Genomic DNA, 51,294 nt, shown 5'->3' with positions numbered 1-51,294 from the left:
CGATTACATCGAGATGTTTTACAACCCAAAACGACGCCACAGTTTCAACAATCAGCTGTCACCGGTAGAGTTTGAAAAGCGTTACGCAGCGAGCCTGGAGAGTGTCTAGGAAACCCGGGGCGATTCATAATGTACTAAAAAGTCGTGGCTATTGATGTATCAGAATGGACTTTACTGGAATAAAAAAAGAGGCCGAAGCCTCTTTTTTTGGTTTCTACATACTTCAATGGAAGTCTATAGAAAAATAATTGGAGCGGGAAACGAGACTCGTATCTGGTGTCCTACTCATTGAAATGTAAGGGGTTTATTATCTTGCCGGGGCAGGAAAAGACTTGATTCTGGACTTGTTCTTGGGGCGTATCAAGGGCCAAGAACAGGTGGCTTTGGACTATGCGATTTGGTTCGCCCCCACAGGTAATTGGACGTAAGCGGCCCGAAGCCCATCACAGTCAATCAGCCGTACGCCTGCCGTGCCGGCCAGCTCTTTTTCTGCGAGCTGACTACTGAGCTAAGCCTTAACTCCTTGTGCCTTTACAGACAGGAAATTTGGAGCCCCCCCAGAACGAGAGTGTCAGATTTTTTGTGTGCGAGCGGTGATGGCGTACCGTGAGGCAGGCCTTCATTCGATAGTCGACACATCCCCTTTCCCGGGACTGATGAGCAAACCTCATGAAGCCTTGCCGATTTACCCGTCTAGTCCTCAGTCGTTAGCGCGCTTACTGTTCCCCAACGCAAGCTTGGGAGAACGAAATGCACAAGCGCACACTTGGCAACAGCACACTTGAAGTGTCGGCACTCGGCTTTGGCTGCATGGGTTTGAGCCATGGTTACGGCCCGGCGACGGACACTGCGCAAGCGATCGCGCTGATTCGTTCGGCGTTCGATCTTGGCGTGACTTTTTTCGACACCGCCGAGGTCTACGGCCCTTATCTGAACGAGCAAGTGGTAGGCGAAGCCCTGGCACCAGTGCGCGATCAAGTGGTGATCGCCACCAAGTTCGGCTTCACCTTCGGCGGCGACAATAAACAGCAGATTCTCAACAGCCGCCCCGAGCACATCCGGGTTGCTGTCGAGGGTTCATTGCGTCGACTCAAGACTGATTACATCGATCTGCTGTATCAGCACCGCGTCGATCCGGACGTGCCCATCGAAGACGTCGCTGGGGCGGTGAAAGATCTGATCAGCGAAGGCAAGGTCAAGCACTTCGGCCTGTCGGAGGCTGGCGCGCAGACCATTCGCCGTGCGCATGCGGTGCAGCCGGTCACAGCGCTGCAAAGCGAATACTCGCTGTGGTGGCGCGAGCCCGAGCAGGAGATCCTGCCCACGCTTTGGGAGCTGGGCATCGGCTTCGTACCGTTCAGTCCATTGGGCAAAGGGTTTCTCACCGGCACGGTGTCGGCGGAGGCCACTTACGGCAGCGACGACTTCCGCAGCATCGTCCCGCGTTTCAGCCAGTCGGCGCTGCAGGCCAATCAGGGCCTGGTGGTGTTGATCCGGCAGATCGCCGCGCAGAAACAAGCGACACCGGCCCAGATCGCGCTGGCCTGGCTGCTCGCGCAGGCACCATGGATTGTGCCGATTCCGGGCACGACCAAACTGCATCGCCTGGAAGAAAACCTCGGCGGCGCGGACATCACCCTAGACGCCGCCGAACTCAAGGCCATTGATACGGCGCTAGCGCAGATCCGCATCGAAGGCGAGCGCTATTCCGAGGCCCTCAAGGCGCGCGTCGGCCGATGAGCAACGATCACGATCCGCTACGGCGCACGGTGATCGCCGCACTGGCCAGCGCCCCGCTGCTGTCGCTCGCCGACACGCAAGGCGCCCGTGAAACACCGCGTTCCGGCTCGCGGATTCTGGTCGCGTATTTCTCGCGCTCGGGCAATACCCGCGTGGTCGCTGGGCTGATCCAGCGTGGACTGGGTGCCGATCTGTTCGAGATTCGACCCGCCCACGCCTACCCCGAGGACTATCTGCAAACCGTGGAACAAGCGCGCCAAGAACGTGACAGTGGCTTCGAACCCGACCTGCAAAACACGGTTCACGCCCTCAGCGACTACGACACGATCTATCTCGGTTTTCCGATCTGGGGTGAAACCGCGCCGCCGATCGTGCGCGCATTCCTCAGCGCCCACGACCTGACCGGCAAGACCCTCATCCCCTTCAACACCCACGGCGGTTATGGCTTGGGCAACAGCCGCAGTGTGCTGGTCAAGCACGCGCCGAAGGCCAAAGTGCTGGAAGGATTTGTGATGGAGGGTGAGCAGGAGCGCAAGACCATGGAACGCGTGAACGGCTGGCTGAACGATCACCCTCTCACGCATTAATCGAATTCTGTACGGAGTGACATCATGAAAATCCGCACGTTGGGCAATGGCCTGGAAGTGTCCGCCTTGGGTCTTGGCTGCATGAGCATGACTTCGGCTTACGGGCCGGCAGCCGACCAAGCCAGCATGATCAAGCTGATTCGTTCGGCCCACGAGCAAGGCGTCACCTTGTTCGACACCGCTGAAGCGTATGGGCCGTTCGCCAATGAAGAGCTGCTGGGCGAAGCCTTGCAGCCGATCCGCGAGCAGGTCGTCATCGCAACCAAGTTCGGCTTCGATATCGACCTGATCACCGGCGCACGTGGTGGCGGCACCAACAGCCACCCGGAGCATATACGCGCCGTGGCCGAAGCGGCGTTGAAGCGTCTGCGTACCGATTGCATCGACCTGTTTTATCAGCACCGCGTTGATCCCCAGGTGCCCATCGAAGACGTGGCCGGCACCGTCAAGGATCTGATCGCCGAGGGCAAGGTCAAGCATTTCGGCCTTTCTGAAGCGGGTGTGGAAACCATTCGCCGGGCGCACGCGGTGCAGGCGGTCACGGCGGTACAGAGCGAATATTCGCTGTTCTGGCGCGGCCCGGAGCTGGAATTGCTGACGGTGCTGGAAGAACTGGGGATCGGCTTGGTACCGTTCAGCCCGCTGGGCGCCGGTTTCCTCACCGGTCAGATCGACGAGAACACGCAGTTCGACGCGAGCGATTTTCGCAATTTCGTCCCGCGCTTTTCCCCTGAAGCGCGCAGGGCCAATCTGGCGTTGGTCGATGTGGTGAAAGCCGTCGCGCAACGCAAACACGCCACGCCGGCGCAAGTGGCACTGGCCTGGTTGCTCGCACAGAAACCGTGGATTGTGCCGATCCCGGGCACGACCAAACAACATCGCCTTGAAGAAAACCTGGGCGCGGTCGAGCTGCAATTGACCGGCGACGATCTGCGCGTGATCAACGAACAGATGGCGCAGATTCAGGTGCACGGCGAACGTCTGCCGGAGTCGGCACTGAAAATGACCGGACTCTGAGTCTGCCCAACGCGGCGCCATGTGCGGCGTCGCTTTCCCTGTTTGACCGGAGAACTAATCCGATGAACCGATTAATTGCGCCACTCGTTGCTTTGTCACTGATGGCGGCAGAGTCCCAGGCCGCCAGCGAAATCCGCATTACGCCAAACGGCTCGCAGCCCTCGGTCAAGGGCGCGGCGCAAAACTTTACCGGTACGGTGCGCGTTGATGGCCTGTTCAAAGGAGATGCGCCCGCGCGTATTGGCGGCGGCACGGTGACCTTCCAACCCGGCGCACGCACGGCGTGGCATACCCACCCGCTGGGACAGACGCTGATCGTCACCGCTGGCGTCGGCTACGTGCAGCAAGAGGGCGGGCAGCGTCAGGAGATCCGTCCGGGTGATGTTGTCTGGATCCCGCCGCACACCCGTCACTGGCACGGCGCTACGGCAGGCAACGGCATGACCCATATCGCCATCGCTGAGGCTGAGGATGGTAAGACCGTCACCTGGGCGGAACAGGTCTCGGATGGGCAATACGCCGGTAAATGAAGTTACGGAATGTGTCGAAGCTGCTCGACCGGCACGTTCGCGGCAAACCGCCACGCAACCTCAAGGCCCCGTAACAACAGGCCCGCACCGGGATTCCAGCGGTTATTGCAACGTCGACTCATGAGTTCTGCTCAGGAACCCATGCGCAATATCAGGGTTAATCGCCATAACCAACCTCCGTACGATTCAGCGACACCGCAGCGCCCTGCAAAGGATGGAGCCCTTCACGATGATCACTGACACCCGCAACAGCATTGCTCTCCCCACACTCATGGCGCTCTGCCTTGGCGTCGGGGCGATGTTCAGCGTCACCACTCAAGCAGCCGAGGCTTCGCCCACCATGACCAGCACACCCGCCAGCGCAGCCAGCTTGTCGAGCCAGCAACAAGCCATTCCACTGATCGCGGCGTTCATGGCGACCAGCGACATGCCCAGCCTCAACACGGCGCTCAACCAAGGGCTTGATGCCGGCCTGACCATTAGCGAAACCCGCGAAGTTCTTGTGCAGCTCTACGCCTACGTCGGCTTCCCGCGCAGCCTCAACGCCTTGAATGAATTGATGACCGTGGTACAGGCGCGCAAACAACGTGGCATCGATGATGCGCCGGGGCGTGAGCCGAGCCGGGCAATTCCGGTCGGGGATGAGCTACTGGCCGCGGGCACGGCGAATCAAACCAAGATCTCGGGCGCACCGGTCAAAGGCCCGGTGTTCGAGTTCGCCCCGGTGATCAACCGTTTCCTGCAAACCCACCTGTTCGGCGACATCTTCGAGCGCGACAACCTCGACTGGCAAAGCCGCGAACTGGCGACAGTCGGGGCGCTGGCAGCGACCCCGGGCGTGGAATCGCAACTGCGTTCGCACATGGCGGCGAGCCTGCGCGTCGGGCTGAGTGCGGCACAGTTGCGCCAGGTCACCGAGCTGCTTGAAAAGCATGGCGATACACAGACTGCCAAGCGGGCAAGCGCAGCGCTGACCCAAGCGCTCGCAACAGCGGGGAAATGACATGAAATCTGCAAAGCATTTACTGAGCGTCACGCTGCTGAGCCTGTTGGCGGCCTGCGCGAACCACTCCGAAGGCCCGCTGCTGATCCAGAAACAAGGCAGCTTCGCCGCAGGCGGAACGATGACCACGGCACCGGGCACCTTCAACCCGCGCCAACCGATGACGCCCAACGGCCAGACCTACCACGGCGACCACGCCTACGCGTTCTATCAAATCCCGGTGGACGCGCGAAAACTGCCCATCGTCATGTGGCACGGCGCGGGTCAGTTTTCCAAGACCTGGGAAACCACCGCCGATGGTCGCGAGGGTTTTCAGAACATCTTTCTGCGCCGCCACTACGGCGTCTATCTGATCGATCAGCCCCGGCGTGGTGATGCCGGGCGCAGCATGGTCGAGACCACCATCAAGCCTGTGCCGGACGAACAACTGTGGTTCAACCAGTTCCGCATCGGCCTTTGGCCCCGCTACTTCAACGGCGTGCAAGTGGCACAGGACGCCCAGACCCGCGAGCAGTTTTTCAGGGCAATGACGCCGAACACCGGGCCGTTTGACATGGGCGTGGTCTCCGACGGTGTGTCGGCGCTGTTCGACAAAATCGGCCCCGGCATCCTGTTTACGCATTCTCAGGGTGGCGGGCCGGGCTGGTTGACGGCGATCAAGAACGACAAGGTCAAAGCCATCGTGGCGTTCGAACCGGGCAGCAGTTTCGTGTTTGCTGACGGTGAAGTGCCGGCGCCGATCCCCAGCGCGTTCGACACGGTGCAAGGCGCAGCGGTGCCGATGGAGCAGTTCATGGCACTGACGCGCATTCCGATTCTGATCCTGTATGGCGACAACATCCCGGAACAGGCAGTCGATCTGCCCGCTCAGGACAGTTGGCGCGCGCGCCTGAAAATGGCCCGACTGTGGCGTGACGCGGTCAATCGCCACGGCGGTGATGTGCAACTGATCCACTTGCCGGAGATTGGCATTCACGGCAACACCCATTTCCCTATGTCGGATTTGAACAACGTGCAGATCGCTGGCCTGGTCGCGCAATTCCTCAAAGAGAAACAGCTCGACTGACCCAAATACTTTTGCAACTGCCGCCTTTTTTTGCTCAGGAGCTTCACGTGAAGAACACCCTCAAAGCCACGTTCATGTCGGCATTGGTCGGCCTCTCGGCAGGCGAAGCCTTGGCCGCCGACTACAAGAAGAACCCGTTCACCCTCGTTTACGACGGCGCCATCAGCAAAAACGAACCGGGCAAGGTCAACATCCATCCGGTGAGCTACAAGCTCAACGGCCTGGACGTTGCTGCCAACGTCTACACCCCGGCCAACTATGACGCGAAAAAGACCTACCCGACCGTGGTCGTCGCGCATCCCAACGGCGGTGTGAAAGAGCAAGTCGCCGGTCTGTATGCCCAGCGCCTCGCCGAACAGGGCTACATCACCATCACGGCCGATGCGGCCTATCAGGGTGCCAGCGGTGGTCAGCCGCGCAGCATCGATAAACCGGGGTATCGCATCGAAGACATTCACGGCATGGCCGATTTCATCAGCCAGTTCGCTGGCGCGGATGACAAGCATCTGGGCCTGCTCGGCATTTGTGGCGGCGGTGGTTATTCGTTGGCGGCGGCGCAAACCGACAAACGCTTCAAATCCCTGGCGACGGTGAGCATGTTCAACTCGGGTCGAGTACGCCGCAACGGCTACAACGACTCGCAAATGGACAGCATCCAGCAACGTTTGCAACAGGCATCAGCAGCCCGCGCGCAAGAAGCAGCGGGGGGCGCGGTGCTGTATTCGGGGGATGCCAACCTCACCGACGAGCAGATTGCCAAACTGCCTTTCCAACTGTATCGCCAAGGTTATGAGTACTACTGGAAAACCCACGCGCACCCGAACTCGACCTTCAAATACACCACCAGCAGCCTTATCGACCTGATGCGTTTCGACGCCACCGACCATATCGAGTTGATCAATCAACCGTTGCTGATGATCGCCGGCAGCAAGGCCGACAGCCTGTACATGACTCAGGATGCGTTCCCCAAAGCCACCGGTACCACCGACAAGGAAGTGTTCATCATCGATGGCGCCACCCACATTGAAACCTACTGGGTGCCGCGTTATGTCGATGCGGCGATCGGCAAACTGACGGATTTTTACGCACGCACCTTGTGATCAGCGCGCCAAGGGTCGCGCATCCGTGCGCGACCTGCTTTCATGGAATAATCAAGCGCTCCTCATGAGAGGTTCTCATCAATGTCCCGCCCCAATCTCAACGACCTGCAAGCCTTCGTGGTCATCGCCCGCGAAGGGAGTTTTACCCGTGCTGCCGCGCAACTGGGCGTTTCGCAGTCAGCGCTGAGCCACACTCTGCGGGCACTGGAAACCCGGCTGGGCGTGCGCTTGCTGACGCGGACTACGCGCAGTGTTTCACCAACGGAGGCGGGCCAACGCCTGTATCAAGCGATGGCGCCGCGCTTTGAAGAAATTGAACTGGAACTGGCTGCAGTCAGCGAGTTTCGCGACACCCCCGCCGGCAATGTGCGGATTCAGGCGTCCGAGCATGCGGCGAACAATATTCTCTGGCCGAAGCTGCTGAAGGTGCTGCCCGACTACCCGGACATCAAGGTCGAAATCACCGTCGATTACGCCCTCGCCGACATCGTCGCGCAGCGCTATGACGCGGGTGTGCGTCTGGGTGATCAGGTGGCTAAGGACATGATCGCCGTGCCGATCGGGCCATCGTTACGCATCGCCGTTGTCGGCTCGCCGCAGTATTTCCAGCATCGGCCCTACCCGATGGAACCGGGAGATCTGGCGGCGCACAACTGCATCAACCTGCGCCTGCCGACTCACGGCAGCCTGATGCAATGGGATTTCGAAAAGGATGGCCACGAACTCAAGGCCCGCGTCGAAGGCCAATGGACATTCAACAGCAGCGTGCCAATTCTGCGTGCGGCCGTGGCGGGATGTGGCTTGGCTTTCCTGCCAGAGGACATGGTGGTGAAGGAGCTTGCCGACGGTAGCCTTGTACGGGTGTTGGAAGATTGGTGCCAACCCTTTGCCGGTTACCATCTCTACTACCCCAATCGCCGTGAACATTCGTCAGCGTTTGGCGTTGTAGTTGAAGCGTTACTCTACAAGAGCTGAGTCATCGATCCTCAAGGCGTCTGAATTTTTCCCGCCCCCTCAAACCCTGAATCAGCAGATGATTTTGATCGACTGCGTCGGGCGCGACCGTCTGCAATGGGTGGTTTACTGTTGATTATGAATGGCAGCTATAGGCCCAGACACCCCCGACAATGCGCTTTTGCGTTCAAGTTTTATTGGCAACAGGACCAATGGCGCGGAGTAGGTTTTGGGGTCATCCGCGCTTTTCTTCCACTTCAGAAACCCAATAGCCAAAAACAGCGTATTCGCACCACCTTCCTCGAGATCAGTCCGCGCCTTTCGATAGAGCTCGACCAAGATGGCATCCAACTTAGTCTTTTCCAGGTTCGCTAGTACCTCACCGCGATCCAGCGCTTGCCGGGCCACCTCCTCCAAGAGGTTTTCTCTGTTTTGCTGCTCATACAACGCTGGGTCACGACCGCCACTCCTGAGGTCAGGCACCGGGACTACCCGGATACGCTTGCCGCTAGCTAGTAAATCCTCAAGCCCCGCAGGGTCCGGGCACATCAAACGAACACCTTTCGCGCTGTCCGGAAGGTGTAACAAGCGATTGCGCGTAGTGAGATCCAGCAACTTACGTTGCCACAAGATGAGCTTACCTGCGGCACCATTGGTCTCCACAACGATCTCAACGTCGAAGCCTGGCAACGACGGAGCCTCTTCTAACACTTCACGTTGCTGTGGCTGTTGTCCCGATTCTACGGGAACATCGTAAGCCGCTACGCTCGCCGAAAGTGGACGGATCTTTTGCATGCGCGCGCGATGTACATCAATTGCCATGACGAAGTCGTCATCGCTCAGTTGGCGCTCGGCAGCAGAAACGGCATGGCTAAAACTCGGAAACGGAGATTGCGTAGCTAATGTGGTTTCAAAAACCACGAGTTCCTTAAGATCGAGACGTTTACGAACGGCCGACGCTTCATCGGTCAACAATTGTGAGAATTCCTGAGGCTGTAGCCAGACTCCGGTGAATGCGTGCCCCTTGGTCATGATTACTAGAGGGTTAAGCCCGGCTTGCTCTAATGCCGCGGCAAACAACAGTGCGCTGTCCAAGCACGTGGCAACACCGTTTTCCAGAACCTGACTGGGCGTGCGGATTTTCTGCCCCTGCTGCTCAAAACTCGCCGGAGGCAGCGCATAGCTCAGCTTAAAGCTGCACACACCTGACCAGATAGCAGACGCAAGCTCCCAGGTCCGCGTGCGAGATTTTCCTTCATAGCCATCAATGCCATCTTTTTTCCTGCACCGCGTAGTACGTCTGACGCCGCCTTCAACAACCGATCGACGGCTGGATCGTTAGGCATACAGAAGGCCGGCAGTAGCTCTGGCATAGCATTGAGGCCACCCCACTCTGCCCGCGCCAAGAGCTCAGTCGGCAAGCGTTCTTCAGCAAGCAGCTCATCGCCCTGGAATAATCGCAATATTACTTCTGCGGCCAAGCTTTCGCTCAAACCAGCCAGGTAATTCGCATTTAGCCTGATATCGCGATCGCTAACGGTGAGTCGATCACCAGGACTGACCCGGTCGATGTGCCAAGTACGGGTTTCAACAAACTCAGGATCAGTGGTGAGCGTAAGTACTAAGCCCTGCTCAGGCACGTCTCCTTCGTTCCTGATACTAAGCTCACGCAGCAGTGGAACAGCGTTCTGGTGCGAGGCAAAGCCGACTTTTCGGGCGACAACCGCCTCGATCTTCATGCTCATCAACGTCTCCTTGAGCGATACGCCTGCATTCCTGGCAAAGGGAGGGCGGCTGGATATAGCGCCGAGGATACATTGCCTGAAAAGCATTCGCACCGAAAGCGAACGCAAACCGGATTTGAAGCGGGAGCGGCTGGTACTGGAGGCAACGACCTGCATGCACGTTACAATATCGGCAAGACACTACCCCAGGATCACGTCGCCCGGTAATTCCAACGCAACAATGATCCTTGGGGCTGCCGTAGCAGTGACTACTGGCCCTATCATTTTGTTGTTGATATAGATTTCAACGCCGGCATGTCCAAGCACCAAAAAAATAGTTTATGCTTTTCGACAAACCTACATTACCATACAGGAAGCAGCGCATTGTCAGAACCGCTCGCAATTTCTCCATTTCAACTAATCGATGCTGGAATAAAAATATCTCCATACTTCGGAGCGCTCATCTTGGCGATATACGTTCTAGGAAGAACGAATGCGCTTTTCTATATCGTATACCGTGGCCATCAAATTTTAGGGGGAGCAAAAGACTTTCATAGCAAGTCCGCCCAACGTCATTGGAAAGCGCATGAAGATTTCCAACGATTTAACCTGTGGTTCGGCATGAACCTCCGAACCTCACGTAATATGACAAAATTCTTGTCTTGGTTAGATCACCATGAATTAACTATCGAGGAACTCTGCCGTGCGCGACGCTACTTCAACGCAAACAAACTCGAATTTGCGATTCCTACACCGTGGCACCGGTGGACGATGCGCGCCAGCATCTTGGCAGGTATCGCAATACTGACTGAGGTCTGGGCGGTATTTGTCGATGCCAGACTGGCTTTTTACACCGTGAACAAAACCAAGACTAGTTTCTGGGTTGAAGAGAACCAAGCCAGGAGTTCTACCGGAAAAGCTTTGGATTGGCTCTCAGAATCTTGGATAATCGATACAGAATATTGCCTATTTTCCACAGATACCGCCCCGCTCGCCAATGAATGGGACAAAGAGGTTATCTGCGATCTGGTGTTGGGAAACCAAAATCCACAAATAGAAGAAGCCATTAAGTCTCAAAGATTCATCGCTGTAAGTGCCGGCATTCTGGGAGCGGCTTGGTTTATATTCTTGCTATTCATCGTTGACCGTGAGCGCAACGCTAAAGCACTGCTGCAAAAGGTGGACAAAAACAATACAGAGCCTACACTTTAGTCGTATATATTTTACGAAAGACAGCAACCAGACTCATTAACTATGGACAACCCATTTACTAGAAGCTAATAACAGACTTGATTATGGCCTAATGATAAATCCAAATGCAGTCACTCACAAAACGAAGCATGAAAATAATTCCCTCTTGAGGCGCGCAAGGAGGGTAACTTCAGGGCGCTGCTCGGTCATTTGATAAACCTTTTCTCGGCAATAATGGCAACACCAATCCGGTCTGCCAGAAATAGCACCGTGTCGAATATACTCGAATCCTTGGTCAAGCTGCGTAGCGCCCCCCCTGCGGGTGGAGCGCACCGTCAGGAATCCGGTCACCGAAGAGCACCACCGCACGTGCCGAATCGTCTTGTCACGACACCCAAGACAGCCCTCGCGCATCTGGGCATTGGCGGTGGATCGCCTCAGCCCATTTGTGCGTTGCGGGGGTATTGATCCTTCTCAGTGTCGATCAATTACCTGCGCGTGATTCCCCATTTACGGAGGGGGGACAGTGGACAGATCGACCAAGTGCAGCGGCTCCGTTTATGTCTTTCAGGTTAGCTTTGGAATACGCTTGGCTTTGGCCAAATCCTGAACAAGCCTGCCACACATCAGTGCGCGGCGGGTGAACCTGTACGACTCAGTTCGTCAGATACAGCTCTTAAGATATGTGCTCCTCGGTAAAAATGGCATATTATGCCAATGGTCGAAAAACCTGTTTGCCCAAAGCTGGAGCTAATTATGGCAACGCGAAACGTTGTGCTCACCCCTCACCAGGAACAGGTTATCCAGGACCTGGTGCAGTCCGGCCGTTATCAGAATGCCAGCGAAGTGATGCGAGAAGGTTTGCGCCTATTAGAACAGCGCGTCGCCGAAGACGCTGCCAAAATTGAGGCTCTGCGTCAGGCTACCTCGATCGGCATTATGGATCTTGAGCACGGGCGCTTCACTCAGTTGAACGAAGGGGAGCTGGAGCACTACCTCGAGGGCTTAAGTCTGGAGGCCACTCTCCCCGCGAGAGAGAAACACTGAGCATGCCGCAGTATCGGATTTCCAACGCGGCGCGCGCCGACATTGTCGACATCCTCAGGCTCTCCCAGACGCAGTTCGGCGATCAAGCACGCCAGCGCTACCAGGCGCTGATCCTCGCGGCGCTTCAAGCGATTGCCGATACGCCTTATCGCATTGGCAGCCACGACCGCGATGAGCTTGCGCCGGGCCTTCGCAGCTATCACCTCATCTATTCACGCCAGCAGGCTAAACACCCCCATGGAACGGTCAAAAGCCCGCGCCATGTCGTGTTCTATCGCGTGGCAAACGACGACGTGATCGAGGTCGTCCGACTCCTTCATGACGCCATGGAGGTCCAGTTGCACCTGCCCAACGACTGATTACCGACCTGGCCCAACGGTTTAACTGACCATAAACGACGAAGGTAAGGCGTCGCCCTCTACACCTCAACCTGAGCGCCCTCGCTGTCAGCCGATTCGGCGGCCAATTGAAGTGGGAGGTTCTGGGTCCGACCGGCCTGTCGAGACCCACGACCACAAACACGATGTTCAACTTTGTGTACCACTTTCGATGCTGAACAACCGTTTCTTAGGCGTTCTCCGTGGCCAGGCGCCTGGCATTACGCTCCAACTGCCGATGGACACGCGGATCAATGCCCCTGGCGACCTGTGCCCGCGCAACATCACGCAGCGCCCGAGCATTTCGCAAGATAACTTCAGGATAGGTACCGAGCGAAATACGGGGTTGCTTATCCGCCCAGGAAAAGCGGAAGTGCCAGCACTTGGCGCCTTTGGTATTTACGAAAAGGGCAAGGCCGTTGTAGTCAGGGAGGGTGTATTCCTTTGCACGGGGTTTGGCATGCCGGACTGCAGTGTCTGTGAGAGCCATCTTACAATCTCCGTCTCGTTTGAATAGAGGAGATTTGTACGGTTTCCAGTGAGGTGAGTACCACGAAAAAGCGATTTATCAAATGCCGAATTGATGTACTAAATAATGTACTGAAAAATTGTGGCTATTAATGTATCAGAATGGACTTTACTGGAATAAAAAAAGAGGCCGAAGCCTCTTTTTTTGGTTTCTACATGCTTCAATGGAAGGCTATAGAAAAATAATTGGAGCGGGAAACGGTCTTCAAAATCGAGAGGGCTTTCCATTATGGCATGGCGTCCAGTCGATCACATCGTCGGCCAGGCAGGCCGCGAACAGGAAGCCTGTGGATCGCTGCGCTCTCAGAGCGTCGAAGGGCTTACTTGCGCATTAGTCATGTCAAACAGAGGGACCATTAAGCAAGCCGTATCAATCGCGTATGCGGCCCTTCCGCCAACATAGGCAGAGCGCCACTAGAAACCCGCCTGCTGACATCAGTGCAGCACAGAGAAATATCGCAGCATAGCCAAAACCTGAGGCAACCAGGCCCATCACCGGGCCGGCGATCCCCACTGCAATATCAAAAAATATTGAAAGGGCACTGAGCGCCGAGTTACGGTTCGCGGCCGGAGTGCTCGCCAATGTCTCCACGCCTAGCCCCGGATAGACCCATGACACACCTATCCCGGTCAACGCCCCGCCGGCAATGGCCAGCGCAGGAGACGGCGCCAGCCATATCAGCAGCATGCCCAAGGTCTGTACAAGCAGGCACCCACCCACCACCTTGTACCCTCTGAATCGCTGCAGTATTCCCGGCGACGACAATCGGGCAACGATAAAACCTGCCCCGAAGCCACTTAGACAGTAGGCGGCGTGATCCCAGCCCAGACTGTCGAAGTACAGTGCGACGAACGCCGTCAGCCCGCCAAACCCCACCGAACTGCAAACCAGGACCAGGCCATTTGGCAAGACGGCGAACAGGACTCGATAAAATGCCAGACGGGCGCCTGTCACTAATGGAGCTGACCGCTTGCCCAGAGCCAAAAGCAGGAACATCAGGCCAAGCAACACGGTGCTCAACCCCACACTGGCGATACCCAACGAATTGTGCAGCAGCACACCCAGTGGCGCGCCAACAGCCGTGCCGCCGTAAGCCGCTATTCCGTTCCACGACATGACCTGTGCTGCCCGAGGGGCACCGCATAACCCGATGGCCCAGGTGCAGCAGGGCGTGGAAATCATGGCTGTGGACGCCCCCAACACCAACCTCCCCAGCAGTAATAGTGTCAGGGTCAACCAGGGTTGGGTGTGCAGGAAAATGGCGAGCGCAGTCAGGGTGCCGCTCAACATCAAGCCACTGAACCCACACACCACCGCGTATTTGGCACCCAGGCGATCGGCCACGCCACCAGCCAAGGGGCGGGTCAGGAGCGTCGCCAGGTACTGCGAGCTGATCACCACACCCGCGAAAACCGAGGGCAGGCCCAGGTCATTGAGGACGTAGCCCGGCAACACAGCAAGCGGCAAGCCACTGCATACGTACGAGATAAAGTTGAAGCTGATAATGGACAGAATCATCCAATGGCTACGGGTCGCCTTGTCGCTGCCATGGCTCAAAACACCGATATCACCCATCATTGATCACTTGATTGCATAGCAGCCCACGGCGACGATGTACCCGTTCACCCGCTGCAGAAAAGTCCTCTTGTATTCGTTCTGCCCGGTCATAGGGTTGCGCCACAGATAGGCGATCTCCCCTGTTTCATGGGCGCTCATCTGCTTGAGAATATCCTCGCCAATAGGCTTGCCGTCGGTTGAGCGCAATGACTTGAAGTCGGTGCCGATCAACCGGGGCGAAAAACCGTGAGCGACAAACCGCTGGGTTTTCAGGTCCACCACAAAGGCATAAAGATCATCCCGGGTGAGCTGCTTATCGTGCTGATTAATGAGGCTGAAGGTGGTTTTAGCGTCGTTGGCAATTTGCCCCGAGATTTGGCGCAGCAGTTGTTGTGCCTGTTCCGGGCTCGACCGTGGCATGTAGTAACCCACGGAGATCACCCGATCCTGCACACGCTGATAGAACACCCGTTTGCGCTCGACCTTGGCGTGTTGCCAGTTCCACCAGCGGTATTCGGCGCTATGCACAACGCCGTCATCTGGCTGTGAAATGGCTTGCTGGAATACAGCTTTGAGGTCGTCGTCCAGGAAGCTGACCACCGGTTTGCCGACCAGTGAAACTGAAGGCCCGCCGCTCGCAAGCATTACACCGGAGGTATCTACCACGTAGATGTACAGCTCACCATCGACATAGGCCCCCTGCCGGCTGAACTCGGCTAACGCTGTGTCGCCCTTGGCTTTGTACTCGGCGACAGCTTTTGCCAGCAAGGCTTTGGCACGCTGGGTGTCGGCACCATAGGCATCCGCTGGGGCTTGCTGAGCAACGCCGACTAGAGAGACAAAACACAGGCAAAGCGCAGCGAATGCTCGATAAAGGCCCACTGTCGTTTCCTTTGGTGATCTTTCTGTTTTCACGATGGACTGAGGCCCCCCTTGGGACTGTGTGGTGATGCATTCCGTGATGGTTAATTCAGTCACCCAGGCGAAGATCCACCGTCAAATTATCGATGAGTCGCGTTTTACCGATGCGCGCCGCCACCAGGATCACAAAATGAGTATCAGTGCTTGTCACAGGATTTAAATTCTGGGCATTCCTGACCTCAAAGTACTCCAGCTGAAAACCGGCGTCGCTTATACGTCGACGACATTCCATCAACTGGCCCTCAGCCACCCGACCCTCAACCTGGATAGACGCCGCCATTTGTTGCAGGCATGCATAAAGCACTGGAGCAATGGCACGCTCTCTATCGGTCAGATAACCGTTGCGGGAAGATAACGCCAACCCATCCGGGGCTCGAATGGTCGGAGCAGCGACAATGTCGACTGTCATATTGAGATCCCTGGCCATTGAACGAATGACCGCCAACTGCTGATAGTCCTTCTCCCCGAAAACCGCGACGTTCGGCTGAACGATATTCAGCAATTTGACAACGACCGTAGCCATGCCATCGAAGTGTCCTGGGCGCGCTGCACCGCACAAACCTTCGGAGACGTTCGGCACACTAACAATGGCCTGGTTAAGCATTCCTTCGGGATAGATCTGTTCGACAGCCGGGACAAATAGCGCATCACAGCCAGCGTCGACCAGTTTCTCTCGATCCGCCTCCGGCGTCCGAGGATAGCCGGCCAGATCCTCACTCGCCCCGAACTGGAGTGGATTGACGAAGATACTCGCGACCACATAATCAGCCCGCTGCCTGGCCCAATGAACCAGGGCTATATGACCCTCATGTAAATTGCCCATGGTTGCCACCAGAGCGACTTTCTTGTTTTCACTGCGCGCGCGGGTTACCAACGCGCGAAGTGCACTCACTGTGTCGACCGTCTGCACGCCTAAGCCTCTTTGGCCAACTGTGTATTTATCGCGTCAAGCAACCGAGGGTCATCCGCCGTAACGTCCGGAGCGAAACGCGCAACCACCGCGCCGTGGCGGTCGATCAAAAATTTCTCGAAATTCCACAGCACGTCCGTGGTGTTGGCCGACTCGATGCCATATCCCTTCAACCGCTCACGGAACGGACCGTCACCGATGGCTTCAGGTTGCGAGCCAGTCAGTTGAGTGTAGAGAGGGTGCTGATCCGCGCCGACCACCGAGATTTTCGAGAACAACGGAAAGTGGACGTCATAGTTGACCGAACAGAACTCGACGATTTCCGCGTCGCTCCCCGGCTCCTGTTCTCTGAAGTTATTGGCCGGGAAACCCAACACCTCAAACCCCTGGTCTTTTTTACTTTGGTACAGCTTTTCCAACCCCTCGTATTGCGGGGTCAGGCCGCATTTTGAAGCGACGTTGACCACCAGCAGAACTTTGCCCTGATAGTCGCCCAGGCGGCTGGCACTGCCATCGTTTTTTTTCAAAGGAATGTCATAAAGGGAGTTATTCATCTGATTGCCTCCTGCGGCAGTACTTCAAAGGGTACGGCCGATAATTTCTTTCATGATTTCCGAGGTGCCGCCGTAGATCCGAGCAACGCGAGCATCTACCCAGGCACGGCTGATCTTGTATTCGCTCATGAAGCCATAACCACCGTGCAATTGCAGGAACTCGTCGAGCAGCTTGCCCTGCATTTCCGACCCCAGTAGCTTGGCCATCGCGGCGATTTCAGGCGTCAACTCACCGCGCATCACCTTGGTCAGGCAGTCGTCAACGAACACCCGCAACATGGTGGCCTGGGCCTTGGCTTCAGCGAGTTTGAAACGGGTGTTCTGGAAGTCGAGCACCGGTTTGCCGAAGACCTTGCGCTCACGGGTATAACCAATGGTTTCCTCCAGCAGCGTGTCGATCGATTGCGCGGCACGGATCGCGATAATCAGGCGCTCCCAGGCCAGTTGATGGGTCAGGTATTTGAACCCCATGCCCTCCTCGCCCAAACGATTGCCGACAGGCACCCGGACTTCATCAAAAAACAGTTCGGCGGTGTCTTGCCCTTTCAGGCCGATCTTTTCCAGCAGGCGTCCCTTGGCGAAGCCGGCACGGTCTTCTTCGACGCAGATCAAGGTCAACTCTTTGGCCGCGGGGTCAATCTTGGTGGCAGTGACCACCAGGCCAGCATTCCCACCGTTGGTGATAAAGGTCTTCTGGCCACTGACAATGTAGTCGTCACCGTCGCGCCGCGCCGAGGTGCGCATGGCCCTCAGGTCACTGCCGATCCCCGGTTCGCTCATGGCGATCACGCCAATCAATTCACCACTGACCATACGCGGCAGCCATTGCTGCTTCTGCTCTTCGCTGCCGTAGGCCACGATGTAAGGCGTTACGATTTCCGAGTGGGTGGTGAAACCCACGGCAGTGGCGTTGGCTCGCGCCAGCTCTTCGATCATCACCGCCGAATGACCGAAGTCACCTCCGGGGCCGCCATATTCTTCTGGCACCGTGGAGCACAGCAATCCGTTCTCGCCGGCCTTGAGCCAAACCTCCTTGGGAACGATGCCGTTCTTTTCCCACTCATGCAGGTAAGGCACGATTTCGCGGTCGACGAAGCGGCGGGCCTGATCACGGAACATGTTGTGGTCTTCTCGAAATACGCCACGCATTTTGCTTACTCCAGCTCGATTCTTGTTGTGGGCAATGGGTGATCAGCGGTCCTGATAATCGGGATCGCGCTTGTCGACAAAAGCCGCCACCGCCTCTTGATGGTCTTCGGTGTGATGCGCCAGCGCCTGATACGCCGCGGACAATTCCAGCAGCGAATCCAGGCGCATATGTTGGCCTTCACGTAGCAGGCGCTTGCACAGGCGCAACGCATGCCCCGGATTACTGGCGATTCGTCGCGCCAGCGCCTGAGCTTCCGTCTGGAGCGTTTCGTGCGTGCAGACTTGCTCCACCAGGCCCCATTCCAGCGCCTTTGCGGCATCGATGGCATCGCCGGTAAACGCCATGAGACTGGCTTTGGGAATGCCGATGATGCGCGGCAACAGCCAGGCACCGCCGTCCCCGGGAACAATGCCCAGGCGCACGAAACTCTCGGCGAAGATCGCCTTGGGCGCCGCCAGGCGGATGTCGCACATGCACGCCAGATCGAGACCCGCGCCAATCGCCGGGCCGTTTACCGCCGCGATGACTGGAATATCCAGCTCGTAAATCGCCAGGGGAATGCGTTGAATGCCATCGCGGTAGGTATTGCGCAACTCATAGGGCGAACCGGCGAAGATACCGCCACGCTCGTGCATATCCTTGACGTTACCGCCGGCACAGAACGCGCTGCCATTGCCCGTGAGCACCATCACCCGCGCCGACTTGTCGCGCCGCAGTTCCGCACACAGGTCGACAAACTCCTGAATCTGCTCGGGCGTCGTCAGCGCATTGCGGGTATCGGGATGGTTCATGCGCACAGTGACGATGCCGTCCTCGCGCTCGATCTGAAGAAAGTTGCTCATGCCGGGTTACTCGCAGGACAGATTAAGGATTGCTGGCCGTGGCTGGTCAGCAACGGCCAGTATCCATCGCTGCCTCCCTGGCATATTTGAGCGCCGAAACGTTGACTCCAAACGCTGGCCGATCCGAATTCGCTGCGCCACGCCCACAACCGCCGCGTGAGCAAATGCAGGGGGTACTCCTCGGTAAACCCGATAGCCCCATGCACGGAATGCGCAATGCCGGCGCCAACACTGGCCGCTTCTGCCGTGCTGATTTTCGCGGCAGCAATGGTCAGCGCGGCCAGGCCCCAACGGGACTCTGCAAAGGCGGCCTCGGCGGCAATGCCGGCGGCAGCAGCCTGTTCGGCGAATACCGCCAATTGCTGTTGAATGGCCTGGAACGAACCAATGGCCTTCCCGAATTGTTTGCGTTCGCCGGCGTAGTTGGCGGTCATGTCCAATAGCGCGTGCAAAGCCCCGGCGGTCTGCGCCGCACGCAGCATCGCACCGCCCAGTTCCAGGACATCGGCGTCGAGCCCGGCGGGTAGCGGCGCTTGCGCCAGTACCTGGGCACTGGTGAACCCCAGGTCATCCCGTGGCTCGCCCGCCACATTCAAGCTCGGCGTGAGTTCGCTGGCAGCACTGCGCTCAAGCAACACCACATGTGGGACACCGGTTACGCTATTGGCAATCGCTACCAGCGCTTCGACATTGCGCCCCCAAGGGACCGAATAGGCAGCGCCATGAACGCGCTCGCCATCGAGCACCAGATCAGCGCTGGCCGCCATGCTCAGGGCGCCTGCCCTGCCCTCCAGGCCGGCCTTGCTCAGTAGCCAGTTGGCGAGCAGGGCCTCACCCAATGGCGCGGGCACCGAAAAGCGCCCGGCGGCACGGACCAGCACATACATATCGGCCCAACTGGCTTCAGCACCTCCCAGCGCTTCGGTGACACCCGCCTGGGTAAAGCCCGACTCGTCCAGCGCGGCCCATAATTCGGCCGGCCATTCGCCGCCTTCACAACCCATCACATAAGCCGGCGTCGCCACATCGGCAAACAGGCGTTCAATCGTCGTTTCAAATATCTCGCGCATTATCGCAACCCCAACCCGCGGGCAATGATGCCGCGTAGAATTTCGCGCGTGCCCCCGCGCAGTGAGAATGAGGGCGCCATCTGAGTCAGGTAGGCCAGCACCCGTGCATGTTCGCTGCCGCCGTCTTGCCGTGGTTCGGTTTCCAGTAACAGCTGGGCAACCTCGGGAATTTCCTGCTCAAAGGCATTGCCCAAGTCCTTCACGCAGGAAGCCGCCCAGGCCGGATGCTCACCCGCTGCCAGCTGTGCCGTGACCGACAACGACATATTGCGCAGTGTCAGCAACTTGGCCGAAAGCCGCCCGATCTCCCGCGCCTGTAGCGCATTGGGTGTCTTGCCCACCGCGTCAATCAGCGTTTTCAACAAGGCCATGCAACTGAGGAACCGCTCAGGGCCGCTGCGCTCGAAGGCCAGTTCAGCGGTGACCTGGTCCCACCCTTTGCCTTCAGTGCCGATCAAGGCGTCGGCGGGCAGCCGCACATTGTCGAAAAACACTTCGTTGAAGTGCTCGCCACCGGCCAGGTCGCGAATCGGTCGGATGGTGATGCCGGGCAGGCTCAGATCGACGATGAATTGCGACATGCCCTCATGCCTGGCGGCCTGTTTCTCACCGGTACGCACCAGGGCAATCATGTAGTGCGAATGGTGGGCGTTGGTGGTCCAGACCTTCTGACCATTGACCAGCCAATCATCACCCTCACGCACCGCAGTGCTTTTGATCGACGCCAGGTCCGAGCCGGAATTGGGCTCGCTCATGCCAATGCAGAAGTAGCTTTCACCCCGGCAAATGGCCGGCAGGTAATGCTGTTTTTGCTGCTCGGTGCCGAAACGATTGATCAGCGGCCCGCTTTGCCGGTCGGCGATCCAATGAGCTGATACCGGCGCACCGGCAGCCAGCAACTCTTCGATAATCACATAGCGGGCAAACGGGCTCGCCTGTGCACCGCCGTAGGCGTTGGGCAAGGCCATGCCGACCCAGCCCCTGGCGCCGAGTTTCTTGCTGAACTCGGCGTCGAACCCCATCCAGGACCGCGCACTCAGGGTGGGAGGATAATCGGCCAGCGTATCGTGAATGAACGCTCGCACCTCTGGGCGAAGCGCTTCCGCCTCGGGAGGAATACTGCTGTAGGAAAATTGACTGATGGCCATATGCGCTCTCTCACGCTCAACACAGGCGCAATCGCTTCGAACGAAGCGACCACAGAACGGCAACCGCTCCACAGCCGCCATTGGCCGGCGACTGTGGGAGCAGCGACAACTTACAACGCGGTTTGCGCGTCAGCCTGGGCGAACATCGCATTGATGTCGCCGGAGGTGACCGGCTTGTTGTCATGGCGACCATGATCGGCGCCGCCCAGGCCCAGGGCAGGCTCGATGCTGACGTGCGTGGCCTGAGCCCGCAGCGCGCCGACCGTGCAGTTTTCCCGGCCATGGATGGAGAACGGATCGAAGGAAAACTCACGCATGGCATTCAAGTGAGTGACCTTGTCGATCATCTCCTTGGGCAGGTGCTGCAACCCTTCCCAGGCGGTTTCCGGCGAGTTTGGCCAGGTGCAGTCGGAGTGCGGGTAATCGCTTTCCCAGGTGACCATCTCGGCGTTCAAGTAATCGAGGTTCTTCAGGCCGAAATTATCTTCGATGAAGCACGTGATGAAGTGCTTGTTGAAAATGTCGCTGGGCATTTTTCCGTCGAAGTTGGAATTGGTCCAGGCGTTGTGATGACGGTGGGTGAAGTCAGCCCGCTCCAGCAGGTAAGGAATCCAGCCGATGCCGCCTTCGGAAAGCGCCATGCGCAGGTCCGGGAATTTTTTCCACATGGGCGCCCAGATCCAGTCGGCGGCGGAGTTGGCGATGGAAATCGGCATGGAGGTAATCCAGGCATCGATGGGGGACAAATCCGATGCGTGGTTGGCTTTTACGCCGGTACCGATGTGACAGCAGATCACCACCTTGTTATCGCTGCAGGCCTTCCACAACGGGTCCCAGTAATCGCTGTGAATCGACGGGTAACCGTGAATGGCCGGGTTATCCGACAGCGATAGCGCGTGCACCCCCTGTTTGGCCAGGCGCTCGACCTCGGCGGCAGCGGCCTTCATGTCCCACCACGGCACGATCATCAGCGGGATGAAACGACCTGGCGCTGCATTGCACCAGTCATGCAAATGCCAGTCGTTGTAAGCCTGGATGGCCGCCATCGACACGTCACGGTCAGCGTGCACCTGGAAACGTTGCCCGGCAAAACCCGGGAAGGTAGGAAAGCACAATGAACCGAGCACGCCGTTGGCGTTCATATCGTCGACGCGGTCCTTGATACTCCAGGTGCCACGACGCATCTGCTCGTAGCCCAGCGGCTCCATGCCGTATTCCTCTTTGGGTCGGCCGACCACGGAGTTGAGGCCCATGTAGCCAGTGGCCTGCTCCTCGAACACCCAAACATCGCGATCGCCTTTCTTGATCACATGCGGCTCGCGCCCCTTGAAACGGGCAGGCATGTGACGAGCAAAGGCATTTGGCGGCTCGATCGCGTGGTCATCGACACTGACGAGAATCAGATCTTCAACTTTCATTGTTTTCCCCTTCGCATTCGGGCTTGTTGTTGTGCCTGAATCATAGTGCACATCTTGATTTAATTAAACACATTTTTTATTTGTGTTCATATTAAATCAGACCCAAGCGCCCATCAGTCCCACTGCACATGCAGGTAGTGCGGGCCGCGCAGCTGCGCGCCGACGATTTGCGGGCCGGGTTTGCTCGGGTCGAGGCGAATGTTGGGCATGAGGTCGAGGATGGCATTCAGCGCACAGTTGATCTCGGTTTTGGCAACGAACTGACCGATACACATGTGCGGACCGAAGCCGAAGCCGAACGAGGGTTTGGGTTTTCGGTCGATGTCGAATTGATCGGCATTTTCGAACGCCTCTTCATCGCGGTTGGCGGAAGTGACAATGCATTGCACCATCGCCCCCTTAGGGATGGGCACGCCACGAATCTCCAGGTCTTTAGCGGCCTGACGCACCTTGAAAGTAGCCACCGGTTCAAAGCGCACCGCTTCATCGATGGCCTTGTTCACGAGGCTGCGGTCATTGCGCACCCGCTCCAGTACGTCCGGATTTTGCAGAAGCAAGGACATCAAGGTGCCGAAGGTTCGGGTTGTGGTTTCACTGGCAGCCGGAAGCAGCGAACGCACAAAGGTGGCAATCTCATGATCGTCCAGGGAGCGTCCCTGGTATTCGGCGTTAATCAGCCGGCTGATCAGATCATCGCCCGATGCCCCGCTTGCGCGACGCTCGGCCACGACTACTTTCACCACATCATACAAGGACTGCGCCGCTTGCATGGCGGCGCCCCGGGCAGCCGCGGCTTTTTCCGGGTCGACTTGCGGACCCGCCAGAATGGCCAGGGCCCAGGCAGCGTATTGCTCGATCTGCTCGGGACGGTCCTCGGGGAAGCCGATCAACGAGTAAATTACCCGGATGGGGAAATACAGCGCGAAATCCATCAGGTCCGCGCCTTTGGCCTGCACCATCGGCTTGAGGTATTCCTCGCGAATCACCCGGTCGATCTTGGTTTCTTTCCAGCGATTCACCGTCTCCGGCATGAAGACCGGCTGCAACAGGTTACGGATGTTCTTGTGGGCATCCCCGTCCATTGCCGTGAGGATCAAGCCATCGAAAAACGCACCCAGCCCTTCCGCTATGAAACCACTCGTGAAGGTGCCGGCGTCACGCATGACAGCCATGACATCGTCGTACTTGAACAATGTGAAGGTCGGTCGACTGGCATCCAGCCCGGCAATCGAGGGCACGCCCAGCCGGGCCATGAAATTGTCTTGCAGCACCGGCGAGTTGGCGCGCATGTCGCGGTAGACCGCGTGCAAGTCGATATCGCTGGTGCCGCGATAATTACTGGCTACGTCAGTAAAAACCTTGACCAGGTCACTCTGTGCGGGTGTGGACATGATCGTCTCCGTAATTTTTGTCATTATTTTTCAAGAAAGCTCGCTTAAGGCCATACTTTACGGCCAATCATAGGCCTTGCCCGAACACTATTGGACACTTATTAAAAAATAGATCATATATACCTCGACATCGAAGGTATCAATAGGCCTGCTGCACCAGGGTCATACGACCTCCAGCCAACATCAGCGCGCAATACAGCCCAAGCTCTACCACTTGGGCCGTGGAGAAGAAGTCCCCAAGCTGGAGGAAATCGGTGTCGTCAATTGCCAGGTAGTCGCCGGCAAACAACTCGGCATAACGCAGCGCAGCGCGCTCGGCTGGCGTGAAGGACGCGCTGTCCGTTGCCATGCACGCAATATCTTCCTCAGTGACCGCATCGGACTTACGCGCCAGTTGGCAGGCCTTGCAGGTGGTGATGCTGGCAATCTTCAGCCGCACCAGCTCGCGCAAGCGCTCATCGAGCACACTGTCGTTGTGCAAGCTCTCCATCAAGCCCAGCCAAGCCAGCGCTACCGCCGGTCGATGCGCCCAGACCTGAACCGGCGTCGTGGAACTGAGCATGCGGCTGTACCGACCACGCTCGACTGCGTCCTGCAACGCAACCGGCATGGCCTCCAGCGAAACCAGCGGTAGGCGCGCCATCTCAATCGAGCCGTTCGATGATGGTCGCCGTGCCCATGCCGCCAGCGCAGCAAATGGCTTGCAGGCCAAAACGACCACCACGGCGTTCGAGCTCGTTCAACAAAGTCGTCATCAATCGCGCACCGCTGGCACCCAACGGATGACCGAGGGCGATGGCGCCACCGTTGACGTTCAACTTATCGTGAGGCACACCGGTTTCCCGCATCCACGCCAGCGGCACGGAGGCAAACGCCTCATTGACTTCGAACAGGTCGATGTCGTTGATGCTCAGCCCGGCCTTGCTCAATACCTTCCAGGTGGCATCGATGGGGCCTGTGAGCATCAACGTCGGATCGGAACCGACCGTGGTGAAGGCCACAACCCGCGCGCGCGCCCTGAGCCCGAGTTTTTTCGCGGTTTCGGCACTCATCAACAATAAAGCCGCAGCACCATCGGAGATCTGCGACGAGTTGCCAGCCGTAATGCGTCCAGTGTCCGGACGAAAACTGGTCTTAAGCGTCGACAGCTTTTCCCGCGACGTGTCACGACGAATGGTTTCATCCTGACGCAACACAGCGGCCGGCGCCGCCAGCACCCGCTCAGACAACTCCTCGACCGCAACCGGCACGATTTCATGATCGAAATAACCGGCATCGGACGCCGAGGCGGCGCGCTGATGACTGGCGAACGCAAAATCATCCAGGGCATCACGGCTGAGCCCCCATTTGTCGGCGATACGCTCGGCTGCCTCGCCTTGACCAGTCAGTTCATAACGCTGCGCCACCATCCAGCCAAACGCCTCGCCGTGAATTTCGCGATTGCTGCCCATGGGCACGCGGCTCATGTTTTCCGCGCCCCCCGCCACCACGACATCAGCGGCGCCAGCAGCAATAGCGCCAGCAGCCACATGCACCGCCACTTCACCCGAACCACATTTGCGGTCGATGGTCAGCCCCGGAACAGTCACTGGCCATCCGGCACCGAGCAAGGCTGTGCGGGCGATGTTGGCGGACTGCTCACCGATTTGCGTGACGCAACCGAAGATCACATCATCGACCAGATTCGGCGACACATCGACCCGCTCCAGCAAGCGGTTGAGCACCAGCGACCCAAGATGATCGGCGCGCACGCTGGCAAGGCCGCCACGGAACTTGCCGATTGGCGTACGTACGGCATCAACGATGACGATGTCTTTCATAGCGCGCTCGCCTTGAGCCCCGAACCCGGAACTTGTTTACCCTCTTCATAGCGGTAGACCCCCTGCCCCGACTTGCGACCCAGCCGCCCGGCGGCAACCATTTTGATGATCAGCGGGCAAGGCCGGAATTTTTCGCCCAGGGTCTGGTGCAAATAGCGCAGCACCGACAACCGCGTATCCCAACCAGTCAGGTCACCCAGCTCCAATGGTCCCATCGGATGGTTGAAGCCCAGGCGCAACGCCGTGTCGATGTCTTCGGCGGTCGCCGTACCCTCCTGGAGCATCCACATCGCCTCGTTACCCAAGAGCGCAGACATGCGGCTGGTGGTCAGTCCTGGCGATTCATTGACGACGATAGAGGTTTTGCCGATCTGCTCACACAGGGTGCGCGTACGCGCCACGACTTCATCGCGAGTGGCCAACCCTCGCACCAGCTCCACCAGCTTCATCTTGTGCACGGGGTTGAAGAAGTGCATGCCGATCACGCGATCCGAACAGTCCACCGACGCAGCAATTTCGGTCACGCTGAGGGCCGAAGTATTGGTCGCGATAATCGCGTCCGGTGCCAGCAGTGGCGCCGCCTGAGCGATAACGGTTTTCTTCACCGCCAACTGCTCGGACACCGTCTCCACCAACCAATTTGCGCCACTCGCGGCTTCGCTCAGGTCGCTGCAGGTCAGCAGGTTGGCCAGGGACTGCTGGGCTTTTTCGTCACTGACTTTGCCCAGGCGCACACCATCGGCAAGGATCTTTTCGATGCTCGCCCTGGCATTTGTCAATGAGGCGGCATTGGTATCGACCAGCAACGTGTTGAACCCGGAGCTGGCGAACGCATGTGCAATACCGGTACCCATCAAGCCAGCACCGACGACGACTACTTTTTCTTTATTGGCGTTCATGTTTGGCTCTCGATTAGGCGCAGTTCTTTTTACTGACCACATTGCGCAACGTGCCAATGCCCTCGACGCTGGCTTCGACCACGTCGCCTTCCTTGAGGAACACACCGGTGCCCATCCCCACCCCCGCTGGCGAACCGGTGAATAGCACGTCGCCACCGGCGAAACTCGAACGCTGCTGCACGAAGCGGATCAGTTGACCGACATCCCAGGTCATTTCCGCTGTCGATCCGTCCTGACGTACTTCACCGTTCACCTTCAAGGTCAGGCGCAGCCGCGGCGAACCTTCCGGGAACTCGTCCTTGGTGACGATCCAGGGCCCGAGGCCGGTGGTCTGGTCCTGGCTTTTCGCCGCGAACAGGTCCATGCCAATCCCCGCAGGCCCGCTGCGTTGCAGGTCTCGGGCACTGACGTCGTTGCCGACCGTGTAACCGAGCACGCAAGCCAGCGGGTTTTCCAGGTCGATCTCATCGGTGCCAATGACCGCGACCAACTCGACTTCGTGATCGAGCTCCTCAGTCAACGGAGGAAAGCGGATAGGGTCATTGGCGCCAATCAACGCGCCATAGGCCTTGAGGAATGCAACCGGCTGCGCCGGCGCCTGCAAGCCGAACTCCACCAGATGCTTGGCGTAATTGGCTCCCGCCACCACCACTCGGTTGACAGGCTCAATAGGCGGCAGCAAACGTACTTTGGAGAGCGGCAACGAGGGCCCGGCGAAACGTACCGAACTGATACCGCGCCCGGCCGCCACCGCGGGTGCCCAGTCTTTGAACTCTCCGCAAATGGGTGTCACCTGATTCTGAGCGACATCAACCACCGCCCAAAAAACCCCAGTATCAAAATACTCACAACGCGCCAGTTTCATCAGGCACCTACCTTGCCCAACTTGGCGGGATCCAAGTGCAGCAGGCGGCATGCGTTTTCATAGCGAATCTTGCGCAGGTCCGCGTCGGACAACTTCAAACCATGGGTCAGGTCGTGACGCACGGCATCGCTGCCGCCGAAGTTGCTGCCGTACAGCACGTGGTCTGCCCCAATGATATCGACCAGAGCCTGGCGCATCGGCACTTCATGCAGCTCGACGTCGAAGTAGAAGTTCTTCATGTACTCGAGCAGCGGCTTTTTGTTGTATTTGACGTCGAGGTTTTCGTTGGTCTTGGCCAGGCGACCGAGCTGGTACGGGACATAACCACCTCCATGGGTGATGTACACCTTCAAATCGGGAAAACGATCCAGCACACCGCCGCAAATCAGGTTCCAGAAACAGCGGCTTTCGTCGTACTGCATGCCTACGATGGCAGTGGTTTCGTAACGGTCATCATTGGCGTTCTTACCCCACGTGACCGACTGGTTGTAGCCGTGGATGAACATCGGCAGATCCAGGTCGCAGAGGGTTCTCCATACCACGTCGAGCTCCGGCGAATCGAACTCCAGGCCGCCGAAGTTGGCCCCTCCGGCGACCAAGCCCTTGGCGCCCAGCTCGGTGCAGGCGTAGCGCAATTCAGCCGCCGCCGCTTCGGGAGCATTGAGCGGTACATGGGCCCAGAACATCAGGCGATCAGGGGCGGCGGAGCAGTATTGCGCCAGCGTCTCATTGACGGTGCGGGCGAACGGTACGGCAAATTCGGCTTCGGTCCAGTACATGTAGCAATGGGATGGGACAGAAACCACCTGCAAATTCTGTCCCGCGGCATCCATGCCGGCCAGACGCGTTTTCGGGTCAGCCCAGCGAGCAAAATACTCCTCAAGCTTGGGACCGTTGCCCGAGCGCACGGCCGCCTTACGCTCGGGCGACCCAAGCCCGAGAATCCAATCACCTACACGCAGCTTGATATCGCCGTCGGCATGTTGTTCGAAGAACGGCCCCCAGTGAGGGTGCTGGTTGTAATAGCCAGGGTGTGGTGCGTGGGCGTGTAGATCGATAAGCATGTCTGGTACCTCGAGGTTGGCACTTTTTGTTGGTTTATTAGCGCGGCGCCTTCACATGGACAGGATCGACCCGTCACGAAAAGGCTTACTACCAGGACCAGAGCTTAAATTTAAATTGAGCAGAAATCAAAATACTGTTCAATTTATTTTGAAAAATCGCCAGGAAGCCTGACGCAGGGCCTTCGACCTAAGTCTTGAAACGCATCGAGGGATTGGAAAGCACGAGCCAAGCTCGAAAAATGAGGAGTGCAGCGGCGAAAAAACTAGCGCCCGGAAACGCGAAGCCCTCGATATGCGAGGGCTTTAGTCAAGCGATGGGTGATTTGTCGAAGGTCAGCGGCGGGTACGGGATGTGGAACCCATGATCAGCGCACCCAGCAGTTTTTTCATCCGCACCGGGAACAAGCGTCGCCCCGCGGCTTCCGGCACCAGGATTTCGCTCAACACATAACGAATGATCATTTCGCAGATCAACTCACGGTCAAGACGTACCCCCAGGCGCTCGTCCCAATCGTCGAAAACAATGCCCAAGCCATCCTGAAAACGCACGATCGAATCGTGGAAAATCCGCCGGAAAAAACCCAACGCATAATCAGGGGCAACCACCAGAAGGCGCCGCGCCCGACTTTGCTCAAGGTAATTGTCGAGATAAGCGAACAGCGCATTCAGACGCGCTTCCGGATCACTGATATGCCCCAGCTCCTGGGACAGCGAGCTGTGGAAACTTTCGCGTTTGTGCCGCGAAAAAGTGTCCAGCAGATCTTCTTGGGAGGCGAAATAGCGGTAGAAGGTCCCCCGCGAAACACCCGCGACCTGACACACATCCAGGATCGAAATACGATCGGCACCGGACATCAACACCACTTCTTCAGTGGCCTTGAGGATATTGGCGATTGTCTCTTCCGAACGTCGGTTCGGCTTCACCTTGATCCCTGCCCCTCCATTGGCAGCGATACGTCGCTCGACCGGTTTAACCTGGCTCGCCCCTGTATCAGGCAACGCCTTTTTCTTCGTTCTGGAGGCCGGCGTAGGCGCTTCTGTTTTCAGGGATGCGGCTTTTGGCATGGATCGATGCGCTCAAGGAAAGTAAAGATGGCGCAACGTTACCACAGGATCTGGGCATAAATAACAGGATATGTTCAACTTATTGCTAAAGACATTTTCACATTTTCTATTTAGAATCTCATTCTCTCTTCAAAATAAAATCAGGCAACCCTTACCAACGTGGGCGCCTAAAAGGAGAAAACTGATGGGCAGCAGTGGAAATCCAGAGACGTGGGCAGTGGGAGAACGAGACACTGTTATCGATGCGTTAGATCGGGCGGTAGCAAGGCATCCAGACAAGATACTGCTGGATTTCAGCGGAGAGTTATACACATATTCACAGATTGACTCACTCTCAACAAAAATGGCGCATGCCTTGATCTCGCTGGGCGTCAAGACCGGTGACACGGTGCTGACAATGCTCGATAACAACATCGACGCAGTCACCACTTGGCTGGCCATCAACAAGCTCTGCGCCGTGAGCGTGCCAATCAACACCGCCCTCAAAGGGGAGTTCCTGCGCCATCAGATCGCCGATACCGGCACCTCGGTGGTGATCTGCGAAGCAGCCTACCTGCCGCGCATAACGCCACTGGCCGGACAACTGCACGACGTACAGCACATTCTCCATCGCGGCGCACTGGAGACAGTCCCCGATTGCCCGATTCATATTGCGCCATTGGATGCATGGCGCGGACATGACACGACCCCGCTGGTCAAGAAACCACAGCCTTCAGACCTGGCTTGCCTGATCTACACCTCAGGCACCACCGGCCCCTCCAAGGGCTGCATGATCAGCTACAACTTCATGTGCAATCTGGCGCGCCTGCAATTGCGTGCCGGTCCAGCCAGTGCCGATGACGTGACCATCACCCCGCTGCCGCTGTTCCACATGAATGCACTGTGCGTATCGATCATCGCCAGCATTCTGGTGGGCGCGCGCGCCGCCATTCTCCCGCGTTTCTCGGTCTCGAATTTCTGGCCTGAAGTGGAGCGCTCGGGCGCAACCATCGCCTCGATCCTGGGCGGCATGGGCGGCCTTCTCGCTCAAGCGCCTGACAATGAAGCGATGCTGCGCTGCGTCGGGCAGATTCATACCGCACGTGGCAACCCTTACACCGAAGAGACCAAGAAAATCTGGCGCGAGCGTTTCGGCACCCAACGGGTAGGCGGCAACGGCTATGGCCTGACCGAAGCCTGTGTCGTCACCTCGCTGGCGGCCGGGGAATACGCCGCGCCCGGCTCGTCGGGAAAACGCATCGCGGATTTTGACGTACGGATCGTCGATGACCTGGATCAGGAAGTACAACCCAACTGCGTGGGCGAAATCGTCGTACGCCCGCTACGTCCGGACATCATGTTCCAGGGCTACTGGCGTCGTCCGGAGGACACCCTGAAATTGATGCGCAATATGTGGTTCCACACCGGCGACATTGGCCGATTCGATGACGACGGCTTCTTCTACTTCGTCGACCGCAAGAAGGACTACATGCGCCGCCGGGGTGAAAACATTTCCAGCTTTGAAATGGAAGCCGCTTTTGCTGTTCACCCGGCACTGGCAGAAGTGGCGGTACATGCCGTCCCGTCAGAGCGGGGTGAGGACGATGTGAAGGTCACTGCCGTACTGCATGAAGGCGTAACGCTTGAACCGGAGCAATTGTTCCATTGGGCCACCGATTCGGTGCCCTACTACGCCCTGCCGCGCTACATCGAGTTTCGCAGCAGCTTGCCAAAAAACCCGCAGGGTCGGGTGTTGAAGTATCTATTGCGCGATGAAGGAAAAACCGAAACCACTTGGGATCTGGAAACCACATCGATCGTAGTGTCCAAAAAGTAGCGGCCTCTTGCTTGGTACGCGCCAACACAGAAAGCCCGCTTTGAAGCGGGCTTTCGCGTTTTTTGGGTCTGGCGCCGTATCCGGTCACAGGAGCGAGCAAGCTCGCCCCCACATTTACGGGCTCAATCAGTACTCCCGCACGGGAACACCTTTCGGGCGGGAGTTGTAGCCGGGAAGGTGCAAGCCACCATCGACGTGAATAGTCTCGCCCGTGATAAACCGCGACATCTCCGACGCGAGGAACACCACCACCGGACCAATGTCGGCCTCAGGCTCGCCACAACGACCCAACGGCCGCATCGAAGCGGACATTTCGGCAAAGCCGGGGTTTTCCGCGGCGAGTTTGTGGAAGGTGGCCCCCATCGCGGTAGGGGCAATGGCATTGGTGCGGATGTTGAAGCGCCCCCACTCAGAGGCCGCGCTGCGGGTCAGTCCGACGATCGCTGACTTCGCTGTGTTGTAGTCGCCGTGCAGCCAGGCGCCGATCTCGATATCGATGGAATAGAAGTTGATGATTTTGCCGCCGCCCCGCGCCTTCATATGGGGCAGCGCGGCTTTCATTGCCCACCAGGCAGCCCATACCGTAGAGCCGAGGGTCTGCTCGAGCATGGCATCGGTTTTTTCTTCCAGAAGGACATTGGGCGTGGGAGCGAAGGCGTTATTGACCAGGATGTCCAGGCCACCAAACTGATCGACGGCCAATTGCACGGCGGCTTCGATATCGGTCTTGCTGCACACATCGGTCTTGATGAATACCGCCTGGGCGCCCAGCGCTTTCAACTCGGCGACTACAGCCTCGCCACTGGAAACATCCAGCTCGGCGACCACCACGGCAGCACCTTCTTTGGCAAAACTCAGTGCAATGCCGCGACCGATTCCGCCACCTGCACCGGTAATCAGCGCAACCTGTTCGTTTAGCAATGCCATAGCCACTCCAATTCTTGTTATTCAGTGAACATTTTTGTTTATAGTGTTCAACTATAGCTGATTTCTTCTGACCGAACAGTAGCGGAACAAGGATATCGAGAATGGCTGTATTTCGTCGCCGCGTGGACATCGTTGCTCATCATGCCCAGGCCACGGGGGAAGTCCGTGCCGCTCTGGAAGACGACTTCCACCACTTCCGCGTCTGGGTTCGTCACCATGAAGGTGAAGTCACCGCCATAGGCGGTGAAGCGTTGCGCTACCCCTATTCTCTGTGCCCACAGGCTTGCGATCAGTTACAGCAGTTGCTGGGCATGACATTGAATCGGATTGCCCACTCCGTCACCCGGCAGACCGACGCCAGCCATCAATGCACCCATTTGTTCGACCTGGCGGGCCTGGCCATTGCCGCCGCCGCGCGCGGTACTCACCAACGTCGCTACGAAATCAATATCGGCCGGCGCATCGACAACCGTACCCGCGCCATCTTGATACGCGATGGTAATCAAGACCTGACCTGGGACGTGAACGGCACCCTGATCGAAGGACCTGCGCCCTATGCCGGCATCAACCTTCGCGAAGGCATGGCCCGCTGGGCCCTCAACACCCTCAGTGAGGAAGCCGCCGAGGCAGCCCTGCTACTTCGCCGCTGCACGCTGATTTCGATGGGACGGGCCTACAACCTCGACGAACAGATTCACGCCTCGAGCACCGCCCGGTGCTACAGCCAACAACCCGAGCGCGCCGAACGGGCACTGCGAATGAAGGGCTCGACCCTGGACTTCAGCTATCAAGCATCAGCGCTGTGTGACCAGGACCAGGCGTGGCTCAGGCAGAAACGCTAGCCGCGCGACACTGGCGTAAAGAGCGGTGCGGCCGATACCTCCAAGGGTTGGCGATCCGGACGCGAGCCGGATCGCCGATACCACCCTAGAGGAAAACAGCCAGGTTGGGCGTCCCGAGCACCGCCTGATCGATAATGACTTCGCGCCGTGCCAGCTTGAAGCCCGCCCCGCCGAGACGCAGCACGTCACGCCGTTCACCACTGATGATATCGACGTGGTGGTCTTTGAAACGGCTGCGGGTCAGCAGCAGGTAACTGGTCACCACGAACTCATCGGGCTTGTCGGTTTCTTCGACAAACACGTTGGTCACCAGACGCCGGGTACGCGAGGGAGGGTCTTCCGCCCAGGCGCTTTTGCCGGACAGGCGCAAAATGCGGCCCATGATCGAGCGGTAATCGTCGTGGTAATGCTGAACGCTGCGCACGATGGTGGTTTTCAGTTCCGCCGCCAGGCGCGTCTGGCGCAGCGGCACGGTGTACACCAGGTCGGTGTCCAGGCGCTCGGCCCATTCCTGCAGGCGGATCTGGTCGAGCAGCGTGGCTTCCTCGTACAAAAAGGTCACCACGTCGTTGTATATCGGCGACCCCACCGGCACCCGCTTGGTACCGACTGGGGAACCCGGCTGGATATCTTCCACGCCGCGCTGTTGAACCTGAGCCATGAGTCATTCCCTCACTGTTATTCTTGTTAATGCTGTTACCGCCGACGGCGGCCCGAGGACCGCAGTCGAACCTGGCCTGACAGCGGGCGTTACTGGTCATCCGATGCCGTCATCAGCTCATGCCAGTACAACCACCAGTGCCACTGGGTATCGTCCTTGGTGAAGCCTTCATTGACGATGCCGGGGCCAGGCCAGCCTTCAGGTGCGCCGGTTTCAAAGCAGGCCTGGTATTTCAGCGTGCTCTTGCGGCCCATTGCCCCTTTGGCGGCCAGGGTCATGTGCGGCCAGGTGTCGGAGTCATCCTGCTCAACCATGCCAGAGGTGCCGAACAGCTGGATGGTTTGCTTGAGCATCTTGTCGCGCAGTTCCGGGGAGGCGTCTTTCTCGGCAAACACCCAGTTGACGAACTCGAGCTTGTCCGGGCCTTGCGGTACGTAAGCATGCAGGGTCATCGAGCCAACGACAGAGCCATCTGGCTGCGGAATGTAGACAAAGCCGAAAAGAATATTCGGGAACATCCCACCGACCTGGGGCGGCATGCTGGTGAGCACGTTCAATTGATCTTCGGTCAGATTGCGTGCCAACTGCTCGACCATGTCGGCCGTCATGCCGGCCGGCGGCAATGCTTCAAGTTTCTGCTGCACAGTCAACTCCGCCGGATCGAGGCCGGTCAGGCGCTTGATCTTGCGCGCCAGGTCGATGCAGCGCAGTGCATGACCGTGCGGCGAGCTGATTTCCACGCCAATCATTTCCGGGCTGAGGTCGGCTGTCTCGCCCTCGCCTTTCTTGGCGTAATTACCCACCTCACCCAACCAACGGTGCAGGGTCAGCGTGTGGAAACCGTCCGCCGCCGATTGCTCGCCCGCCGTTTTCCAGTTGGCGTTGACGATAAAGCGCTGCGGTGGGCCGAGGACTTCCATGCCCTTGTCGGAGCGACAGAACAGCATGTCGTAATACCACTTGGCATCGCCCAGGAACTCGTCGAACGAGGGCCCATCGATATTCCAGGTGGCAAATACCAGGCCGCCATACAGCGTGACCCGCGCCTTCTTCAGGCCCAGTTCTTCCTTGGGCAACATCTTGCCGTGCATGCATTCACGTTCGACGGGCGAGCCGATGAAATCGCCATTGGGGCGGAACGCCCAGCCGTGATAGATGCATTTATGAATTTGCGTATTGCCGCAGTCGGCGGTGCTGATGCGCATCCCGCGGTGCGGGCACACATTAAGGGTCACGAACACCTCGCCCTGCTTGCCACGGGCCACAATGACGGAATCGGACCCCAGGTCTCGGACCATGAAGTCTCCGGAGTTGGGAATTTCCGACTCGTGCCCCAGGAGTACCCAGATCTTGCCGAAGATCTTTTCCATCTCCAGTTCGTAAATTTCGCGATCAGACAACACGCGCATTTGCACTTCACGGCTAGAGGGGTAGATGAGGTCCGAGACCTTGGTTCCATCGGACAATACGGGGCTTGTTTTTGTTAGCATGATTGCCTCCTGATCAGAGCGTTACACGGTTGGTCGCCACAAAATATAAGACACTTTCTATATTTCTGTACATTTAATTCGCGAGCGGTGAATGTCTCCGTCCTCGCATCATAGTCATTCCCTGTCGGGCGCCTTGCCCACTTGAGTCCGCAGCACGCCAATGCCATCGATCTCCAGCTCAACCACGTCGCCGGGTTTCAAATAACGCAATTGCTCCAGGCCACAGCCGTTGCCGACCGTGCCGGAACCAAGAAACTCACCGGGGTACAAGGTTTCCGAACGGGACACGTGGGCAATCACGTCTTCAAAACTCCAGCGCATATCACGGGTATTGCCGCGCCCCCACTCCTCCCCATTGACCCGGGCAACCATATTCAGATCGTAGGGATCACCCAGTTCATCGGCGGTCACCAGGCATGGCCCCATGATGTTGGCGGTGTCGAAATCCTTGCTCTTGGCCGGACCGAGCATGCCGGGCATTTCCAGGGCCTGCGCGTCGCGCGCACTCATGTCGTTGAAGATGGTGTAACCGACGATATGCCCACGGGCTGCTTCACGGCTGATGTCCTTGCCGCGCTTGCCGATGTAGCAACCGAACTCCAGTTCGAAATCCATCGCCCGGCTAAAGCTCGGCCATTGGAATTCATCGTCGATGCCAATCACCGCGAAACGGTTGCCCTTGTAGTAGATGGGCTGCTGGTTGAAGGTCTCGATCACCCGGTCGTCGGCACGAGTGTTCATCGCTTTCAAAGTAGCTTCCGGATCTTCGGTACTTAGCGCACGGGCGCGACGGGCCGCAGCGAAGCTCTGGCGCAGATGCAATTCGAAGCACGAACAGTCGCGCATCTGTGGGGGTGGCTGAATCGGTGCGCGCAGTTTCACGTTGGCACGTTCCAGCACCGCCGCCGAGGGTGCCTTGGCCACCAGCGAACGGGCCAATTCCAGCGCCGGCTCACCGCCCTCCACCAAGGCCAGAATGCTGCTCAGTGCCACACTGTCGCGACTTTCCAGCAAGCGGTAAGCCCTTTGCAGGTCGAGCACCTGCTGGTCCTGGTTGAGCAAGGCTCCTGCGCGGTCAAAGCCTTCGGCGTCGGTATAGGTCACCAGTCTCATACGCGACCACTCACGGGCAACAGCGCACCGGTTACAGCGGCAGCATCATCCGACAGCAGAAAGGCCACCACCGCCGACAACGCTTCTGGCGTCACCCAGCGGCTGCTGTCGGCATCCGGCATGTCGGCACGGTTGGCTGGGGTATCGATGATGCTTGGCAGCACGGCGTTCACCGTCACGCCACGCTCCTTCAACTCTTCGGCCAGGGCTTCGGTCAACCGGGCCACACCAGCCTTGGAGGCCGCATAAGCCCCCATCCCCGTTTCGGCCTTGACCGACGCCAGCGCACCGATATTGACGATGCGTCCCGCGTTGGAGACCAACAGGTGCGTCAGCGCCGATTGAGAACTGATGACCGCGGTACGCACGTTTATCTGATAGAGGCGATCCCAAGTCTCCAGGCTGCCGCCTTCGACGGTCTCCCAGGCAAAACCGCCCGCGACATTGACTAAACCATCGATGCCGCCCCACTGCGCCGCGACCTGCTCGAACGCCGCGCTGGCCGACTCGGTCGAGGTCAGGTCGACACCGCCCAGGCACAGCAGATTCTTTGTATCCAGCAAGGCGGCTGGCGCCTGGCTACGGTCCAGCAAAGCGACCCGGGCGCCGCGCGCCAGCAGGCATTTGCCAAGTGTGCTGCCAAGGGCACCAAACCCGCCGGTAACGACTACCCTCTTGTCCAGTAATGACTGGGACATCGCAAAATCCTCTTGTTGTTGTTTTACGGCGCGAACGGTCGATTCGTGCCTTCGTCGGAACAAATATATGACACTTTTAGAAAATATGTACAAATGATACCGTATGACTTCCAGTCAAATACTCACCTGCGGAGCGCTGATGCCCAGAAAACTACCTGCACTCAACGCCGACAACCGCGCCTTCTGGCAAGGTGGCGAACGGGGCGAACTGCTCGTTCATCGTTGCGCGGCCTGCAGCCGGTACTTCCATCCACCGGCCCCGCTCTGCCCGCATTGTGCAAGCTTTGACGTGGCACCGCAGGCGGTGTCAGGCAAGGGAAAAGTGCTCAGTTACACCATCAACCACCAGCCTTGGGCTCCTGACCTGGAGGTGCCCTATGTGGTGGCAATCATCGAGCTGGTCGAACAGTCCGGATTGCAGTTCGTAAGCAACATCGTGGGCATGCCGGTCACGGATGTGCATATCGACATGCCGGTACGGGTCAGCTTCCTCAATGTCGAGGATGTGTGGTTACCTCTGTTCGAGAAGGATCAGTGATGTTCGATCATCGTTATGAAAAAGACGTCGCCATCACCGGCGTCGGCCAATCGGAAGTCGGGCGCCCCTCGAACAAGTCGGCGATGCGCCTGACGCTGGATGCCTGCCTGGAAGCGATTGCCGACGCTGGCCTGCAACGCAGCGATATCGACGGCGTGGCCTGCTGGCCGGGCGACAACAATAACGGTGACCCGTTCTCCCCGGTCGGCCCCAGCGCACTGAAAAGTGCCCTTGGGCTCAACGTCAACTGGTTCGGCGGCGGTTATGAAGGACCTGGCCCACTCACTGGCGTGATCAATGGCGCCATGGCGATTGCGGCGGGCCTGTGTAATCACGTACTGGTGTTTCGTACTATCACCGAAGCGTCGGCTCGCAGGGTCAACAAACAAGCGGGCGCTCTCACCAACAAGACTCAAGGTCGCGACAGCAGCTACGCCTGGCAGTGGTTTACCCCTTTCAATGTGCAATCGGGCATCAACCTGATGGCGCTGTATGCCCAACGTCACTTCCATGAGTACGGCACCCGGCCAGAGCAACTGGCGCAAATCGCCCTGACGTGTCGCCAGAACGCCATGCGCAACCCCAAAGCGCTGTACCGAACGCCCATGAGCATGGACGACTACATGGCGTCGCGGATGATTTCCTCTCCTCTGCGCATGTTCGACTGCGACGTGCATTGCGATGCATCCACCGCCATCATCCTGTCGCGTCGCGATATCGCGCGGGATCTGCCGAACGCACCGATCCGCATCGAGGCCATGGGCGCGGCGTTGAACCAGCCATGGTCGTGGGACCAGATTTCCCTGACCAGGATGGCCGCCTTCGATGTCGGCCAGATGATGTGGGCACGCACCGACTACACTCCGCAGGACGTTGGCTCTGCGCAGTTGTATGACGGTTTTTCGATTTTGACCCTTATCTGGCTGGAAGCCCTGGGGTTGTGCCCGACCGGGGAAAGTGGCGGGTTTGTCGAGGGTGGCACGCGCATTGCGCTGGAGGGCAGCTTGCCCATCAACACCAATGGCGGGCAACTGTCTGGCGGGCGCACCCACGGCCTGGGTTATGTGCACGAAGCCTGCCTGCAATTGTGGGGGCGTGCCGAAGGCCGACAAACCCGCGAACACCGCGTCAGTGCGGTGGCCGCCGGCGGCGGTCCGCTGGGAGGCAGCCTGCTGTTGGTGCGCGAGTGACCGCGCGCCTCAGTAGAGAACGCCAGCCACTTCGTTACAGAACTCGATCAGCGCCTTGCCCAGTTCGGCAAGGCCCGCTTCATCCCGTTGTCCACGGAACATCACCGCTGAAACGGTGAAGTCGATGCTGTTGGTCGGTGAGTAGACCGGCGCCGCAATGGCAAGAATCCCCCCCGAGAAATGGCCATCATCCACCGCCCAACCACGCTCGGCAGCTTGTCTCACTTCCTTGCGGTAAACCTCCAGCGACAGCGGTTGAGCCCAGCGGATGGTCTCGAAACTGCTTTGTACCTCGGGGTCGTCAAGGTCGATCTGCGTGGCGAACAGACGGCCACTGGCACCCATCAGAATCGGCAGGCGCTGACCTTCGGCCATGTCGATGCGCACATCGGTCGGGCTGGCCGCGGAGCTGACAATGACGATGCGATCAGGGCTCATCTTGCGCCACAGGGTGATGGTCACTCGCAGGCGTGCAGCCAGGTTCTGCAACAGGGGTTTGGCCATCTGTACGCGGTGGCCCTGGGTGACCAATTGCTCGACTAAACGCGCCAGCCCCAGGCCCACGGAGTAACGCTTGGACATGGGACTGAAATCAACCACTTCCTCCTGGACCAGGGTGCGCAGGATATTGAAGCAGGTGCTGGGATTGATCTTCAGTTGCCGGGCGATATCCACCGAACGTTCCGGTGTGCCCACCTGACTGAGGTAGCGCAGGATGCGAATGGCGTTGGAAACGGGCTTGACGAGGGTTACGCCGGCCGATTTGGTGCTGTCATTGACGTCAGTGAATTCCATGCCCGATCCCGTCACTTTAAAGTGCCGGCATTCTAGCCTGAGAATGAACGACAACGTGAAAGTTTTATCTGGGAATTAGTCGAACACTTGAGACGGAGTATTTCTCTAACGGCTGGTAAATCAGCCGGCGGGTTTGCAGGTTCTCTCGACGAAAACGCTCAATGAGACACTCCTGGGCATGGTCAGCCTGGGTCACCCGCATCTGCTGGCGCAGATACTCCAGCCAGGACTCGACAATAAAGCGCTCACTGTAGAGTTGCGGGTCCGCCATGTCGCGGTAAAGGCACCAGTTTTGCGCACCGTTGCGCCGTCGCGCCTTACCTACAGCGTACACGGCGATCAAATTCATCGCGCTCTGGCGCCGTCACTTGGTACAGGATCTTTCACTTATCCAGCGGCAGGCCCAGTCGCCCGACCGCACGGGCGGGGCTGAGCGGGCGTGGCGCAGCAATGGTATTGCGCAGTCGGCCGATGCCTTCGATTTCGGCCTCGACGCGGTCACCCGGGCGCAAAAAGCGCCCGCTTTCCAGCCCCACGCCGTGGGTGGAACCGGTAAACACCAGGTCACCCGGGCGCAGGCTGATGCGCGCATCCAAATAATTGAGCAACTCGTCCAAGGGAAAAATCATCTGCCGGGTATTGTCCTGCTGGCGCAACTCATCGTTGACGCTCAGGCGCATCTCCAGAGCCGGTTGCCCCCTGACGGCCACTTCGTCCGTGGTCACGATCCAGGGACCTACCGGCGTGGTGCGATCCATGGCTTTCTGCGTCAACAGGTCCAGGCGACCAATCTGCTTGCCGGCATCCCGAGCACTGATGTCATTGCCCACCGTGTACCCCAGCAGGCAATCGCTGGCATGGGGTTCATCCAGCAACGGTCGGCCCACCACGGCGACCAGTTCGACCTCATAGTCAAGTTGGGCGGTTAAGGGTGAGTAGTCGATATCGTCATCGGCACCGACCAGCGCCGACCCAGGCTTCATGTAGGCCAGCGGGTGCGCCGGCGCATCACTGCCCAGGCGCTTGAGATGACTGAGGTAGTTGAGGCCCACACCAAAGACGCGGCTGCCCGGCTCCAAGGGCGCGAGCAGGCGCGCGGCTGACAACGGCAACCATTGGCCTGCCAGGTCCAGGGCGTCTATCGCAAGATCCGCGCACAGCCCGACCCAGTGGGAAAACGGCGCGTTAATCCGCCGCAAATGCTCGGTTTGCCCATCCAACAGTGCCCAGAACGCCTGCCCAGCGACTTCGACCCGCGCCAGACGCATATCAGCGCTTGGCCAGGTACGTCGGCAGGTACTCGGCATCGAGCATTTCTTCCGGCGTCTTGACGCTGGGACCGAGAATCGGGCCAACCATTTCGTGGCCCCACAGGCTGAGTTTTTCCGGGTTCAACTCATAGGGATCGCCTTGCCATGGCTCGATTTCAGCAATGGTCTCGAAGGCAAAACCGGACGGATTGAAATGGTAGAACGACAGGTGCGGGTCCTGGGCATGTTGGCCGAGGGTCATCATCATCGGCAGCCCACGCTGGCGCACGATGTCGTAGGTTTCCCCGACATCCCGCACATTGCGCACGAACAGCCCGACATGCTGCACCCCCATGCGTCCCGGCCCATGGCCATAGGCAATATCATGGCTGGTGTGATGGTTGAGTTTGGAGCGGAAGAAACCGGTTCGCCCTTTGCCCGCACCCGCGCCATACCAACTGAAGCCCATCACGTTGAGCAGAAAGTCTTCCAGTTCCGGGGTGTAGTCCGGGGTGATCAGCACCACATGGCCCGCGCCCCGTTCGTCAGCCAGGAAACCACTGTGGGGACGCCCTGGCTGGAACGAGCGCGGCAGCCATTTCTGCCCGTAAAACAGTTCGTGCTGATACCCCACGGGGTCGCGGAAGCGCACCAATTCGCGCACACCGCGCTTTTCACACAATTGGGCGTCGCCACGGCTGTAGTCGACATTCGCCGCCGCCAGCTTCCTGATGCCCTCTTCGAACGCCATGCGCCCCACCGCTTCCCAGCCGATGTAGGCAATTCGGTCTACCTTGCCTGGATGAAAAGCGAAGCGATGGCGTCGATCGTCGATTTTGAAGTACAGCGACTCCGGGTCACTCTCGGGATTCTTGCCGATACCAAAGCCCATTACCTGCGGGCCGTACTCACGCCACGCCTCGAGATTGGGGGTTTCGAAGCCCATGTAACCGATACCGATGATGTCCACGTTATTCACCTTTTTATTGTTCGAGATGAAAGGTGCCTGCGGCACCCGCCCTGACGCCGCGCTAGACAGCCAGCAACCCACCGTCGATGACGAAGTCTGAACCGGTGATGAATGAGGCCTCATCCGAAGCGACAAATACCGCCATGGCCACCACTTCCTCAGGCTCGCCGGGGCGATCCATCAATACGCCGTCCAGCAGCATGGCGCGAATCTTCGGGTCTTCCAGAAACGGCCGGGTACCCGGGGTGGCGACAAATCCCGGACTCAAGCTGACCGCACGGATGCCGAACGGGGCGCCCTCCACCGCCAGCTGGCGAGTGAACGACACCACGGCCCCCTTTGCTGCCGAGTGGGCGCTGATGCCGGCGACTTTCGAGCCGCCCCAGGCTGCGGTGGACGATACGTTGATGATCACCCCGCGCTGCTCGGCCAGGTGGGGCCAGGCATACTTGGTGGTATAGAACAGCAGGTCGATTTCATTGCGCATGGTGTACTGCCAATCCTCGATCGACAGTTCGCTGACCAGTCCGAAACGAGCGGCGGAAGCATTGTTGTAGAGAATGTCGATGCGCCCATGTTCGGCGACGGCGGCATCGATCCAGGCCTGGGCCTGTTCATGATCGCCCAGGTCCACAGGCGCCGAGCCATACAGGGTATGGCCCTCGGCCCGCAGCAAGGCCGCCGTCTCCTCATGACCTTCGGCAACCACGTCGCAACCAACCACGATTGCGCCTTCGCGGGCAAAACGCAGCGCCGCCGCCCGGCCCTGGCCACCACCGGTACCGGTGATCAACGCCACTTTGTCTTGTAAACGTCCCATCAGCACACCCTCACCTCTGTGGTTATCACATTGCGGCAAACGTTCATGCCGTCAAACGGCTTCGTTTTCCGAGGTGATGGGTTCAAGCCAGATCGCCTCGGCGGGACAGGCGGCAGCGCCCTCACGGGCCTCCTCCTCCAACTCCGGGGGGATATGGGCGTCGTCGAAATACACCAGGCCATCGGCATCGAGCTTGTACAGGCTGGGGCAAATCGCGGCACATAAACCATAACCACAGCAGCGGCTACGGTCTACCACGGCTTTGAATTGCGCTTTTTCTGAACTCATTTTTTTCTCCTTATCAGGTTCAGCCTCGGCAAATTATGAACACTATTTTATTTTATGTGCAATTAATATTTGGCACGGCTATGCTGGCAGTCACCTGGGACGATCGCCGTGCCAGACAAAGATCCATGTGGGCGAACTTGCTCGCTCCCAGAGGCCCAGATTGGTCCGAAGGAGGCCCCCACGCAGGGAATTCGTTTGTCTATAAGTCAGATGGTTGGGCTGGACAAAGCGGAATTTTTGATTTTATTCTGAATAAAAAACCAGATTCTGTTCAAAGAATCTGCTGAGGGTGGATTCATTTCCCCCTTGTAGCAATGCTTGGCTCAACAAAACCTATAAGGAAGCCAACCCCATGCACCCGTCTACAAACCAAGCCGCAATCGATCCGCGCGAATTTCGACAGAGCTGGAAAATTCTCATTTTGTCCGTCGCCGGTGTTGCCATCAGCATCAATGCCGCCCTGCTCTATGGCTTCGGCACATTGGTCGTGCCGCTCGGCGATGCCTTTGGCTGGAGCAGAAGCGAGCTGCAGGCCTGCATCACCTTTCTGTTTGGCGGCGCCGTGGTGTCACTGCAACTGGTGGGTTGGTTCAACCTGCGCTATGGCATGAAGCGCGTCACGGTCATTTCCCTGCTGTTGTTGTCACTCGGCTACCTGGCGACAACCCAACTGACCCAATCGATCTGGTCGATGTACATCGCCTTTGCAGTGCTGCCGATCGTGGGCATGGGCGCACTGGCGGTGACCTGGACACAACTGTTGAGCCTTTGGTTTGACCGCAATCGCGGCCTGGCATTGGCCATCGGCCTGTCCGGCACCGGTCTCACCGCCGCCACTATTCCCCGGTTGATGGCATGGGGGATCGAACAATGGGACTGGCGCGCGGCCTTCGTGATTCTCGCCCTGCTCAACCTGCTGGTTTTGTTGCCTCTGATTCTGCTGTGGTTCAAGCTGCCCGCTGCGGCGGGTAGCCAAGACGACGGCCATGCACTGGAGCGATTGCCCGGCATGGGCTTTCGTGAGGGTATGGGCTCGCTGAAGTTCTGGACCTGCAACCTGGCGCTCAGCCTGGTGATTTCTTCGATCGTTGGCATGGTCACGAGCACCGTGCCCATGCTGCAATCCAGGGGGTTGTCCGCTGCGGATGCCGCCACCATTTTCAGCGGTTTTGGTATTTCGCTGATCTTCGGCCGGATGTTGATCGGCTATCTGCTCGATCGCCTGTGGCCACCGGCGGTGTCCGCGCTCAGCCTGGTGTTGCCCGCCGTCGGTTGTTTTATCTACCTGAGCCCCACCGCTGAATTTGCGCCGCTGATGCTGGCTGCCGTACTGATCGGCTTTGGCGCCGGGGCAGAATTCGATATTGCCGCCTTTTTGATTGCCCGCTACTTCGGCCTGCGCGAGTACGGTCGTCTGTTTGGCGTCCATCAGGGCTTGAATACCGTGGCTTCGGCGCTGGCGCCATTGCTTTTCGCCTACCTGCTGGCACGTACTGGTTCGTACACGGCAATGCTGGTGTACAGCGCCGCCTGTTGCCTGGTCGGTCCGCTGCTTTTACTGACCCTGGGACGCGTACCACGCTTCAATGCGCAACCACTTCCCAGCCAATCCTGAGCCCTCCCCCCACAACAAGAACCGGAGCAGAACATGCCCACATTGACGTTTATCGAACACAACGGCACCACCCATCAGGTCAAGGGCGACATCGGCCAATCGGTGATGCAAGCCGCGACCTTCGCCTCGGTGCCCGGTATTTCCGCCGACTGCGGTGGCGCCTGCAGTTGCGCTACTTGCCATACCTACGTGGACGAGGCCTGGCTGGGCAAGGTGCAAGCACCGCAAGGCATGGAAAGCGACATGCTCGAGTACGCCTTCGAACGCCGCGACAACAGCCGCTTGAGCTGCCAGTTGATCATCAGCCAAGAAATGGACGGCATGGTGCTGCACCTGCCGTCGTCGCAATTCTGAATGCACTTGAAGGAGCTCTCATGACCCTCGCCTCAGTCGTTATCGTCGGTGCCGGCCAGGCCGGCTTTCAGGTCGCTGCCTCCCTGCGTCAGGAAGGCTATGACGGGCGCATTACCCTGATCGGCGATGAACCAGGCCTGCCCTATCAGCGACCGCCGCTGTCCAAGGCCTATCTGCTCGGCAAAATCCAGGCGACCAATCTGCTGTTTCGCCCGGCGGACTTTTACGCCACCCAGCGTATTGAACTGCTACATGACCAGGTCAGCGCCATTGACCGCCAGAACCAACGGGTGATCCTGGCCTCGGGTGCGGCTGTCAGTTATGACCATCTGGTGTTGGCCACCGGTGCGCACAACCGTCCCCTGCCGGTTCCCGGCGCAGAGTTGGCGCAAGTGTTCGGTATCAAGACCAAAGCCGATGCCGATGCCCTGGCGCCGCTCGCGAAAGCAGCGCGAAACGTGGTGGTGATTGGGGCCGGGTTTATCGGCCTGGAGTTCGCGGCAGTGGCCGCTGCCTTGGGCGCCAGCGTGCACGTGTTGGAGCTGGGTGAGCGCCCCATGGCCCGTGCCGTGTCGCGGGAGATGTCTGCAGTGTTTCGCCAGGCCCATGAAGCCTGGGGCGTGCATTTTGACTTCCGCCAGGGCTTGAGCCGCATCGATGGCGACAACGGCAAGGTGTGCGCGGTGCAAACCGGTGACGGACGTGTTCTGCCCGCTGACCTGGTGGTCTTTGGTATCGGCGTGATCCCCAACGCGCAACTGGCGACCGAAGCAGGCCTGGACATCGAGAACGGCATCAAGGTAGACGCCAGCCTCCTGACTTCTGACCCGCGAATCTCCGCGGTGGGCGACGTCGCCAGTTTCCCTTGCCAGCAGAACGATGAACAACATACCCGCCTCGAGTCGGTGCAGAACGCCGTCGACCAGGCCCGCGCGGTCGTCGCGCGCTTGATGGGCAAGCCGGCGCCTTACAGCGCCCTGCCCTGGTTCTGGACCGATCAGGGGGACTTGAAGCTGCAGATTGCCGGGCTCTCCAATGGCTACGACAGCACCGTTGTCCTCGGCTCCGTCGACGAGAAACAAGTCTCTGTGCTGTGTTTCCGCAATGACCGCCTGGTGGCCGTGGAGTCTTGCAACCGCATGGGTGATCACATGGCCGCGCGCAAGATCCTCGCCCGCGCGCCCAAGCTGACGGCTGTCGAAGCCGCCGCTGACGGTTTCGACCTGAAGGCCTGGGAAGTGGCCAATCGCGACTGAGCACTGCGGACCTGTAAACCCGCAGCCGCGCCCGCCCCAAAGCTGACGCGGCTTTTTTTGCACAATGCCTGGAGCGATGCGATGAACAAAGTCTGGTTTATTACCGGTGCGGCCCGAGGCCTGGGTGCCGCCATTGCCAAGGCCGCGCTGACCGACGGCGACCGTGTGGTGGTCAGCGGCAGGCGCACCGACGCGCTGGAAAATGTCTTCGCCGAGTATGGCGAGCGCGTGCTGGCAGTGGCCCTGGATGTGACCGATGAAGCCCAGGCGCTTGCCGCCGCAGAGAAGGCCGTTGCGCGTTTTGGCCGAATTGATGTGCTGGTCAACAATGCCGGCTACGGGCAACTGGGGCCCTTTGAAGACAATTTCGCCAGCGACGCCGACAAGCAGTTCGCGACCAACGTGTTTGGTGTGTTCAACGTCTGCCGTGCCGTCTTACCCATCATGCGCCAGCAACGCAGCGGCCATATATTCAATCTGTCCTCGATGGGCGGCCTGGTGGGCATGGGCGGTGCGGCGCTGTATTGCGCGTCGAAATTTGCCGTGGAAGGTTTTTCCGAATCACTGGCCCTGGAGGTGGCGCCGTTCGGTATCAAGGTCACGCTGGTGGAACCCGGCGTTTTCCGTACCGACTTTCTCGACGCCAGTTCAGCGGTCTTCGGTGCAGGTGGGCTAGAGGATTACGCAACATTCACCGCCAAGGTCAAAAGCGCTTCGGCCGCCTACAACCACCGGCAAACCGGCAGCCCGACGAAACTGGGCAGCGCGCTGGTACAGCTGGCCAACAGTGCGCAGCCACCGTTGCGTTACCTGGCAGGCTCCGACGCTTATCAGCAAGTCCGCGACAAGCTCGACAAGATGCTCGTGCAAATCGAGCAGTGGCGGCCGCTGACCTGCTCCACCGATGGCGAATAACCGCAGGTGCGCATAGCCTTTCTTGACAAAAGCTGCACGCACCAGGGCGTCCACGGTTACTGGTTGATGAAATAACGCACAGACAACTTGCCGTCTTCGAATCGGTACAACTCGATCGTCTCGATGCCACCTTGCTGCTCGCGAAAGGCGTTCAGGTGATGACAGGCCGCCTCATTGCCATTGACGATGCACTGGCGCACCTCCACGCGAATCTTCGGCTGCTGTAGCGCCCACATGCCTTCCAACACCTGCCAGGCATCATGCAGGGGTTTGCCGACATATTCGATACTCAAGCCATTGGCCGAGACGCTGCGGTAATGGGCGAAAAAACCCTCTTTGTCGCCTTTATTCCAGCAGTCGATCTGGCCGTGCAGGAAGTGCTCGATTGCTTGTTTGTCCATGCTCATATCAGGTTCATCCTCAGGTGGGGTCAGGCGTGTTGTCCTTGCTGCGGGTTTTGTTGACGGGCCAGGAATGCCGGCTCCATCTTCAACCACAACAGAATGATCGGACCGATGATGGCGCAACAGAAACAGCACACCAGCACCGCCGAATAACTGCCGTACACGTCATAAAGATGACCGAACAGCATGGGCACCAGCCCGGAGACGATGGTAATCAGGCACAGGTGCAAACCAAAGATTCGCGCGTAGTCCTTCAGGCCGAAATAGCGGGCCATCAGGAAGGCCGCCAGATCGAATTCAGCCCCGGCACTGGCGCCAATGCACAGGGTGGCAAGGACCAGCAACGAGGTGTTCTGCGCCCCGCCCAAGAGGAAGATCGCACAACCCAGCGCCGGTAGCGCCAGGCTCACGGCCGCGACCACCGAAGGTGAATAGCGATCCAGCAGATAGCCCACCAACAAACGTCCGCCGATGATGGAAATACCAAAGCTGCTGAAAATCTGACTGGCCTGCTGGGGGCTCAAGCCCTTGCTTTGCAGCATCGGCACGAGGTTGGTGACCATGCCGACGGTCAACGACACCGACAATATCAACGCGACGTTGAAGCCCCAGTACATCCCTGAGCGCAAGGCTTGTCTGAACGACATGCCAGTCAGTTGCGCAAGCGCTTTCTGAGGCGTGGCATCAGCACTGGCGAGCGGTGCCGGCATGCGTAACCACATCAATGACAAAGGCAGGGTAAACAGCATCGGCATCGCCGCCAACGCAATGAACCCGGCCTGCCAGCCGTAGGCGGCAATCAACCGCGACAACAGCGGCGGCAGAATCATCGCCATCAAGCCGGTGCCACACAGGATCACGGCCAGCGCCAACCCACGATTACGCTCGAACCACAGGTTGACCAGTTGTGTCCAGGTAATCGCAATGGTGCCGGCGCAGATGATCGGCATGATGAAGAATGCCAGGTACAACCAGCCAATCGAGCCCTGGATCCGGGTGATGGCCAGGTAACCGACGATCTGCAGCACCATCGAAACAATCGCCACTCGGCGCAATCCGTAACGGCGATACAACCCACCCACCAACTGCGTGGAAATCGCCACACCAGCAAACAGAAAGGTGATCGAGGCCTGCAAGTCGCCACGACTCCAGCCGAACGCCTGCTCCAGCGGAATCACCAGGGTGCCGAAGGAATACAGCAACGCAGCGGAAATGCTCGTGCAGATGCCAAACAACCCCAGCAGGACAATGTGCCAGCCACGCTTGAACTCGGAGAAATCATTGCCGGCGTGGGCCGAGGTGGTGCTGTTGCGTGTATTTGTAGTCATGACCTGACTCCCAGCGCGGCCCGCCATTGCGGACGCGCGACATGATTAGTGGCCCTTGAGGATTTCTTCGACTTTGGGCAGCGCGACCATGGTGGCGCCTCCATCCACCAGCAGCGAGGTGCCAGTGATGTAGGAGGCCTCGTTGGAGGTCAGAAACAGTACGGCATTGGCAATGTCGGCGGACTCACCCAAACGCCCCACGGGAAAATGTGCCGCGAGTTTATGCGGCAGTTCATTGCCCAGGGTTTCCAGCATATGGTCAGTGCCGATCAGCCCGGGCTCGACAACATTGACCAGAATATTCATGGCGCCGAACTCCACCGCCAAGCCACGAGCGAAGGCGTTCATAAAGGCTTTGCTGGAGCTATAGGCAATCAGTCGAGGCGTATATTTGCGGTTGGCTTCGCCGGAGGAGATGAATATCAACCGGCCTTTATCGACCGCCCGGGACAGGTAAAAGGCGCTGTCCTTGGCCAGCCAGAACAACGACTGGATGTTGCTGCGCACGATGTGATCGAAGGTGTCATCGGCCATGTCGGCGATCAATCCGTGGCTCGTATCGGCCGCGCAATGCACCACGATATCCAGGCCGCCAAAACGCTCCACGCCACCTTCCACCATCGACTTGATCGCCTCGCGGTCGGCGATGTCGCCACCGACCAGACAGGCCTCACCGCCCAGGGCCTTGATCTGGCTGATCGTTTCTTCGCCGTATCGAGCGGTGCGTGCCGATACGACCACCTTGGCGCCCTCGCGGGCATAGGCCAGGGCAATGGCACGGCCCATGCCTCGACCGGCACCGGTGACCAGCACGACTTTGTCACGGAATTTCATTGCGGTTCCTCATTGTTGTTATTAGAAGAGGCTTTTGACGCAGCGCGCGCGCCGGGTAACCCATCGCAACCCGGCGCACCCGACCGACTACAGGTCCTTGCCTGGAACGTTACGGGCCGAGCCGTTACGTCGGTCCGATTCGCCCCAGCCCAGCCAGTGCGAAGGCTCACGGGTATCGCCCACCCGACGCCAGCGTCCTTCCTGCTGCGCCGTGATCGGGAAGCCACCGACGAAGTCGATCATCTCCCCCTTCTCGTCGGGCAGGAACTCCCACTCTTCCTGGCCTTCCAGGACAATTTTGGCCGACTTCAGGAAGTAACTGCCGTCCTTGTGCACGGTTTGCCCTTCGATATCGGTGGTGACCCGTACCTCGCCCTTTTCATTGTTGAAAATGGCGTAGCCCAAGTGGTCGTGACCGACCATGAAGGAACCGGTGTCCCAGCTGCCGTCTTTGTAAACGGTGACAAAGGACCACCAGATCACGTGCTTGTTGTTGTTCACCACCAGGTCTTTCTTGAAGTGAATAGCGCCGCCTTCGGCCATGTAGAACTGGTCCAGCGCCATGGCACCTTTCACCGCCCGCCCCTCGCAGACACCGGCGATGTCCCACAACTGCGAAACGTAGAAGGTGCCCCAGTCCACACCCGGCAAGTACCACTGCAGTCCCGGGCCGAGCAGACGCCCTTCCAGGTGAAACAGGCCTTCTTCCTTCCAGGTCAGGCGCTCGCTGCTGGCCGTGATTTCCCAACCATTACCGGGCTCACCCGGTTGGCTGGCCCAGCGTGCGACATCGCCTTCCAGGCTGTGCACGGGCAACGGCGTCAGGGCCTGCCGGGCCATTTTTTCGTGGTCCATGCGCAGGTTGACGTTGTCGACGTGGTTGTTCAGGTAGAAGAACTTGGTCGGGTTCGGGGTGCCATTGGGCGCCATCAGCGAACGCACGAATGAATAGATGTTGCCTTGTTCATCGCGCACCGACCCGAACGGGGAACTCTTGCTCAGGTGCAGCCCGAAGAAACCGCGTTCGGCGGACATCGAAGCCCCCGTGACCTTGTGCGGCCCGACCAGTTGTTGAAAGCCAAAATCACCGCGTTCCGGAATGGTCTTGAACGTTCTCATAATGCCCTCTGTTGTTTTTGTTGAGGCCTGGAGATGGCTCTTAGGCGTGGTTAGTCCCAGATCACCGGAAGCTTGGACACGCCGCGCAGTTGCGCCCCGCCGATCTGCGGGACAGGCTCGCTCGGGTCGAGGCGCAAATTGGGGAATAGATCGAGGATCGCGTTGACCGCGCAGCTGATTTCCACCTTGGCTACGAATTGACCGATGCACATGTGCGGGCCAAAGCCAAAACCAAAGGAGGGTTTTGGCTTGCGATCAATGTCGAATACATCGGGGTTTTCAAAAGCGTCTTCGTCGCGGTTGGCGGACACCACCATGCACTGGACAAACGAACCCTTGGGAATCTTCACGCCGTGAAACTCCACTTCTTTGGCGGTTTCACGCACCTTGAAGGTGGCGACCGGCTCGAAGCGGGTGGTTTCGTCCATCAGTTTACCGATCAGCGAGCGGTCGGCCTTGACGCGCTCCAGCAGGCCGGGCGTGGTCAGTAGCAAGGTCATCACCGAGCCGAACATGCGCGTGGTGGTTTCGC

The 51,294-nt window shown here is 58.7% G+C and carries 53 protein-coding genes and 1 pseudogene (1 of these 54 running past the window's edge); 20 read left to right on the top strand and 34 right to left on the bottom strand.

Annotated elements, in window-relative coordinates:
• The 9 genes from ABX75_RS29215 to ABX75_RS22230 all read left to right on the top strand — a co-directional run.
• The coding region (locus tag ABX75_RS29215; protein ID WP_138762977.1) for an IS3 family transposase at window positions 1-109 on the top strand (109 nt) is incomplete at its 5' end.
• A gap of 641 nt (window positions 110-750) precedes the next feature.
• On the top strand, window positions 751-1,740 hold the full coding sequence (locus tag ABX75_RS22265; protein ID WP_047882668.1) for an aldo/keto reductase: 990 nt from the start codon (window positions 751-753) through the stop codon (window positions 1,738-1,740).
• A complete protein-coding gene (locus tag ABX75_RS22260; protein WP_047882667.1) occupies window positions 1,737-2,327 on the top strand; it encodes a flavodoxin in 591 nt (196 codons plus the stop codon). The genes ABX75_RS22265 and ABX75_RS22260 overlap by 4 nt, the downstream gene beginning before the upstream one ends.
• 24 nt (window positions 2,328-2,351) lie before the next feature.
• Window positions 2,352-3,344, top strand: coding sequence for an aldo/keto reductase (locus tag ABX75_RS22255; protein WP_047882666.1), 993 nt, complete (start codon window positions 2,352-2,354; stop codon window positions 3,342-3,344).
• A 62-nt stretch (window positions 3,345-3,406) separates the two neighbouring features.
• Window positions 3,407-3,874 carry a cupin domain-containing protein gene (locus ABX75_RS22250; protein WP_047882665.1) on the top strand — a complete coding sequence of 156 codons (468 nt, stop codon included), beginning with the start codon at window positions 3,407-3,409 and terminating at the stop codon, window positions 3,872-3,874.
• Window positions 3,875-4,103: 229 nt separating this feature from the next.
• Complete coding sequence (locus ABX75_RS22245) at window positions 4,104-4,877, top strand: carboxymuconolactone decarboxylase family protein (protein WP_047882664.1); 774 nt, start codon at window positions 4,104-4,106, stop codon at window positions 4,875-4,877.
• A gap of 121 nt (window positions 4,878-4,998) precedes the next feature.
• Window positions 4,999-5,943 (top strand): alpha/beta fold hydrolase, encoded by a 945-nt coding sequence (locus ABX75_RS22240; protein WP_177329705.1) that lies wholly within the window; start codon window positions 4,999-5,001, stop codon window positions 5,941-5,943.
• 47 nt (window positions 5,944-5,990) lie between these two features.
• A complete protein-coding gene (locus ABX75_RS22235; protein ID WP_047882662.1) occupies window positions 5,991-7,043 on the top strand; it encodes an alpha/beta hydrolase in 1,053 nt (350 codons plus the stop codon).
• An 81-nt stretch (window positions 7,044-7,124) separates the two neighbouring features.
• Window positions 7,125-8,018, top strand: coding sequence for a LysR family transcriptional regulator (locus ABX75_RS22230; protein ID WP_047882661.1), 894 nt, complete (start codon window positions 7,125-7,127; stop codon window positions 8,016-8,018).
• Window positions 8,019-8,156: 138 nt separating this feature from the next.
• Here ABX75_RS22230 and ABX75_RS22225 read toward each other — a convergent pair.
• Window positions 8,157-9,742, bottom strand: a pseudogene (locus ABX75_RS22225) (DUF4011 domain-containing protein); the annotation flags it as partial.
• Between the two features lie 363 nt (window positions 9,743-10,105).
• Here ABX75_RS22225 and ABX75_RS22220 point away from each other — a divergent pair.
• The 3 genes from ABX75_RS22220 to ABX75_RS22210 all read left to right on the top strand — a co-directional run bounded on the left by ABX75_RS22220 (window position 10,106) and on the right by ABX75_RS22210 (window position 12,318).
• On the top strand, window positions 10,106-10,933 hold the full coding sequence (locus ABX75_RS22220) for a DUF6216 family protein (RefSeq protein ID WP_047882660.1): 828 nt from the start codon (window positions 10,106-10,108) through the stop codon (window positions 10,931-10,933).
• Between the two features lie 735 nt (window positions 10,934-11,668).
• Complete coding sequence (locus ABX75_RS22215; protein ID WP_047882659.1) at window positions 11,669-11,959, top strand: type II toxin-antitoxin system ParD family antitoxin; 291 nt, start codon at window positions 11,669-11,671, stop codon at window positions 11,957-11,959.
• Between the two features lie 2 nt (window positions 11,960-11,961).
• Window positions 11,962-12,318: a type II toxin-antitoxin system RelE/ParE family toxin gene (locus ABX75_RS22210; RefSeq protein WP_047882658.1), complete on the top strand. Its 357-nt coding sequence runs from the start codon at window positions 11,962-11,964 to the stop codon at window positions 12,316-12,318.
• A 208-nt stretch (window positions 12,319-12,526) separates the two neighbouring features.
• On the opposite strand, the gene ABX75_RS22205 is transcribed toward ABX75_RS22210, so the two are convergent.
• The 17 genes from ABX75_RS22205 to ABX75_RS22125 all read right to left on the bottom strand — a co-directional run bounded on the left by ABX75_RS22205 (window position 12,527) and on the right by ABX75_RS22125 (window position 29,539).
• A complete protein-coding gene (locus ABX75_RS22205; protein ID WP_047882657.1) occupies window positions 12,527-12,826 on the bottom strand; it encodes an Arm DNA-binding domain-containing protein in 300 nt (99 codons plus the stop codon).
• A gap of 408 nt (window positions 12,827-13,234) precedes the next feature.
• Window positions 13,235-14,440: an MFS transporter gene (locus ABX75_RS22200; protein WP_039588606.1), complete on the bottom strand. Its 1,206-nt coding sequence runs from the start codon at window positions 14,438-14,440 to the stop codon at window positions 13,235-13,237.
• 6 nt (window positions 14,441-14,446) lie between these two features.
• Window positions 14,447-15,304: a cache domain-containing protein gene (locus ABX75_RS22195; RefSeq protein WP_047882656.1), complete on the bottom strand. Its 858-nt coding sequence runs from the start codon at window positions 15,302-15,304 to the stop codon at window positions 14,447-14,449.
• Between the two features lie 88 nt (window positions 15,305-15,392).
• On the bottom strand, window positions 15,393-16,253 hold the full coding sequence (gene panC / locus ABX75_RS22190) for a pantoate--beta-alanine ligase (RefSeq protein WP_014338837.1): 861 nt from the start codon (window positions 16,251-16,253) through the stop codon (window positions 15,393-15,395).
• A 2-nt stretch (window positions 16,254-16,255) separates the two neighbouring features.
• Complete coding sequence (locus ABX75_RS22185; protein WP_014338836.1) at window positions 16,256-16,807, bottom strand: glutathione peroxidase; 552 nt, start codon at window positions 16,805-16,807, stop codon at window positions 16,256-16,258.
• 24 nt (window positions 16,808-16,831) lie between these two features.
• The gene (locus ABX75_RS22180; RefSeq protein ID WP_014338835.1) at window positions 16,832-17,956 is read right to left on the bottom strand and encodes an acyl-CoA dehydrogenase family protein; all 1,125 of its coding nucleotides are present in this window, start codon (window positions 17,954-17,956) and stop codon (window positions 16,832-16,834) included.
• Between the two features lie 42 nt (window positions 17,957-17,998).
• Window positions 17,999-18,799 (bottom strand): crotonase/enoyl-CoA hydratase family protein, encoded by an 801-nt coding sequence (locus ABX75_RS22175; RefSeq protein WP_014338834.1) that lies wholly within the window; start codon window positions 18,797-18,799, stop codon window positions 17,999-18,001.
• Entirely contained in the window at window positions 18,796-19,869 is a 1,074-nt protein-coding gene (locus ABX75_RS22170; RefSeq protein WP_014338833.1) for an acyl-CoA dehydrogenase family protein, read from the bottom strand. The genes ABX75_RS22175 and ABX75_RS22170 overlap by 4 nt, the downstream gene beginning before the upstream one ends.
• On the bottom strand, window positions 19,869-21,017 hold the full coding sequence (locus ABX75_RS22165) for an acyl-CoA dehydrogenase family protein (RefSeq protein WP_034114487.1): 1,149 nt from the start codon (window positions 21,015-21,017) through the stop codon (window positions 19,869-19,871). Before ABX75_RS22165 ends, ABX75_RS22170 begins: the two co-directional genes overlap by 1 nt.
• Before the next feature lie 110 nt (window positions 21,018-21,127).
• Window positions 21,128-22,435, bottom strand: a complete 1,308-nt coding sequence (locus ABX75_RS22160) for an amidohydrolase family protein (RefSeq protein WP_014338831.1) — start codon at window positions 22,433-22,435, stop codon at window positions 21,128-21,130.
• Between the two features lie 113 nt (window positions 22,436-22,548).
• Window positions 22,549-23,826 (bottom strand): cytochrome P450, encoded by a 1,278-nt coding sequence (locus tag ABX75_RS22155; protein WP_014338830.1) that lies wholly within the window; start codon window positions 23,824-23,826, stop codon window positions 22,549-22,551.
• A gap of 139 nt (window positions 23,827-23,965) precedes the next feature.
• On the bottom strand, window positions 23,966-24,469 hold the full coding sequence (locus ABX75_RS22150) for a carboxymuconolactone decarboxylase family protein (protein WP_014338829.1): 504 nt from the start codon (window positions 24,467-24,469) through the stop codon (window positions 23,966-23,968).
• Between the two features lies 1 nt (window position 24,470).
• Window positions 24,471-25,646, bottom strand: coding sequence for a thiolase family protein (locus ABX75_RS22145; RefSeq protein WP_014338828.1), 1,176 nt, complete (start codon window positions 25,644-25,646; stop codon window positions 24,471-24,473).
• A complete protein-coding gene (locus ABX75_RS22140; protein ID WP_014338827.1) occupies window positions 25,643-26,545 on the bottom strand; it encodes a 3-hydroxyacyl-CoA dehydrogenase in 903 nt (300 codons plus the stop codon). The genes ABX75_RS22145 and ABX75_RS22140 overlap by 4 nt, the downstream gene beginning before the upstream one ends.
• Before the next feature lie 13 nt (window positions 26,546-26,558).
• On the bottom strand, window positions 26,559-27,410 hold the full coding sequence (locus ABX75_RS22135) for a fumarylacetoacetate hydrolase family protein (RefSeq protein ID WP_034114489.1): 852 nt from the start codon (window positions 27,408-27,410) through the stop codon (window positions 26,559-26,561).
• Window positions 27,410-28,474 carry an amidohydrolase family protein gene (locus ABX75_RS22130; protein ID WP_034114491.1) on the bottom strand — a complete coding sequence of 355 codons (1,065 nt, stop codon included), beginning with the start codon at window positions 28,472-28,474 and terminating at the stop codon, window positions 27,410-27,412. The genes ABX75_RS22135 and ABX75_RS22130 overlap by 1 nt, the downstream gene beginning before the upstream one ends.
• Before the next feature lie 333 nt (window positions 28,475-28,807).
• Window positions 28,808-29,539 carry a TetR/AcrR family transcriptional regulator gene (locus tag ABX75_RS22125; RefSeq protein ID WP_014338824.1) on the bottom strand — a complete coding sequence of 244 codons (732 nt, stop codon included), beginning with the start codon at window positions 29,537-29,539 and terminating at the stop codon, window positions 28,808-28,810.
• Between the two features lie 184 nt (window positions 29,540-29,723).
• On the opposite strand from ABX75_RS22125, the gene ABX75_RS22120 reads away from it, so the two are divergent.
• Window positions 29,724-31,355 carry an ATP-dependent acyl-CoA ligase gene (locus ABX75_RS22120; protein WP_014338823.1) on the top strand — a complete coding sequence of 544 codons (1,632 nt, stop codon included), beginning with the start codon at window positions 29,724-29,726 and terminating at the stop codon, window positions 31,353-31,355.
• 126 nt (window positions 31,356-31,481) lie between these two features.
• Here the strand turns inward: ABX75_RS22120 and ABX75_RS22115 are convergent, their stop codons facing one another.
• Window positions 31,482-32,282, bottom strand: coding sequence for an SDR family NAD(P)-dependent oxidoreductase (locus ABX75_RS22115; RefSeq protein ID WP_014338822.1), 801 nt, complete (start codon window positions 32,280-32,282; stop codon window positions 31,482-31,484).
• A 101-nt stretch (window positions 32,283-32,383) separates the two neighbouring features.
• Here ABX75_RS22115 and ABX75_RS22110 point away from each other — a divergent pair, with 101 nt between their 5' ends.
• Entirely contained in the window at window positions 32,384-33,124 is a 741-nt protein-coding gene (locus tag ABX75_RS22110; protein WP_014338821.1) for a DUF2889 domain-containing protein, read from the top strand.
• Window positions 33,125-33,209: 85 nt separating this feature from the next.
• Here ABX75_RS22110 and ABX75_RS22105 read toward each other — a convergent pair whose 3' ends face one another.
• The 4 genes from ABX75_RS22105 to ABX75_RS22090 form a co-directional block, all read right to left on the bottom strand.
• On the bottom strand, window positions 33,210-33,785 hold the full coding sequence (locus ABX75_RS22105) for an aromatic-ring-hydroxylating dioxygenase subunit beta (RefSeq protein ID WP_014338820.1): 576 nt from the start codon (window positions 33,783-33,785) through the stop codon (window positions 33,210-33,212).
• An 89-nt stretch (window positions 33,786-33,874) separates the two neighbouring features.
• Window positions 33,875-35,275 (bottom strand): Rieske 2Fe-2S domain-containing protein, encoded by a 1,401-nt coding sequence (locus tag ABX75_RS22100; RefSeq protein WP_014338819.1) that lies wholly within the window; start codon window positions 35,273-35,275, stop codon window positions 33,875-33,877.
• Between the two features lie 114 nt (window positions 35,276-35,389).
• Entirely contained in the window at window positions 35,390-36,388 is a 999-nt protein-coding gene (locus ABX75_RS22095; protein ID WP_034114495.1) for a fumarylacetoacetate hydrolase family protein, read from the bottom strand.
• Window positions 36,385-37,086, bottom strand: coding sequence for an SDR family NAD(P)-dependent oxidoreductase (locus ABX75_RS22090; RefSeq protein WP_014338817.1), 702 nt, complete (start codon window positions 37,084-37,086; stop codon window positions 36,385-36,387). Before ABX75_RS22090 ends, ABX75_RS22095 begins: the two co-directional genes overlap by 4 nt.
• Window positions 37,087-37,225: 139 nt before the next feature.
• Between ABX75_RS22090 and ABX75_RS22085 the strand changes: the two genes are divergently transcribed.
• Together ABX75_RS22085 and ABX75_RS22080 are read left to right on the top strand one after the other, a co-directional pair.
• A complete protein-coding gene (locus tag ABX75_RS22085; RefSeq protein WP_014338816.1) occupies window positions 37,226-37,624 on the top strand; it encodes a Zn-ribbon domain-containing OB-fold protein in 399 nt (132 codons plus the stop codon).
• Window positions 37,624-38,814 carry a thiolase family protein gene (locus tag ABX75_RS22080; RefSeq protein WP_014338815.1) on the top strand — a complete coding sequence of 397 codons (1,191 nt, stop codon included), beginning with the start codon at window positions 37,624-37,626 and terminating at the stop codon, window positions 38,812-38,814. The genes ABX75_RS22085 and ABX75_RS22080 overlap by 1 nt, the downstream gene beginning before the upstream one ends.
• Before the next feature lie 9 nt (window positions 38,815-38,823).
• Here the strand turns inward: ABX75_RS22080 and ABX75_RS22075 are convergent, their stop codons facing one another.
• The 6 genes from ABX75_RS22075 to ABX75_RS22050 all read right to left on the bottom strand — a co-directional run bounded on the left by ABX75_RS22075 (window position 38,824) and on the right by ABX75_RS22050 (window position 42,937).
• A complete protein-coding gene (locus tag ABX75_RS22075) occupies window positions 38,824-39,609 on the bottom strand; it encodes an IclR family transcriptional regulator (RefSeq protein ID WP_014338814.1) in 786 nt (261 codons plus the stop codon).
• A gap of 64 nt (window positions 39,610-39,673) precedes the next feature.
• Window positions 39,674-39,958 carry an MFS transporter gene (locus ABX75_RS22070; protein WP_014338813.1) on the bottom strand — a complete coding sequence of 95 codons (285 nt, stop codon included), beginning with the start codon at window positions 39,956-39,958 and terminating at the stop codon, window positions 39,674-39,676.
• 34 nt (window positions 39,959-39,992) lie between these two features.
• Window positions 39,993-40,877 carry a fumarylacetoacetate hydrolase family protein gene (locus ABX75_RS22065; protein ID WP_014338812.1) on the bottom strand — a complete coding sequence of 295 codons (885 nt, stop codon included), beginning with the start codon at window positions 40,875-40,877 and terminating at the stop codon, window positions 39,993-39,995.
• 1 nt (window position 40,878) lies between these two features.
• Window positions 40,879-41,829: a VOC family protein gene (locus tag ABX75_RS22060; protein WP_047882655.1), complete on the bottom strand. Its 951-nt coding sequence runs from the start codon at window positions 41,827-41,829 to the stop codon at window positions 40,879-40,881.
• 61 nt (window positions 41,830-41,890) lie between these two features.
• A complete protein-coding gene (locus ABX75_RS22055) occupies window positions 41,891-42,649 on the bottom strand; it encodes an SDR family NAD(P)-dependent oxidoreductase (protein WP_034114552.1) in 759 nt (252 codons plus the stop codon).
• 51 nt (window positions 42,650-42,700) lie between these two features.
• Window positions 42,701-42,937 carry a ferredoxin gene (locus ABX75_RS22050; RefSeq protein WP_014338809.1) on the bottom strand — a complete coding sequence of 79 codons (237 nt, stop codon included), beginning with the start codon at window positions 42,935-42,937 and terminating at the stop codon, window positions 42,701-42,703.
• 352 nt (window positions 42,938-43,289) lie between these two features.
• Between ABX75_RS22050 and ABX75_RS22045 the strand changes: the two genes are divergently transcribed.
• The 4 genes from ABX75_RS22045 (at window position 43,290) to ABX75_RS22030 (ending at window position 47,077) form a co-directional block, all read left to right on the top strand.
• Window positions 43,290-44,552: an MFS transporter gene (locus tag ABX75_RS22045; protein ID WP_014338808.1), complete on the top strand. Its 1,263-nt coding sequence runs from the start codon at window positions 43,290-43,292 to the stop codon at window positions 44,550-44,552.
• A gap of 33 nt (window positions 44,553-44,585) precedes the next feature.
• Window positions 44,586-44,906 (top strand): 2Fe-2S iron-sulfur cluster-binding protein, encoded by a 321-nt coding sequence (locus ABX75_RS22040; protein ID WP_014338807.1) that lies wholly within the window; start codon window positions 44,586-44,588, stop codon window positions 44,904-44,906.
• 20 nt (window positions 44,907-44,926) lie between these two features.
• Window positions 44,927-46,162, top strand: coding sequence for an NAD(P)/FAD-dependent oxidoreductase (locus tag ABX75_RS22035; protein WP_014338806.1), 1,236 nt, complete (start codon window positions 44,927-44,929; stop codon window positions 46,160-46,162).
• An 81-nt stretch (window positions 46,163-46,243) separates the two neighbouring features.
• Window positions 46,244-47,077, top strand: coding sequence for an oxidoreductase (locus ABX75_RS22030; protein WP_047882654.1), 834 nt, complete (start codon window positions 46,244-46,246; stop codon window positions 47,075-47,077).
• A 56-nt stretch (window positions 47,078-47,133) separates the two neighbouring features.
• Here the strand turns inward: ABX75_RS22030 and ABX75_RS22025 are convergent, their stop codons facing one another.
• The 5 genes from ABX75_RS22025 to ABX75_RS22005 all read right to left on the bottom strand — a co-directional run.
• Window positions 47,134-47,484 carry a nuclear transport factor 2 family protein gene (locus tag ABX75_RS22025; protein ID WP_014338804.1) on the bottom strand — a complete coding sequence of 117 codons (351 nt, stop codon included), beginning with the start codon at window positions 47,482-47,484 and terminating at the stop codon, window positions 47,134-47,136.
• Between the two features lie 23 nt (window positions 47,485-47,507).
• Complete coding sequence (locus tag ABX75_RS22020; RefSeq protein WP_014338803.1) at window positions 47,508-48,809, bottom strand: MFS transporter; 1,302 nt, start codon at window positions 48,807-48,809, stop codon at window positions 47,508-47,510.
• Between the two features lie 45 nt (window positions 48,810-48,854).
• Window positions 48,855-49,643, bottom strand: a complete 789-nt coding sequence (locus ABX75_RS22015; protein WP_014338802.1) for an SDR family NAD(P)-dependent oxidoreductase — start codon at window positions 49,641-49,643, stop codon at window positions 48,855-48,857.
• Between the two features lie 87 nt (window positions 49,644-49,730).
• On the bottom strand, window positions 49,731-50,762 hold the full coding sequence (locus ABX75_RS22010; RefSeq protein WP_014338801.1) for a hypothetical protein: 1,032 nt from the start codon (window positions 50,760-50,762) through the stop codon (window positions 49,731-49,733).
• Window positions 50,763-50,812: 50 nt separating this feature from the next.
• Window positions 50,813-51,294 carry the final stretch of a cytochrome P450 gene (locus tag ABX75_RS22005; RefSeq protein ID WP_014338800.1) on the bottom strand. The gene runs 796 nt beyond the window's last position, so the window shows 482 of its 1,278 coding nt (coding positions 797-1,278); the start codon falls outside the window, past its right edge; its stop codon occupies window positions 50,813-50,815.

The organism is Pseudomonas sp. ARP3 (assembly GCF_001029595.1).
GTDB lineage: Bacteria > Pseudomonadota > Gammaproteobacteria > Pseudomonadales > Pseudomonadaceae > Aquipseudomonas > Aquipseudomonas rhodesiae.
The sequence above is the reverse complement of the archived record's forward strand: the minus strand, read 5'-3'. Positions and strand labels throughout refer to the sequence as shown.

Bases quoted from the DNA above. Each gene is read 5' to 3' on its own strand.
- ABX75_RS22250 (WP_047882665.1), top strand. From the start codon at position 3,407: ATGAACCGATTAATTGCGCCACTCGTTGCTTTGTCACTGATGGCGGCA.
- ABX75_RS22150 (WP_014338829.1), bottom strand. From the start codon at position 24,469: ATGGCGCGCCTACCGCTGGTTTCGCTGGAGGCCATGCCGGTTGCGTTG.
- ABX75_RS22120 (WP_014338823.1), top strand. From the start codon at position 29,724: ATGGGCAGCAGTGGAAATCCAGAGACGTGGGCAGTGGGAGAACGAGAC.
- ABX75_RS22105 (WP_014338820.1), bottom strand. From the start codon at position 33,785: ATGGCTCAGGTTCAACAGCGCGGCGTGGAAGATATCCAGCCGGGTTCC.
- ABX75_RS22170 (WP_014338833.1), bottom strand. From the start codon at position 19,869: ATGCGCGAGATATTTGAAACGACGATTGAACGCCTGTTTGCCGATGTG.
- ABX75_RS22130 (WP_034114491.1), bottom strand. From the start codon at position 28,474: ATGCTTATCGATCTACACGCCCACGCACCACACCCTGGCTATTACAAC.
- ABX75_RS22045 (WP_014338808.1), top strand. From the start codon at position 43,290: ATGCACCCGTCTACAAACCAAGCCGCAATCGATCCGCGCGAATTTCGA.
- ABX75_RS22255 (WP_047882666.1), top strand. From the start codon at position 2,352: ATGAAAATCCGCACGTTGGGCAATGGCCTGGAAGTGTCCGCCTTGGGT.
- ABX75_RS22155 (WP_014338830.1), bottom strand. From the start codon at position 23,826: ATGTCCACACCCGCACAGAGTGACCTGGTCAAGGTTTTTACTGACGTA.
- ABX75_RS22210 (WP_047882658.1), top strand. From the start codon at position 11,962: ATGCCGCAGTATCGGATTTCCAACGCGGCGCGCGCCGACATTGTCGAC.
- ABX75_RS22025 (WP_014338804.1), bottom strand. From the start codon at position 47,484: ATGAGCATGGACAAACAAGCAATCGAGCACTTCCTGCACGGCCAGATC.
- ABX75_RS22095 (WP_034114495.1), bottom strand. From the start codon at position 36,388: ATGAGACTGGTGACCTATACCGACGCCGAAGGCTTTGACCGCGCAGGA.
- ABX75_RS22125 (WP_014338824.1), bottom strand. From the start codon at position 29,539: ATGCCAAAAGCCGCATCCCTGAAAACAGAAGCGCCTACGCCGGCCTCC.
- ABX75_RS22070 (WP_014338813.1), bottom strand. From the start codon at position 39,958: ATGAATTTGATCGCCGTGTACGCTGTAGGTAAGGCGCGACGGCGCAAC.
- ABX75_RS22245 (WP_047882664.1), top strand. From the start codon at position 4,104: ATGATCACTGACACCCGCAACAGCATTGCTCTCCCCACACTCATGGCG.
- ABX75_RS22200 (WP_039588606.1), bottom strand. From the start codon at position 14,440: ATGGGTGATATCGGTGTTTTGAGCCATGGCAGCGACAAGGCGACCCGT.
- ABX75_RS22040 (WP_014338807.1), top strand. From the start codon at position 44,586: ATGCCCACATTGACGTTTATCGAACACAACGGCACCACCCATCAGGTC.
- ABX75_RS22050 (WP_014338809.1), bottom strand. From the start codon at position 42,937: ATGAGTTCAGAAAAAGCGCAATTCAAAGCCGTGGTAGACCGTAGCCGC.
- ABX75_RS22090 (WP_014338817.1), bottom strand. From the start codon at position 37,086: ATGTCCCAGTCATTACTGGACAAGAGGGTAGTCGTTACCGGCGGGTTT.
- ABX75_RS22205 (WP_047882657.1), bottom strand. From the start codon at position 12,826: ATGGCTCTCACAGACACTGCAGTCCGGCATGCCAAACCCCGTGCAAAG.
- ABX75_RS22055 (WP_034114552.1), bottom strand. From the start codon at position 42,649: ATGGGACGTTTACAAGACAAAGTGGCGTTGATCACCGGTACCGGTGGT.
- ABX75_RS22145 (WP_014338828.1), bottom strand. From the start codon at position 25,646: ATGAAAGACATCGTCATCGTTGATGCCGTACGTACGCCAATCGGCAAG.
- ABX75_RS22075 (WP_014338814.1), bottom strand. From the start codon at position 39,609: ATGGAATTCACTGACGTCAATGACAGCACCAAATCGGCCGGCGTAACC.
- ABX75_RS22100 (WP_014338819.1), bottom strand. From the start codon at position 35,275: ATGCTAACAAAAACAAGCCCCGTATTGTCCGATGGAACCAAGGTCTCG.
- ABX75_RS22020 (WP_014338803.1), bottom strand. From the start codon at position 48,809: ATGACTACAAATACACGCAACAGCACCACCTCGGCCCACGCCGGCAAT.
- ABX75_RS22175 (WP_014338834.1), bottom strand. From the start codon at position 18,799: ATGAGCAACTTTCTTCAGATCGAGCGCGAGGACGGCATCGTCACTGTG.
- ABX75_RS22030 (WP_047882654.1), top strand. From the start codon at position 46,244: ATGAACAAAGTCTGGTTTATTACCGGTGCGGCCCGAGGCCTGGGTGCC.
- ABX75_RS22085 (WP_014338816.1), top strand. From the start codon at position 37,226: ATGCCCAGAAAACTACCTGCACTCAACGCCGACAACCGCGCCTTCTGG.
- ABX75_RS22015 (WP_014338802.1), bottom strand. From the start codon at position 49,643: ATGAAATTCCGTGACAAAGTCGTGCTGGTCACCGGTGCCGGTCGAGGC.
- ABX75_RS22140 (WP_014338827.1), bottom strand. From the start codon at position 26,545: ATGAACGCCAATAAAGAAAAAGTAGTCGTCGTCGGTGCTGGCTTGATG.
- ABX75_RS22115 (WP_014338822.1), bottom strand. From the start codon at position 32,282: ATGGCATTGCTAAACGAACAGGTTGCGCTGATTACCGGTGCAGGTGGC.
- ABX75_RS22180 (WP_014338835.1), bottom strand. From the start codon at position 17,956: ATGCGTGGCGTATTTCGAGAAGACCACAACATGTTCCGTGATCAGGCC.
- ABX75_RS22135 (WP_034114489.1), bottom strand. From the start codon at position 27,410: ATGAAACTGGCGCGTTGTGAGTATTTTGATACTGGGGTTTTTTGGGCG.
- ABX75_RS22260 (WP_047882667.1), top strand. From the start codon at position 1,737: ATGAGCAACGATCACGATCCGCTACGGCGCACGGTGATCGCCGCACTG.
- ABX75_RS22160 (WP_014338831.1), bottom strand. From the start codon at position 22,435: ATGAAAGTTGAAGATCTGATTCTCGTCAGTGTCGATGACCACGCGATC.
- ABX75_RS22230 (WP_047882661.1), top strand. From the start codon at position 7,125: ATGTCCCGCCCCAATCTCAACGACCTGCAAGCCTTCGTGGTCATCGCC.
- ABX75_RS22240 (WP_177329705.1), top strand. From the start codon at position 4,999: ATGACCACGGCACCGGGCACCTTCAACCCGCGCCAACCGATGACGCCC.
- ABX75_RS22035 (WP_014338806.1), top strand. From the start codon at position 44,927: ATGACCCTCGCCTCAGTCGTTATCGTCGGTGCCGGCCAGGCCGGCTTT.
- ABX75_RS22215 (WP_047882659.1), top strand. From the start codon at position 11,669: ATGGCAACGCGAAACGTTGTGCTCACCCCTCACCAGGAACAGGTTATC.
- ABX75_RS22265 (WP_047882668.1), top strand. From the start codon at position 751: ATGCACAAGCGCACACTTGGCAACAGCACACTTGAAGTGTCGGCACTC.
- ABX75_RS22110 (WP_014338821.1), top strand. From the start codon at position 32,384: ATGGCTGTATTTCGTCGCCGCGTGGACATCGTTGCTCATCATGCCCAG.
- ABX75_RS22080 (WP_014338815.1), top strand. From the start codon at position 37,624: ATGTTCGATCATCGTTATGAAAAAGACGTCGCCATCACCGGCGTCGGC.
- ABX75_RS22185 (WP_014338836.1), bottom strand. From the start codon at position 16,807: ATGAATAACTCCCTTTATGACATTCCTTTGAAAAAAAACGATGGCAGT.
- ABX75_RS22065 (WP_014338812.1), bottom strand. From the start codon at position 40,877: ATGCGTCTGGCGCGGGTCGAAGTCGCTGGGCAGGCGTTCTGGGCACTG.
- ABX75_RS22165 (WP_034114487.1), bottom strand. From the start codon at position 21,017: ATGGCCATCAGTCAATTTTCCTACAGCAGTATTCCTCCCGAGGCGGAA.
- ABX75_RS22010 (WP_014338801.1), bottom strand. From the start codon at position 50,762: ATGAGAACGTTCAAGACCATTCCGGAACGCGGTGATTTTGGCTTTCAA.